We start from the raw sequence: 54,643 nt of genomic DNA, 5'->3' as shown, positions 1-54,643 counted from the left end.
GCACGAACAAGTCGACGTCGGGCAGGTCGGCCGTGTACAGGTGCCGTTGGATGGTCTTCTCGCTGATCCGATCCGGCCGGATCCGGCCGGCCGCGGCATCCGCCGCGATCCGGCGCACCGCATCCTGGATCTCGGTGCGGCCGCCGTAGTTGACGCACATGGTGAGGGTCAGCTTCGAGTTGCCGGCGGTGAGATCCTGCGCGTACTCGAGCTCGTCGACCACCGAGCGCCAGAGCCTCGGCCGGCGTCCGGCCCACCTGACCCGGACTCCCCATTCGTTGAGCTGATCCCGGCGCCGATGCAGCACATCCCGGTTGAAGCCCATGAGGAAGCGGACCTCTTCGGGACTCCGGCTCCAGTTCTCGGTCGAGAAGGCGTAGACGCTGAGGTGCTTCACGCCGATCTGCAGGGCGCCCGCCACGACGTCGAGGAGGGACGCCTCCCCCGCCTTGTGCCCCTCGACGCGCGACAGCCCCTTGCGATTGGCCCAGCGGCCGTTGCCGTCCATGACGAGCGCGACATGCGCCGGCACGGCGGCCGCGGGCAGCGCCGGCGGGGCCAGACCCGTCCAGTCGATGGGACGGAACGGGACCGCATCCTTGTGGGTCTTCGGGACGGGGCTCATGCGGGGGTCCGATCGACGTGCTCCAGCGAGCGCAGCGCGCGCTCCATGTGGAACTGGGTGTACGCGGCGACGATGCCGCTCGCCTGCGCGCGGGTGCGATCCTCGGCGCCGTCGACCGTCTCCCAGTCGCCCGTGAGGAGGGCGGCCAGATGGTCGAGCGTCGCCGCGTCGAGGCGCGGCGATCCCGGCGGCGCGACGGCGTCGCTCACCACCCCGCCGAGCTGCACGACGAAGGTGCGGTGCGGTCCGGGCGCCCCCGTCACGGCGCAGTCGCGGAAGCTCGGGGCCCAGCCGGCGATCGAGAGCGCGCGGAGCAGGTAGGAGTCGAGGGTCAGTCCCGCCTCGTGCTCGCCCCGTGCCAGAGAGCGGAGCGCACCGACCAGCAGCAGGTAGTGCTGGAGCCCCGCCTCGTGCTCGGTGAGCTTGTCGGCGGTCTCGGCCATGGCCGTCGCGGCGGTGTAGCGGCCGTAGTCGAGCGCGATCTCCGCGCCGTAGGCGCCGATGGACTCCGCCTGCTGCACGATGTCGAGGCTCCGGCCGATGTAGAACTGCGCGTCCACCACCATGAAGGGCTCGAGCCGCGAGCCGAAACGCGATCCGGTGCGGCGAACGCCCTTCGCGACCGCGCGGATCTTGCCGTGCTGCCGGCTCAGGAGGGTGACGATGCGGTCGGCCTCGCCGAGCTTGTGCGTCCGCAGCACGACGGCGTCGTCACGGTAGGTAGGCACCCGCTCATTATCCGCCGCGTCCCTGACAGGACGCGGCCGACAGGCCGCCCGGTAGCCTGCCTGCAGGAGGTGGCGGGATGCTCGAGGCGAGCTGGCGGGACGAGGAGACAGGCGCGGTCGAGCGGCTGCGTGTGACGACGGGGCTCGAGGTGCGCGCGAGCTCCGTCATCCAGGGCGGCGAGGGCGCGATCCGCTACGAGCTCGTGCTCGGTGCCGACTGGACGACGCGCTCGCTCGAGCTCGAGTCGACCGCGGGCGGCACCCTCCACGTGTCCTCCGACGGCCAGGGCGGCTGGGAGGTCGACGGCCAGACGCGACCCGACCTCGCCGAGGCCGTCGATCTCGACCTCGCGGCCACCCCGTTCACGAACACCCTCCCCATCCAGCGGCTGGGCGGCGCACTCGCCGAGGGCGAGCAGCTCGAGCTGGTGGTCGCGTGGGTCGACCCCTCCTCGCTGGAGCTGCACCCCGATCGCCAGGTCTACACGCGGCTCGGCCCGCAGCGCTGGCGCTTCGCCTCGCCGGACTCCGGGTTCGAGCGCGATCTCGAGGTCGACGAGCACGGGCTGGTCCTCGACTACCCGGGTCTCTTCACGAGGATCGGCGGGTGACCGAGGCGCTCTTCACCATCCCGCTCTGGGCCGATCTCACCGCGATCGGCATCGGCAGCCTCCAGGGCGCGCTCTTCGCGGCCGGATTCCGCGACCGGCGCCTCGACCTGCTCGGCGTCGCGATCATCGGCATCGCGACGGGATTCGGCGGCGGCATCGTGCGCGACGTCCTCCTCGCGCAGACCCCGGCGGCGCTGCAGAGCAACTGGCACCTGCTCGTCGCGACCGGCGCGGCGCTCCTGGGCATGCTGCTCGAGCGGCTCTTCCACCGACTGCGCCATGTGATCACGGTGCTCGATGCGCTGACGCTCGGCCTGTTCGGCGCGATCGGGACCTCGAAGGCGCTCGCGCTCGGCCTGCCACCGGTCCCCGCCGTGTTCCTGGGGGCGATCACGGCCGTCGGCGGCTCGATCCTCCGCGACCTGCTGCTCAACCTCCCGATCGCGCTCATGCACGTCGGCTCGCTGTACGCGGTCGCCGCGGTCGCCGGGGCCGGTGTGCTCGTCGCCGGGTCGGCCGCGGGTCTCCCGATCGTCGTCGCGGCGGTGCTCTGCGTCGTCGTGACGGTCGTGATCCGCATCCTCGCGGTGCTGTTCCGCTGGTCGCTGCCCGAGCAGCGCAGCATCGCGTGGCGCGTCAGCTGGCGGCGCCGCGGCGCCTGAGCCGCGCCGCCCCGTCGGAAACTCAGGACTCGCGCTCCCGATCGCGCGAGCGCGCCGTGCACGGCCGTGCACGGCGCGCTCGAGTCCTGAGTTTCCGACGGGGACCGACGGGATGGGGCGCCCGCGCGGGACGGGGCGGGGTCAGACGCCCGCGAGCTCGGCGACCGCGCGGCCCGCGTCGAGGCGGATCGCGCGGTTCACGGCCGAGACGACCGCCTTGAGGGAGGCCGTGGAGATGTCCGCGTCGATGCCCACCCCCCACAGGGTGCGGCCGTCGACCTCGAGCAGCACGTACGCGGCGGCGGAGGCGTCACCGGAGGCGGAGAGCGTGTGCTCCACGTAGTCGAAGAGCTGCACCCGGTGCCCCTCGCCGGCCATGATCTCGAGGAAGGCCGCGATGGGGCCGCTGCCGACGCCCTGCGCCTCCTCGACCTCGTCGCCGACGCGCAGCCGGATGTCGAGGGTCGTCGAGCCGGACATGTCGGAGGCGGTGCGCGTCGAGACGAGCTCGAAGCGACCCCACTTCGCGTCGGAGGCCTGCGCCGGCAGGTACTCGTCCTGGAACACCGTCCAGATCTGCTCGCTCGTGACCTCGCCGCCCTCCGCGTCGGTCTTCGCCTGCACGACCTGGCTGAACTCGATCTGCAGCTTGCGCGGCAGGTCGAGGGCGTGGTCGGTCTTGAGCAGGTACGCGACGCCGCCCTTGCCGGACTGCGAGTTCACCCGCACGACCGCCTCGTAGCCGCGCCCCAGGTCCTTCGGGTCGACGGGCAGATACGGCACGGCCCACTCGGCCTGCGCGACGGGGATGCCGGAGGCCGCGGCCTTCGCGTCCATCGCCTCGAAGCCCTTCTTGATGGCGTCCTGATGGCTGCCGCTGAAGGCCGTGTACACGAGGTCGCCCGCCCAGGGGCTGCGCTCGTGGACCGCGAGCTGGTTGCAGTACTCGGCCGTGCGCTTGATGTGGTCGAGGTCGCTGAAGTCGATCTGCGGATCGATGCCCTGCGTGAACAGGTTGATGCCGAGCGCGACGAGGTCGACGTTGCCGGTGCGCTCGCCGTTGCCGAAGAGGCAGCCCTCGATGCGGTCGGCGCCGGCCAGGTAGCCGAGCTCGGCCGCGGCGATCGCGGTGCCGCGGTCGTTGTGCGGGTGGAGCGACAGGATCACGTTCTCGCGGTGGGCGAGGTGGCGCGACATCCACTCGATGGAGTCGGCGTACACGTTCGGGCTCGCCATCTCGACGGTCGCGGGCAGGTTGATGATGACCTTGCGCTCGGGCGTCGGCTCGAGGATCTCGAGCACCTGGTTGCAGACGTCGACCGCGAACTCGAGCTCGGTGCCCGTGTAGCTCTCGGGCGAGTACTCGTAGTAAACGGCTGTCTCGGGGATCGTCTGCTCGTACTGCCGGCAGAGACGCGCTCCGCCCAGCGCGATGTCGATGATGCCCTGGCGGTCGGTGCGGAACACGACCTCCCGCTGGACGATGCTCGTCGAGTTGTAGAGGTGCACGATCGCCTGGCGTGCGCCCCTGATCGCCTCGTAGGTGCGGGCGATGAGGTGCTCGCGCGCCTGCGTCAGCACCTGGATGGTGACGTCCTCGGGGATGAGGTCCTGCTCGATGAGCTCGCGCACGAAGTCGAAGTCGGTCTGGCTGGCCGAGGGGAACCCGACCTCGATCTGCTTGTAGCCCATCTTGACGAGCAGCTCGAACATGACGCGCTTGCGCTCGGGGCTCATGGGATCGATGAGGGCCTGGTTGCCGTCGCGCAGGTCGACGGCGCACCAGATGGGCGCCTGCTCGATGCGGCGGGCGGGCCAGGTCCGATCCGGCAGCTCGACGGCGATCTGCTCGTGGTACGGACGGTAGCGGTGGACGGGCATGCCCGAGGCCTGCTGGGTGTTCTTCATGGTTCGCTTCTCCTGGTCGGGGTTGCGGCCGCGACGGACTCCGCGACGAGGAGGGCCAGAGAGCTAGGCCTCGTCGCGGCAGCTAAGGAGAAGGCGGCCGAAGAGCACGGACCCAGGGTAGCACCGCGCCGGGCCCGCGCCCCTACTGGACCGCGAGCGCGGTGACCGGCGAGACCCGCGTCGCGCGCCGTGCGGGTGCCGCGGAGGCGATCCAGGTGAGCAGGACGGCGCTCCCGACGACGACCCCGACGACGATCCACGGGATGCCCGGCACGACGATGCCGGGGCTCCCCTGGATCGAGCCGAGCAGGGACTGCGCCCCCGCCCAGCCGTAGCCCGCGCCGAGCAGCAGCCCGACGGCGAGGGCCGCGACCGTGAGCTGGCCGGCCTCGGCGCGCACCATGTTCCGCAGCTGGCGGGCACTGAAGCCGAGGGCACGCAGCAGCCCGAGCTCGCGGGTGCGCTGCAGGACGCTGAGGGAGAGGTTGTTGACGAGCCCGACGGCGGCGATGAGGGCGCTGAAGCCGACGAGGCTGGAGAAGACGAGCGTGACGGTCGCGAGGATCTCGTCGGTGCCCTGATAGACGTCGGGCTGCTCGGCGCGGGCGGCCGCGATGATGTTCTCGAAGCTCGCGATCGCGACGCCGAACATGGTGACGAGCGTGACGCCGATGACGACGCCGATCGTGGTGCGCGCGCTGCGCTCGGGGTAGCGGAGGGCGTTCTCGGCGGCCAGTCGCGCGGCGGGACCGCGGCCGAGCAGGCGCCCGACGAGGCGGAGCGCGGGCGGCATGACGAGGTGCGCGCCGAGCACGAGGCCGGAGAAGGACAGGATGCCGCCGACGACGCCGATGAGGACGCCGAGCGGGTTCACGAGGCCGACGAGCACGCCCGCGGCGAGCAGCAGCGTGCCCAGCGCGAAGAGCGCGATCGCGACCCGGTTCCGCACGGGCCGCTGCACGGCCTCCTCGCGGCTCAGCTCCTGCGCGCCGCCGAGCGCCTGGAGCGGCGTGACGGAGAGGACGCGGCGCGAGCCGATCCAGGAGGCGAGCCAGGTCGTGAGCACGACGGCCGCGACGGGCACGAGGACGACGGGGTCGATCCACGAGTACGAGATCTCGGGCAGCCACCCGGCGCCGCGCGCGAGACCCGCGAGCCCGAGCGCCGCGAGCGTGCCGACGACCGCGCCGAGGAGCCCGCCGACGATGCCGACGGCGAGCCCCTCGCGGGCGACGGCCCGGCGCTGGGCGACGGCGCTCGCGCCGATGAGCCGGAGGAGCGCGATGGTCCGCGCGCGGCCGGCGACGATCGTCGCGAAGGTGTTCGCGGTGACGATCGCGCCGACGTAGACCGCGATCGCGACGAACACGAGGGCGACGATGCTCAGCATGACGCCCACCATGTCGCTGCCGCCGGTGCCGGGGGCGGCGCGGATCGCCGCCGCGAGCAGCCCGGTGATCTGCAGGAGCGCGACGCCGAAGGCGCTCGAGAGCGCCGCGACGAGGATGCTGGGCGCGTGCTCGCGCCGGTCCACGGCCCTCATGCCGCGCCCTCCATCTGGAGCATCGCCGTCGAGATCGCCTCGGGGGTCATGCCCGCGCGCTCCTCGACGAGTCGGCCGTCGGCGAGGAAGAGGATGCGGTCCGCGTAGCTCGCCGCGATGGGGTCGTGCGTGACCATCGCGATGCTCTGGCCGTAGTCGCGGCTCGCGGTGGCGAGGAGCCCGAGGACCTCGCGGCCGGTGCGCGAGTCGAGGTTGCCGGTGGGCTCGTCGGCGAAGACGAGGTCGGGCCGGCTGGCGAGCGCGCGCGCGATCGCGACGCGCTGCTGCTGGCCCCCCGAGAGCTCGTGCGGCCGGTGCCGCAGGCGGCCGCCGAGGCCGAGTGCCGTCTCGAGCTCGTCGATCCAGGCGCGCTCGGTCGCGGTCGGGCGGCGGCCGTCGAGCTCGAAGGGCAGCAGGATGTTGCCCTCGATGTCGAGGGTCGGCACGAGGTTGAAGGACTGGAACACGAAGCCGACCCGGCGTCGGCGCAGGAGCGTGAGCTGGGCGTCCCGCATCCCGGTGATCTCCGCGTCGCCGAGCCAGACGCGGCCGGAGCTCGCGCTGTCGAGGCCGGCCATGATGTGCATGAGCGTCGACTTGCCGGAGCCGGAGGGGCCCATGATGGCGGTGAACTCGCCGCGGCGGATGCCCAGGGTGACATCGTCGAGCGCCGAGACGGGCGAACCGTGGCTCCCGTAGGTCTTGGCGAGGTGCTGGACGCGGGCGACGAGCCCCAGGTCCGTGGTCGTGATCTCCATGTCCTCGACGCTACGGACGCGGTTCCGCCGCCGGATCCGGCTCCGGTCGCGAGCTCCTCATCCTCGGGGATGATCTCCGCATCCGCCGATCGGATCGCGCGGATCGCCGGGTCGCGGAGGGCGCCCGCCGGAGCCGAGCCGCGGCGCGGCGTGCCGCCGGCTCAGTCCACGAGCCGGTGCTCGAAGGCGTAGACGACGAGCTGCACGCGGTCGCGGAGTCCGAGCTTCGCGAGCACGCGGCTGATGTGGGTCTTGACGGTCGCCTCGCTGACGTACTCGCTCGCGGCGATCTCGCTGTTGCTGAGCCCGCGCGCCGCGAGGAGGAAGATGTCGCGCTCGCGCGCCGTGAGCTCCTCGAAGGCCGCGGGGACCGGCTCGCGCTGGGCGCGCGAGTCGAAGTGCTCGAAGAGCTCGCGCGTCGCGGAGGCGGCGATCACCGCGGTCCCCGCGTGGACGGTGCGGATCGCGGCGAGCAGGAACTCGGGGTCGGCATCCTTGAGCAGGAATCCGGACGCCCCGGCCCGGATGGCTCGGGTCGCGGCCTCGTCGAGGTCGAAGGTCGTGAGCACGATCACCCGCGGTCCGTCGCCGCCCGGCTCGATGCGCTCGAGGATCCGACCCGTCGCCTCGATGCCGTCCATGACCGGCATCCGGATGTCCATGAGGATGACGTCGGGCCGCTGCTCCGCCGCGAGCCGCACGCCCTCGACGCCGTCGCCGGCCTCCCCGACGAACTCGAGGTCGTCCTGCGAGGAGACGAGCATGCGGATCCCGGCGCGGAAGAGCGCCTGGTCGTCGACGAGCGCGACGCGGATGGGCTCGGTCATGGCTGGGCGGTCCTCTCTGCGGCGCGCTCGCCGGAGGGCAGCCAGGCGCGGACGGTGTAGCGATCATCGGTGCGGACCGCATCCAGCCGCCCGCCGACGATGAGGGCGCGCTCGGTCATGCCGGCGACCCCGTGCCCGGTGCCCGGGATGGGCCCGGAGCGGGGCGCGCCGACCGCGTTCGAGATCGAGAGGTGCAGACCGCCGGGCGCCCAGTCGAAGCGGATGAGCACCGGCTCGGCCGTGTCGCCGTGCCGCAGCGCGTTGGTGAGCGCCTCCTGCACGATCCGGTACACGGCGAGCTGCGGCGAGGTGCCGAGGGGATGCGGTTCGCCGCTTCGCTCCTCGCGCACGTCGAGGCCCGCGGCGCGCAGCTGCGCGTAGAGGCGCTCGAGGTCGGCGATGACGGGCTGGGGGGCGCTGCCCTGGCTGTGGCGGAGCTGGCCGAGCAGCACCCGGACGTCGGCGAGAGCCTCGCGGGCGGTCGAGCCGATCGTGTCGAGCGCGCCGTCGAGCGCCGCCGGGTCCTTGCCCTTGAGATACCGGGCGCCGTCCGCCTGGGCGATGACGACCGCCAGCGAGTGCGCGACGACGTCGTGCATGTCGCGCGCGATCCTGGTCCGCTCCTGCTCGGCCACGACCTCCCGCTCGGCGTCCTCGCGGGCTGCCGCGCTCGCCCGCGCGACCTGCCAGGTGCCGACCAGCAGGCCGGCCGTCCAGCAGAGCAGGAACCCGGCGAGGGCCGCGCCGAAGAGGAAGGCGCCGAGGGTGACGCGCTGGAGGAGGATGCTGCCGCCGCCCCCGCCCAGGTACTCGATCACGGCGGGCACGAGCACCACGTAGGCGGCGATGAAGGCGGCCGCGACGAAGGCCGAGGCGAAGCCGAGCCAGCGCACGAGTCTGGAGCCGTGCCGCGCGGTCGCGTAGAGCACGCCGAGCACGAGGAGGTTGATCGGGTTCGGGTCGAGCTGCGCGGCCATGTGCAGCAGGGATGCCGCCCAGGCGATCGCGAGTCCGATCCCCGGCTGGAGCCGCCGGAAGAACACGGCCGCGCTGTAGAGCACGAGCACGAGCAGCCCCGGGACGATCCCCAGGACGAGCACCCACACGAGGAACGCCAGGAAGACGACGCCCGCGATGACGGCGTCGGCCACCAGCTGGCGGGTCGTGAGGGCGCGGAGCATGCCTCTACCGTAGGACGGCCGACGCGCGACCGACGGCCCCCGGCGCGGGATCTCCCCCGTGCGGCACATCGGATTCATCCGCGGGGATGACCCCGTCCGGCGCACGGCGCGCGTGCCGCCTAGGCTGTCCGGATGTCGACCGTCGATCTCACCGAGCAGGACTTCGAGCAGGCCATCACCGGCGAGGGCATCGTCCTCGTCGACTTCTGGGCCGAGTGGTGCGGGCCCTGCAAGGCCTTCGCCCCGATCTACGAGAGCGCCTCGGAGGACCACGAGGACGTCGTCTTCGCCAAGGTCGACACCGAGGCGCAGCCCGGGCTCTCGGCCGCGGCCGACATCCAGGCGATCCCGACGCTCATGGTCTTCCGCGACGGCATCGGCCTCTTCAAGCAGGCCGGCGCGCTCCCGCGCCCGGCGCTCGAGGAGATCCTGCAGCAGGTCCGCGCGCTCGACATGGACGACGTCCGCGCGAAGATCGCGACGCAGCAGCAGGCCGCGGAGTCCGCGGGCGCCTGAGCCGCCGCGGGGTGCTCAGCGCACCGCGCCCATGAGCAGGTCGACGCGGATGCCGTGCCGCGTCTCGACGATCGAGACCGGGATGCGGGGCTTGTCGCCGCGATCCTCGATCCGCCTGAGGTTCTCGTCGACCACCGACTCGAGCCCCCGCGGCACGGCGCCGACGACGCCGGAGACCCGCGTGCCGAGGAACAGCCGCACCGGGATCGGCGCGTCGACCCGCTCCTCCGCCATGCCCCGGGCCGAGATCGCGGTCGTCGCCTCGGCGGCGCCCTGCTCGAGCACGCCGCGGAGCTCCTCCTGGCAGGGGTCGCTCGCGGCGAGGCGGATGGTCACGCGGGCGTTCTTCGCGGCGAGGTCGTAGCCGTAGTCGTCGAAGGATCCCGAGCCCTGGTCGTGCTTGGGGAGGCCGGGGTCGCTGAGCCGTGCTCGCCAGAACGCCATGACCCGATGCTAGCCGCGGTGCTTGACGTCCCCCAGTTCGCGGGCCACAGTTAGGCAGGCGTACTTACAAACGTCGTCGGGGTCGGCTAGGAAACGACCTCGCGGCGGGTGCGCACCCCGGGACCGGTTCCGCGATCCCGGCACGCCAGACAGTGAGGAACTCGCATGCACAGCACGGCACGACGCCTCGGCGTCGCCGCGACCGCCGGGATCACGGCCCTCGCCCTCAGCTCCTGCGGCTTCGGCGGCGGCGGCTCGGCAGACGGCGGATCGAGCAGCATCGATCTGCTCGTCCCCAGCTACTCCGACGCCACCCAGGGCCTCTGGGAGGAGATCATCGACGGCTTCGAGGCCGACAACCCCGGCACCACGGTGAACCTCGAGGTCCAGTCCTGGGACAACCTCAACGACGTCGTCACGACGAAGATCCAGGCCGGCCAGGCGCCCGACATCATGAACGGCGGGCCCTTCGCCGGCTTCGCCGCCGACGAGCTGCTCTACCCCGCCGAGGAGGTCGTGAGCCCCGAGACCCTCGCCGACTTCCAGGACGCCTTCCTCGAGAACGCGAGCGTCGGCGACACCGTCTACGGCCTCCCGTTCATCGCCTCGGCGCGCGCCCTCTTCGTCAACGACGCGCTCCTCGAGGAGGCGGGCGTCGAGACCCCCGCCACCTGGGACGAGCTGCGGGATGCCGCGACCGCCGTGAGCGGGCTCGGCGGCGGCGTCGCGGGCTACGGGATGCCGCTCGGCTCCGAGGAGGCGCAGGCGGAGGCCGCCGTCTGGTTCTACGGCGGCGGCGGGACCTTCGGCGACGAGTCGGAGATCACGATCGACACCCCCGAGAACCTCGCGGCCGCGGAGGCCATGAAGGCGATGATCGACGCGGGCGCCACCCAGGCCGACCCCGGCGCGACCGACCGCAGCCCGCTCTTCGACATCTTCGTGCAGGGCAAGATCGGCATGCAGATCGGCCTGCCGCCGAGCGTCGGCCAGATCGAGGAGGGGAATCCGGAGCTCGAGTACACGATCGCGCCGATCCCGACCGACGACGGCTCGCCCTTCACCCTCGGCGTCGCCGACCACCTCATGGCGTTCCAGAACGACGGCGACAAGCAGGAGGCGATCACGGCCTTCCTCGACTACGTCTACTCGGCCGAGGTCTACACGCCGTGGGTGCAGGGCGAGGGCTTCCTCCCCACCACGAAGTCGGGGGCCGAGGCGCTCGCGGGCGAGGAGGCGCTGCAGCCCTTCCTCGAGGCGCTGCCCGATGCGCAGTTCTACCCCTCGACGAACCCGCGCTGGTCGGCGACCGACGCCGCGTTCAAGTCGCTGCTCGGCACCATCGCGACGGATCCGGCCGAGGACGTCCTCGCCGCGATCCAGTCGCAGGTCGATGCGGGCTGAGGCCCGCTCGCTGCCGGCGAGACCCGCCCGTCCCCGGGGGCGCGAGCTGCTGCTCGCGCTCCCGTGGATCGGGCCCGCGCTCCTGCTCATCGCGGGCGTCGTGGTCTTCCCCGCCGCGCTCATGTTCTTCAACTCCACCCGCGAGATCTCGATCAGCGGGATCGACCAGGGCTCCGCCGGCCTCGACAACTACGCCGAGCTCCTCGCCTTCCCCGCCTTCTGGCCGATCGTCGGCCGCACGATCGTCTGGGTGGTCGTCGTCACGGCCGTGACGCTCGTCATCTCCCTCGCGCTCGCGCAGCTGCTCGACAAGGCCTTCCCCGGCCGACGGATCGTGCGGGCGGCCGTCATCATCCCCTGGGCGGCGAGCGTCGTCATGACGACCCTCGTCTTCTACTACGGGCTCGAGCCCTACTTCGGCATCGTCAACACCTTCCTCGTCGACGTGGGCCTCATCGACACCCCGCAGGGCTACGGCTGGACGAAGAACCCCGAGACGGCCTTCGGCTGGTCGCTCGTCGTCGGCGTCTTCGTCTCGCTCCCCTTCGTGACCTACACCCTCCTCGCCGGCCTCCAGTCGGTGTCCCGCGAGGTCCTCGAGGCGGCCGACATGGACGGCGCGAGCCCCTGGCGGCGCTATCTCGGCGTCGTGCTGCCCCAGCTGCGGCCGGCCATCGCGATCGCGACGCTCATCATGATCATCAACGTCTTCAACTCGCTCCCGATCCTGCGGACCATGACCGGATCGCTCCCGGGCTACGAGGCGGACACGATCATGACGCTCATCTTCAAGTACATCCAGACGCAGCACCGACTGGACGTCGCGAGCGCCCTCAGCGTCGTCGGCTTCCTCATCGTCATGGCGATCGTCGCCGTCTACCTGCGCGTCGTGCGCCCGATGCGGGAGGACTGACATGACCGCCGCCACCGTCCGCCGTCGGCGGTACACCGCCGACCAGGTCCCGGCGAGCCGGGTCGCGCTCCGGATGCTCCTCGGCGCGATCGTGCTCCTCGTGTTCGTGCTCCCCTACGCGGTCATGCTGCTGGGCTCGGTGAAGACGAAGGCCGAGATCCGCTCGGTCGATCCGAGCTACCTCCCCCGCGAGTGGCATCTCGAGAACTACCTCACGATGTGGTCGACCCCCGAGACGCCGCTCGTGCAGAACCTCGTCTCGACGCTGGTCATCTCCATCTGCGCGACGCTCCTCGTGCTCGCCGTCTCCCTGCCGGCCGCCTACTACACGGCCCGCGTGCGCTTCCCGGGCCGCCTCGCGTTCCTGTTCCTCGTGATCGTGACCCAGATGCTCCAGCCGGCGGTGCTCACCTCCGGGCTCTTCCGGGAGTTCTTCGCCCTGGGGCTCATCGACACCTGGCTCGCGATGATCCTCGTCAACGCCGCCTTCAACCTCTCCTTCGCGGTCTGGATCATGCACAGCTTCTTCTCGACCCTCCCGAAGGAGCTCGACGAGGCCGCGCAGCTCGACGGCGCCGGCCGGATCGCCGTGCTCCTGCGCATCGACCTGCCGCTCGTCGTCCCCGGGATCGTGACCGCCGTCGTCTTCACCTTCGTGGCCTGCTGGAACGAGTTCGCGGCCTCGCTCGTGCTCCTCTCGACGGCGGGCAACCAGCCGCTCTCGGTCGCGCTCACCAAGTTCGTCGGGCAGTACGAGACGAGCTGGCACTACGTGTTCGGCGTGAGCATCGTCGCGATCGTGCCCGTCGTGATCCTCTTCGTGGCGATCGAGAAGCGGCTCGTCGGCGGGCTCACGGCGGGCAGCGTGAAGTAGGCGAAGGCCCGGGGGCCACCCCGCGAAGACGGGGGCCCGGACGACGCCCCCGGGGCCGGGCGCGGAGCTATCCTGGGGGCATCGTCACCGCGCGCCCCGGCGTCGCACCCCGGGAGCCCAGCATGACCGACCACGCGCCGCCGCCGCGCGAGCACCTCCACGAGGTGCCCGCGATCCGGCACGACGCCGCGATCCCGGCGAGTCCGCCGCTCGAGGTCGCCGCATCCCCCGTCCGCCGCATCGCCACCGTGGTGAGCCTGAGCGTGCTCGGCGCCCTCATCGTGATCGGCGCCGGCATCTCGCTGCTCACGACCTGAGCCGCCGCCGCCCGAGACGACCGAGGCCGTCACCCCGTGGGGGCGACGGCCTCGGTGAAGAAGATCGCGGTGTCGATCGACGCGGCGCGCCTAGCGGCGGAGGCCGAGGCGCTCGATGAGCGAGCGGTAGCGCGCGATGTCGATCTCCTGGAGGTAGCCCAGGAGGCGACGGCGCTGGCCGACGAGGAGCAGCAGGCCGCGACGCGAGTGGTGGTCGTGCTTGTGCTCCTTGAGGTGCTCGGTGAGGTCCTTGATCCGACGCGTGAGCAGGGCGACCTGGACCTCGGGGGATCCGGTGTCTCCGGGCTGCGTGGCGTACTCGTCGATGATCGCCTTCTTGACGTCTGCGTTCAGGCCCATATGCGGTCCCCATTCCTCTCGTTGCGCGGTGCCGGGCACCTGCTGTGCCGGCTCTCTTGATCCGCGGCCGTCGTGACGGCAACCTGGCAATGCTACCAGCCCGGGCGAGCCCGCTCGGCACGAGCGCGGCGCTTCCGCCGCGGGCGCGTCCACCGCAGGGCGACGAGGACGCCGAGGAGCCCGCCGAGCGAGTTCGCGACGATGTCGCGCGGATCGCTCACCCGATCCGGCAGGAGGAGCTGCGCCGCCTCGATCGCGCAGGTCATCGCGAGCCCGAGCAGCACCGCGAGCACCCACCGGCGACGACCGAGGAGGAGCAGGAAGAACAGCCCCGCCGGCACGAACATGAGGATGTTGGCCGCGAACTCGACGCCGGAGTACGTCACCCACGCGGTCGCCGGGTGCCGGTCGAGCTCCTCGAGCACCCGCCGCAGGAGCCCGTCGCCGTGATCGTCGAGCGGCTGCGGGCCGAGCGTCAGCCACCCCACCACGGCGAGGTACGCGAGCGTGATCGCGCTGAGGACCGGGTGGCGGCGGAACATCCCGCCATCCTGCCCTGCCTCGAGCCCCGATCCGCACAAACTGCGCCGGGCCGGAGACCCTAGGCTCGATCGCGCCGGAGCGCGCCCGCGCCCGGCCGGCCCACCCGAGGACCCGGATGCTCATCGCCATCGTGCTCGACATCGCGCTCGTCCTCGTGCTCCTGAGCTATCTCGTGATCGGCTGGAAGGGCGGCTTCGCGCGCACCCTCGCGGTGATCGTCGGCCTTCTGCTCGGCGCCGCCCTCGCGTTCCTCGCGATCCCGATCGTCGTCGCGATCGTGCCGGCGCCCGAGTGGCGCGGGGTGGCGGCGCTGGGGCTCGCGATCGGGCTGCTCGCGGGCGGGCACGCCGTCGGCGACCTCGTCGGCTCGAGCGTCCGCGGCGCGGTCCGCGCGAAGCCGCTCGCCGCGATCGACCGGCTGCTCGGCGCGCTGCTCTCGCTCGTCGCGGTCGCCCTCACGAGCTCGCTCGTGCTCGGCAGCGTCGGCGCGATCGGGATGCCGCTGCTCTCGAACGCGGTCGCGGGCTCCGGCGTCCTCCGCACGATCGAGCGCCTGACGCCCGATCCCGTGGACGGCGCGCTCGCCCGGATCCGCGCCGCCGTGCTCGACGACGGCCTGCCGAGCATCGCCGACGCGCTCGGCGGGGTGTCCCGCTCCCCCGGCGCCCCGACGCTCGAGGGCACGGGGCCCGGCTTCGAGGCGGCGGCGGCCTCCGTCGTCCGCGTCGGCGGCACGGCCTACGCCTGCGGTCAGAACCAGACGGGCTCGGGCTTCGTCGTCGCGCCCGACCGGGTCGTCACGAACGCGCACGTCGTCGCGGGGGTCGAGCGGCCCGTCGTCGAGCGGCGGGACGGCGGCGCCGTGGAGGGGCGGGTGGTGCTGTTCGACGCCGAGACCGACCTCGCCGTGATCGCGACCGACGGCCTCGGCCTCCCCGCCATCGCGCTCGCCGCGACGCCCGCGCGCGGGGACCGGGGCGCCGTCCTCGGCTATCCCTACGGCGGCCCCTTCACGGTCGGCGGCGCGGAGGTCCTCGCCGTGACCAGCGAGCGCGTGGACGACATCTACGGCGCACGCGGCACGAGACGCGAGGTCGCGACGCTCGCCGCCGTGGTCGAGCCGGGGAACTCCGGCGGGCCGCTGCTCACGCTCGAGGGCGAGGTCGCCGGCGTGGTCTTCGCGGAGAGCTCGGCCGACCCGGAGCTCGGCTACGCGATGACGGATGCCGAGCTCGGGCCCGTCGCAGCGGCGGCGGCAGGGCTGTCCCGCCCCGTCGTCTCCGGCCGCTGCACGCGCGGCTGACCGGCATCCGGCCCTTGACTCGCCCGGCCGACGGGTGCACCCTGGAGGCAGAACAGCTGATCGCCCAGGAGCGCCGGAGTCATCGACCCGCCACTGGGCGATCAGTCTGTGCGGCCCCGCGGTGCTTGGATGGGCGCGTGACCCGCACGCTCGACACCCGCCCCCTCACCGAGCCCGTCGACCCGGAGGCGGTCCGCGCCTTCAAGCGCGAGGCGGTCGCGGCCGGCCGCGCACCGGCCTCCCCGGTTCTCGGGCAGCTCCTCGGCCTCCTCGTCGGCCTTCCCGTGGCGCTCCTCGTCCTCGGCAACGTCGTCGGCGGCTTCACAAGGGTCGTGGGCGCCATGGCGACCGGCGAGGCCTCGGCCTCGCGCCTGCTCCCCATGTCGATCAGCGCGATCGCGGCGATCGGCATCACGGCCATCGGCGCCGCCGTCGTGGTCCGCGCGGTCCGCGGCGTCGGCCGCGGCGGACGGTGGACGCGCTGGTACCGGCTCGACCGCTTCGCCGCCGCGAACGGCCTCCTCTTCACCCCGCGCTCGCACGGTCCCGGCTATCCCGGCGCGATCTTCGGCCAGGGCTCGGAGCGGACGGTGCACGAGCACCTCCGCACGGAATCGGGGCGCTACATCGATCTCGGCGACTACAGCTACGTCACCGGGTCCGGCAAGAACCGGACGACGCACCGCTGGGGCTTCCTCGCGATGCACCTCGACCGGAAGCTCCCCCACATGGTGCTCGATGCCCGGGCGAACAACGGGCTGTTCGGGAGCACCAACCTCCCCGCGTCCTTCCGGCGCGATCAGGTGCTGAGCCTCGAGGGCGACTTCGACCGGCACTTCACGCTCTACTGCCCGACGGAGTACGAGCGGGATGCGCTCTACGTCTTCACGCCCGACCTCATGGCCCTGCTCATCGACGAGGCCGCGCCCTACGACGTCGAGATCGTCGACGACTGGCTGTTCGTCTACCGCTCGCGCGGCTTCGGTTCGGGCGACCCCGCGGTCTACGAGCGGCTGTTCCGGATCGTCGACACGGTCGGCGCGAAGACCGTCCGCCAGACGGTGCGCTACGCCGACGAGCGGATCGGCGACCGGAGCCTGGATGTCGTGGCGGCGCCCGGCCGGCGGCTGCGGCGCGGCGTCCCCGTGGTCCTCATCGTCGTCGCCGGCGTGTTCGTGCTGGGCTGGGTCCTCCAGCCGCTGCTCGCCGTCCTCGGCGCGCTCGCGGGCCGCTGAGCCCGCCGCCGGCTCAGCCGGTGGGACGCCCTGCGAGCAGCGCGCGCCGCGAGTGCGTGATCGCCGCGAGCAGCTCGGCCTGGTCGACCTGCGCGCCGATGCGGTCGCGGTCGGCGACGATCCGCTGACGGGCGAAGGCGAGACGCGTCGCATCCCGGATGTAGGCGCGCATCACCGGCTCGACGCCGTTCCGACCGGCCCAGGCGAGCGCCGTCCGGCGTCCCTGCGGCGTGCCGAGGATCGCGACCTCGTCGGGGTTGATCCAGCCGGCCTCCGCGTACTCGGCGAGGCGCGCCATCGTGAGCCGCGCCTCGTGGCGGCGCAGCGCGTGCACCACCGCGACGCCGATCGCGAAGAGCGGCACCTGCACGATGAGGTAGTAGCCGAAGAAGTCGCTCACGAAGAACAGCGCGCCGTTCCAGAGCGCGTGGAGGAGGATCGCCGGCACCAGCCCGAGGAGCGCGAAGCCGAGCCCCGCCCAGACGCTCCCCCAGCGGTGCGCCGCCCAGCCGAGCGCGAGCCCCGTCATGCTCGTGAACATCACGTGCGCGAACGGGGACAGCACGCCTCGGACGAAGAAGACCATGACGACATCCGCATCGATGCCGCCGGACTCCGCGAGCTGGCCGCCGAAATAGAGGATGTTCTCGGTGAAGGCGAAGCCCGCCGCCGTGATCGCCGCGTAGACGATGCCGTCGACGGGGCCGTCGAAGTGGCGCCGCGCAGCCAGGTAGATGAGCAGGACGCCCAGGCCCTTCGCCGCCTCCTCGACGACGGGCGCCTGGACCGCCGCCTGCACGAACTGGAATCCGGGATCGGATCGGTCGACGCCCGTGCCCTGGATCGAGAACTGCACGCCGAGGTCGAAGACGAGCGCGGTCACGACCGAGACGCCGCCGCCCCACAGGAAGCCGAAGACGAGCGCCGAGCGCGGCTCCGGCTCCCAGCGGTCGATCCAGCGGATGCCGAGGAGCACGATCACGAGCGGCACGAGCGCCAGGAGGCCGCCGACCACGACGAGGCCGGGCCCGAAGGCGAGCATCAGGTAGCCGAGGACGAGGGCCGCCGCGATCGAGCCGATGACGATGCCGACGACCGCGAGGCCCACGAGCGAGCCCCGACGCGGCGGCGCCTGGAGCATCCCGGGCTGCGCCGGCTGCGCCGTCTCGGCGCGGACCTCGGACGGCGCCGACATCGGCGCGACGCTCGAGCTGTTCAGCTGGTACCGGGGATCGGGGGAGCTCACGCGCGCCACACTATCGCGGGCGGGAGCGCTCCCCGGCCTGGTCAGCGCTGCTGCTCGCGGAGGATCGCGAGCGCGCGGCTCACCCGGTCGCGGAGCCCCGGGACGGCGCGCCGCGCCGGGATCCTCGCGCGCTCGAGGAGCGCCAGCACCTCACGGCGCTGCTGCTCGTGCACCGTGCGCCGGGCCTCGGCGCGCGCGAGATCGGCACGGTGCCCCACGATGGCCGCCGCGAGCGCGAGCAGGGCGACGACGATGCCGATGCCGACCGCCCAGGCCGCACCGTCGAGGCCGGTCGCGAGCACGAGCGCGGAGACGAGCACAATCGCGACGCCCGCCCAGCGCAGCAGGAGCGAGGCCCGGAAGCGCTGCTCGCGGCGCCGGTCGGCTCTCGCGAGCCGCGCCTCGAATGCGGCCAGCTCGTCCGCGTCGAGGACGAGCGGGATCCGGTCGCGGAGGTCGCGGCGAAGCCGGGCGTAGGCCGGCCGCTCGCGCCGCACCGCGGCGAAGGCGGCCACCAGGCTCGTCACGAGCACGGCCGCCCAGACGAGGGCGAGGAGGGCGAGGCCGGGACCGAGGCCCTCGATCTTCGCCGCGGCGCGCAGGGCGACGTCCGCCCCGACGGCGGTCAGCACCGCGATGAGGGAGGCCACCGCGACCGTCCAGGTCGTCTCGCGGGCGCGTGAGCGCGTGAGCTGCTCGAGGTCCTCGTCCTCGCGCGCGGTGCGCAGATCGAGCGTGCCCGTCACGGCATCCGCCACGAGGAGGACGAGGGTCGAGAGCGCCGCGAAGAGGAAGGCGAGCATCGCGGGGGTCATGCCGCCGCGCTCCGCGTGCGGCGCGTCGAGGCGTCGAGCATGAGGACAGTCTAGGTTCGGCGCCCTGACGCAGCGGTCCGACGCGACGTCGGCCGGGGCCGGCGCCTAGGCGGCGTCGACCGCGGTCGCGACGCGCGCGCCGCGGCCCGCGCGGGCGGAGCGCGCCAGGGGCACCTGCTCGAAGACGCCAGAGCGGATCGCCTGGAACACCTCGACGGCGGCCTGCGCGAGCCGACCATGGCTGGACGGGCGACGACGCCCCGCCGGCGCGTACGACAGCACGAGCGCCGCGCCGTCGTCGACGATCCGCGCGCCCATCGAGGCGGCCCAGGCGCCCACGGCATCCGCGACGACCGGGTCGCTCGACTGCACCATGACGCCCTCGCCGCGGTGCACGGGGCGAGAGGCCCGGAGCAGCGCGCGGGCGATGAGTCCGGGGCCGAGATACGAGACCACCTGCTCGTCGGAGATCCAGCCGGGCACCCCGAGCACATCGCGGTGATCGAGAAGGAGGAGCTGCTCGAGCTCGCCGCCCTGATCGCGCCAGGCGACGCGGTCGCCGCGCGTGAAGCCGACGGTCTCGGGGCCGTTCGCGTCGACGACGCCGACGACGAAGCCGCGGCCGCGGAGCGTCGGGCGGATGCGGAGCTGACCCGCCTGCGGACGCTGTGCGAAGCCGCGGACGGCAGATGCCTGGTGGTGCGTGATCTGAGTCATAACCGGGTCTGGGATCCCCTCTGTCACCAGCATGCAACGGGAGACCCCGGGTTCGTATTCCGCGCTCAGGAACCTTTCAGATGGCCTTCCCCGGATTGAGGATGCCGAGCGGGTCGAAGGCCGCCTTCACCCGACGCTGCAGCGCGAGCTGCGAGGCGCCGAGCTCCTCCTCGAGCCAGCGCCGCTTCAGGATGCCCACGCCGTGCTCGCCCGTGAGCGTCCCGCCGAGCTCGAGGCAGGCGCGGAACAGCTCGTCCGCCGCCGCCCAGATCGCGGACGGCACCTCCTCGGATCCGCTCGACATGCCGTGCGGCACCACCAGGTTCGGGTGCAGATTGCCGTCGCCCGCGTGCGCGACCGTCGGGATCGCGATGCCGTGTCGGCGGCCGATCTCCTCGACCCGTGCGAGCATCTCGCCGAGCCGGCTCCGCGGCACCGAGACGTCCTCGATGAGGACCGTCCCGCGGCGCTCCATCGCCGGGTGGAATGCTCGTCGGACCGTGAAGAGCCGCTCCCCCTCCGCCGGGTCGTCGGTCCGGCGCGTCGAGGCGCCGCCCGCCTCGAGCACCGCGCGGATCGCCTCGATCTCGGCCGCCGCATCCCGGCCGTCCGCCTGCACCAGGAGGACCGCATCCTCACCGCCGAGGCCCAGCGACGGCAGGAGGCCGGCCTCGCCGCGGGCGGCGAAGAGCTCGGCGATCGCGCGGACGGCAGGCGCATCGAGCAGCTCCATGACCGCGGGGCGGGCGCCGGCCGCCATGATGCGGGATGCCGCGTCCGCCGCAGCGGGTGCGTCGGCGAAGCCCGCCACGAGGGTCGACACGCCGCCCGCGGGCCGCCGACGGAGCCGCACGGTCGCCTCGACGATCACGGCCAGCGTGCCCTCGGAGCCGACGAGCAGGGCCGTGAGGTCGAGACCCGTGACGCCCTTCACGGTGCGGCGGCCGGTCTCGAGCAGCGAGCCGTCGGCGAGCACCGCGCGGAGCCCGAGCACCGCCTCGCGCGTGACCCCGTACTTCACGCAGAGCAGCCCGCCCGCGTTCGTCGCGATGTTGCCGCCGATCGTCGAGATCGCGCGGCTCGCCGGATCGGGCGCGAACCAGAGCCCCGTCGCCTCGAGCGCCCGGTCGAGATCGCCGTTGACGACACCCGGCTCGACGACGGCGAGCTCGTCCTCCACCGAGACCTCGAGGATGCGGTCCATGCGGGCGAGGGACAGCACCAGCTCCCCGCCCGAGCCGATCGCGCCGCCCGCGAGCCCGGTGCCGGCGCCGCGCGGCACCACCGGGATCCGGTGCCGGCTCGCGAAGCGCATCGTCTCCTGCACGTCGTCGATCGAGCGCGCCTCCACGAGCGCGAGCGGCGCCGCGCCAGAGCGGTGCCCGGAGCGATCGGCACGCGCCTGCTCGAGCACGGCAGGGTCCACCGAGACGGCGTCCCCGAGCCGGGTGCGGAGCTCCACGAGCAGTGCGTCAGCTGGCAGGGCCTCGTCCATCCGCCCAGCCTAGGCGCGGCCGACGGTACGATTCCGTGATGGCCGAGGATCGCGTGGACGCCGTGCCGGGCGACGGCCGGGACGAGACGCAGGGCGAGCGGCTCGATCGGAACTGGACCGAGATCCTGCAGGAGCTCCGCGTCACGCAGACGGGCACGCAGATCCTCACCGGATTCCTCCTCGCGCTCGCCTTCCAGCCCCGCTTCGCCGACCTTGACGGGGTGCAGGTCGTCACGTATCTCGTGCTCGTGGTGCTCGCCGTGCTCGCCACCGTGCTCGCCCTCGCACCCGTGAGCCTCCACCGCTCGCTCTTCCGCCGCCGCGCGAAGGAGGGCATCGTGGACATCGCCGACATCGTCCTGCAGATCACGCTCGCGGCCGTCGCGCTGCTTCTCGCCGGAACCGCGATGCTCATCTTCGACGTCGTCGCGGGCCGCGTCGCGGGAGTCGTCGCCGGTGCGGCGGCGCTCCTCGTCATCGTGCTGGTGTGGCGCACGCTGCCCGCATTCGCCCGGCGGCGGCGCGGCTGATGCGGCGACGGCTCCCTCGCGGCGCGCGCCGCGCCGTGCTGCGTCGTGCCGCGCACGGGTTCCTCCGGCACCGGGGGCTCGACGCGGCCGCGGCCCTCACCTTCTTCGCGACGCTGAGCGCCCTCCCCGCGACCCTCGTCGTCGTCTCCGGGTTCGCGCTCGCGCAGGATCGCGACCGTGCCACCAGGGAGCTCTCGAGCCTCATCGGCACCTTCGCGGGGGATGCCGGCGCCACGGCCGTCGAGGGCGCGGTCGGCGAGCTCCTCGGCCTCCGCAACCCGGGGCTCGGCCTGGCGGTGGGGCTCGTGCTCCTGCTCTGGAGCGTCTCCGGCTACGCGACCGCCTTCGGCCGGGCCGTCAACACCGTCCACGAGGCGCACGAGGGGCGGCAGCTCTGGCGCTTCCGGGGGACGATGCTGCTGCTCGCGGCGGTCCTCATCGCGCTCGGCGCGGTCGTCGCCGCGAGCCTGCTCATCACGCCGGCCGCCGCCGACTCCATCAGCGGCGGACGCGGCTGGGACCCGCTCGCGACGGGCGTGTGGAGCGTCGCGCGGTGGGCGCTCCTGCCGGTGGCGCTGCTCTCGATCCTCTCGCTCCTGCACGGCGTCGCCCCGAACGTGCGCCTCCCGGGTCGCCGCTACGCGACGTCCGGGGCGCTCGTCTCGCTCGGGCTCTGGGCGGTCGCCACCACCGGCTTCGCCGCCTACGCGGTCCTCATCGGCGGCTACTCCTCGATCTACGGCGGGCTGGGCCTCGGGCTCGTCGCACTGCTCTGGCTCTACGTCAGCAACCTGTCGGTGGTCCTCGGTGCCGAGATCGACGGCGAGATCATCCGCCTCGCGCGCCTCCTCGACGACGAGGACGCGGAAGAGCACACCGGGCTGCCGGTCCGCGACACGACCCGGCTGCACATGATCGCGCGGCAGCAGCGCGCCGACATCGAGGAGAGCGCCAGGATCCGGCGCGAGGCGCGCGAGCTCGGCTAGTCCTGCGTGAGCGGCGAGACCGCCGAGATCGACGGCTCGTCGACGAGCTGCATGCCGCCGTTGCTGTTCGCCGACTGGGTCAGCTGCTCGAGCCACGAGCGGTTGAGCTCGATCGCGCGCCCGCCGAAGTACTTGAAGAGGATCGGCACGCCCGGCCCGATCCACACGGCGCTGCGCCCGTCGCCGATCGCCGGATCGTCCTTCCAGTTGAGGAAGAAGCCCTCGCCGCGGCGCAGCTTCGACGAGACCACCGCCTGCACGTGGGCGAGCACGCGGTCGTCCATGGCGATCTCGTTCTTGAGACCCCCGTAGATGAGCTTGCCCATGCCCGACCTCCTCGTGATCCGCGCGCGTCATGATTATCGCCTGAGGATCGACGCCGCGCGAAACCGGCGCGCGTAGCGTGACCGTCGGATGCGTCCGGATGCAGCCGGCATCCGGCGGGAGGGAGCTGACATGCCCGGGAAGAAGAACGCGAGCCTCAAGGACCCGGAGCTCTACGAGAAGCTCCGCGACGACGGCGCCTCGAAGGAGAAGGCCGCGCGCATCTCGAACGCCGCGGCCGCCGAGGGACGCTCGAAGGTGGGCGAGCGCGGTGGCGAGTCCGCCTCCTACGAGGACTGGACGGTCGCGGATCTCCGGTCCCGCGCGAAGGAGCTCGGCCTCTCCGGCTACTCCGACGCGCGCAAGGCGGACCTGGTCCGCATGCTCCGCGACCACTGAGTCCCGGCCCCCGTCGGAAACTCAGGACTCCGCGGCGAGCCGCGTGTCCACCTCGACGGGCGACGGGATGCGCCGGCGGAGGACTCCTGAGTTTCCGACGGCGGCCCGCGGGTCAGCTCGCGCGCTTCCGCGCGGACTTCGCCTTCGCCGGGGCCTTCTTCGCGGCCGGCTTCTTGGCGGTGGCCGTCGTCGCCGGGCTCGTCTGCGACGCGGCGGGCTTTCGCGTCTGAGCGGGCTTCTGCTTCGCGCTCGAGCGTCGCGACTCGACGCTCCGCTTGAGCGCCTCCATGAGGTCGAGCACCTCGCCGCCCTCGTCGTCCGCGGCGCCGAAGGTCGCGTCCGTGTCGATCGACTCGCCCTGCTCGAGCTTCGCATCGACGAGCTTGCGCAGCTGCTCCTGGTACTCGTCGGTGAAGCGCTCCGGGCTGAAGTCCGAGGCGAAGCTCTCGATGAGCTGCCGCGACATCTCGCGCTCCTTCTGGCTGATCCGGGGGTGCTCGTCGAGCGCCGGGAAGGCCGCCTCCCGGACCTCGTCGTCCCACAGGAGCGTCTGGAGCAGGAGCACGTCGCCGTGGACGCGCAGGGCGGCGAGTCGCGTCCGCTGCCGGAGCGCCAGGTGCACGATCGCGGTGCGCTCGGCGTCCTCGAGCGTGCGGCGGAGCAGCGCGTAGGCCTTGATCGAGCTCGAGTCCGGCGCCAGGAAGTAGCTGCGGTCGAGTCGGATCTGGTCGATCTGCTCGCTCGGCACGAACTCGACGACGTCGATCTCGTGGCTCCGCTCGACCGGCAGCGCGTCGAGGTCGTCGCGCGTCAGCACGACCGTCTCCTCGCCGTCGTCGTAGGCGCGGTCGATGTGCTCGTAGTCCACGGCCTTGCCGCACACCTCGCAGCGGCGCTGATACCGGATCCGGCCGCCGTCCGCGTCGTGGACCTGATGCAGCGGAAGGTCGTGGTCCTCCGTCGCGGAGTACAGCTTCACCGGGACGTTGACGAGCCCGAAGCTGAGCGAGCCCTTCCAGATCGCGCGCATGCTCCGATGTTCCTCCGAGCGCGCCACCCGCACCCGGCGTTCGGAGGAACATCGGAGCATGGCCGAGCAGCGGATCGAGGTGCGCGTCGGCGGTCATCGCCTGCAGCTCACGAACCTCGACAAGGTGCTCTACCCGGAGACCGGCACGACGAAGCGCGACGTGCTCGACTACCTCGCCTCCGTCTCGGAGTGGATGCTCCCCCACATCGCCGGCCGCCCGGCGACCCGGAAGCGCTGGGTCGACGGGGTCGGCACGGCCGACGCGCCGGGCGAGGTGTTCTTCCAGAAGGACCTCGGGGATGCGGCGCCCGCCTGGGTGCGCCGCCGCGGCATCCAGCACACGGAGCGCGAGGCGGTGTACCCGCTCGTCGACGACCTCGCGACGCTCACCTGGCTCGGTCAGATGGCGGCGCTCGAGATCCACGTTCCGCAGTGGCGCTTCGGCCGGAACGGGACGCCGAGAAGGCCGGACCGGCTCGTGCTCGACCTCGATCCCGGCGAGGGCGCGGGGCTGCCCGAGTGCGTCGAGGTCGCGGGGCTCGCGCGGGCGATCCTCCGCGACGTCGGCCTCGATCCGCGTCCCGTGACGAGCGGCAGCAAGGGCGTGCACCTCTACGCGGCGCTCGACGGCTCGCGCACGAGCGAGCAGATCTCGGCCTTCGCGCACGAGCTGGCGCGCGCCCTGGAGGCCGACCGCCCGGAGCTCGTCGTGAGCGGGATGCGGAAGGCCGACCGGCGCGGGAAGGTGCTCGTCGACTGGAGTCAGAACAGCGCGTCGAAGACGACGATCGCGCCGTACTCGCTGCGCGGCCGCACGCGGCCGACGGTGGCGGCACCGCGCACCTGGCGCGAGCTCGCCTCGCCCTCGCTCGAGCAGCTCGAGTACCCCGAGGTGCTGCGGCGCCTGCGACGGAGAGGAGATCCGCTCGCCGACCTCTCGGCGGGCCATCCACCCCGATGAGCAGCTCGACGAGTACCGGGCGAAGCGCGACGCCGCACGGACGCCGGAGCCCTTCGGGGACGAGTCCGCCCGGGCGCGCCGTGCCGGCGGGGATGCGGCACCGCGCTTCGTGATCCAGCGGCACGAGGCGCGCCGGCTGCACTTCGACTTCCGGCTCGAGCACGACGGGGTGCTCGCGAGCTGGGCGCTCCCGAAGGGCGTGCCCGAGGACCCGGCGGCGAACCATCTCGCGGTGCGGACCGAGGACCACCCGCTCGACTACGGGCGCTTCGAGGGTGAGATCCCGGCGGGCGCGTACGGCGCCGGACGCGTCGCGATCTGGGACGAGGGCGAGATCGAGCTCGAGAAGTGGCGCGACGACGAGGTCATCGCGGTGCTGCACGGACGCCGTGGCACGCACCGCTACGCGCTCATCCGCACGCGCGGGGACGACTGGCTCATCCACCTCATGGAGGCCGACGGGCACGGGACCCGCCGACGGGCGGCCCCGACCCGCACCGCCCCGGCCGCCGGCTCGACGTCGATCCGCCCGATGCTCGCGAGCAGCGGCACGCCCGAGTCGATCGACGACGACGGCTCCTGGGTCCTCGAGATGAAATGGGACGGCTACCGTGCCATCGCGACCGTACGCGACGGCGAGCTGTCGCTCCGCTCGCGGAACGGGCTCGAGCTCCTCCCCCGCTTCCCCGAGCTCGCCGTGCTCGCCGATCGGGTGGACGGGGATGTCGTCCTCGACGGCGAGATCGTCGCGCCCGACGCCCGCGGGCGACCCGACTTCGCCCGGCTGCAGGAGCGGGCCGGCCTCACGCGCCCCCGCGAGGTCGAGCGGGCGCGGCGCCGCATCCCCGTCCAGCTCCTCCTCTTCGATGCGCTCGAGCTCGACGGCGAGTCGATCGCCGCACTCCCGTATCACGAGCGGCGGGCCCGGCTCGAGGCCGCGGTCCGCAGCGAGGCACCCGTCCTCGTGCCGCCCGATGCGGGCGAGGACCTCGATGCGGCGCTCGCGCTCAGCCGGGAGCTCGGGCTCGAGGGCGTCATGGCGAAGCGCGCCGACAGCCCGTATCGCGCCGGACGCCGTTCGCGCGACTGGCTGAAGCTGCCGCACCGGCTTGCGCAGGAGGTCGTCGTCATCGGCTGGCGCCCGGCACGCGGCGCACGCGACGGCGGCATCGGCTCGCTGCTGCTCGCCACCCCCCGCGGCGGACAGCTGCGCTACGCGGGCCGCGTGGGCACCGGGTTCCGCGATCGCGACCTCGCGGAGGCCTCGCGCCGGCTCGCGCGCATCGCCCGGAAGACGCCTCCCGTCGACGACGTGCCCGACGCCGACGCCCGGGATGCGAACTGGGTCTCCGCCCGGCTCGTCGCCGAGGTCGAGCTGCACGGCCTCACCCGGGAGGGTCGAGTCCGGCAGGCGTCCTGGCGCGGGTGGCGCGACGACAAATCGCCCGAGGAGGTGCGGCCGGCGCGCACGGCCCGCCCGGGTCAGTAGATGAAGATCGGCAGCCAGTCGCGGTGGTGGGCGTGGACGATCGCGAGGAACACGAGCGCGTCGAAGAGCAGGTGCACCGCGAGGACGTAGCCGAGCGAGCGCGTCTTCGAGAAGAGGTAGCCCTGGAGCAGCGCGAAGGGGAAGGTCAGCAGCGGGCCCCACTCGCGGTAGCCGAGCTCCCAGAGGAAGGAGACGAAGATCACCGCCTGGAGGAGGTTCGCCTGCCAGACGGGGAAGTGCCGGCGCAGCAGCGCGAAGCAGGTGCAGATGAAGAACAGCTCGTCCCAGGTGCCGACGGCGTTCACGCCGACGAAGAAGCGGAAGAGCTCGCCCGCGTCCTCGAGCGCCGGCCAGTTCTCGTAGGCGCCCGAGCGGATGAAGTAGAACGGCAGGATCAGCCAGCCGAGCGCCGGGACCGCGACGAGGTAGGCGATCTCGCCCGGCGTCTTCCGCTCGCGGGAGCGCCACGGGAAGGTGATCGCCCGGCGCCGGTACACGAGCCGGTCGAGGAGGAAGGGCACGAGCACCGCGAGACCCAGCGTGAGCCCGATCCGGATGAAGGACGGCCAGCTGACATCGGCGACGACCGAGGTGGTCGAGACGATCCCGATCCCGATCCCGATGAGGAGGAGGTCGCGGAACAGCTCGCGGGAGACGAACCAGGCCGAGATGAGGCCCGCCGCGAGCAGCGGATAGCCGACGAGCGGCTGGAGGAAGCCGAACAGCGCGAGCGCGGAGAGCGACACGAGGGCCGCGGGAAGGAGCGCGAGCGTCGGGCGCGAGGTTGCCGTCCCGGGCGCCGCAGGCGGCGGGGAGCTCAGCGCTCCTCCTCGAGCGCCCTGCGAACGGCCTCCAGGTCGAGCGCGCTCGTGACCGGCACGAGCCCGCTGAGCCGCTCCGGCCTGAGGACCCGGGCCACGTCCTCCGCCGTCATGAGTCCCGCCTCGACGACGAGCTCCGCGATGGAGGCGTTCGTCGTCAGCGCGGTGTGGGCGAGCGCGGCAGAGGCGGCGTACCCGATGTAGGGGGTGAGCGCCGTCACGACGCCGACGCTCGACTCGACCTGGCGGCTCAGCCGCTCGGTGTTGGCCGTGATGCCGTCGATGCAGTTGATCCGCAGCGTGCGGCAGGCGTTCGTCATCCAGGAGAGCGACTGGAGGATCGAGTGCGCGATGACCGGCTCGAAGGCGTTGAGCTGCAGCTGCCCGCCCTCGGCCGCCGCGGTGACCGTCGCATCCGCGCCGATGACGCTGAAGGCCACCTGGTTGACGACCTCCGGGATGACCGGGTTCACCTTGCCGGGCATGATGCTCGAACCCGCCTGGCGGGGCGGCAGGTTGATCTCGCCGAGGCCGGCCTGCGGCCCCGAGGAGATGAGGCGGAGGTCGTTGCAGATCTTCGAGAGCTTCACGGCGGCGCGCTTGAGGATGCCGGAGAGCGTCATGAAGATCCCCGCGTCGCTCGTCGCCTCGATGAGGTCGAGCGCCGTCTCCATCCGGAGGCCCGTGACCTCCTCGAGGTGCCGGCGCACCGAGTCCGCGTACCGGGGGTCGGCCGTGATGCCGGTGCCGATCGCGGTGGCGCCGAGGTTGATCTCGTTGAGCCACGGGATCGCCTCGCCGAGCCGGTCCGCATCCTCCTGCAGCGTGTGGGCGAAGCCCGAGAACTCCTGTCCGAGGGTCATCGGCACCGCATCCTGGAGCTGGGTGCGCCCGACCTTGAGGATGTCGTTGAACTCGACGCCCTTCGCCGCGAAGCTCGCCTGGAGCTTCGCGTGCTCGTCGAGGAGGCGGATGACGCCGAAGACCATCGCGAGCTTGATCGCCGTCGGGTACACGTCGTTCGTCGACTGGCTGCGGTTGACGTCGTCGATCGGGTGGAGGTGGCGGTAGTCGCCCTTCTCGTGCCCCATCATCTCGAGGCCAGCGTTCGCGATGACCTCGTTCGTGTTCATGTTCGTGCTCGTGCCGGCGCCGCCCTGGATGGCGCCCACGACGAACTGCTCGTGGAGCTCGCCGGCGATGATCCGCTCGCAGACGGCATCGATGATCTCCGCCTTGTGCGGCTCGAGGGCGCCGAGCTCGCGGTTCGCGCGGGCGGACGCCTGCTTGACGCGGGCGAGCGCGCGCACCAGGTCCGGGTAGTTGCTGATCGCGCGGCGGGTGATCGGGAAGTTCACGAGCGCCCGCGCGGTGTGCACCCCCCAGTACGCCTCCGCCGGGACCTCGACCTCGCCGAGCGAGTCCTTCTCGGTGCGGGTGGATCCCGAGTGCTCGAGCAGCTCGGTGGCGTGGCTCGGGCCGGTCGTGCCGAAGTTCTCGTCCCCCACGATCAGCTCCTCGTCGGCGTCCAGCCGGATCGTCGCCATGCGGACCGTGTCCGTCGGGCGCGAGTCCGTGAACTTCGTCTCATCCTCGTGGGATGCGTTCGACATCGGCGGGATCTCCTTCGACTCGGCGGTGACTCGAGTCTAGGCGGCACGGCGGCGGGAGCCCATGCCGAATCCGGCATGGATGCGGGGCCGCCGCGCGTCGATCAGGCCGCGAGGAGCGCGTGCAGCACGATGAGCGCCACGCCGCCCAGCGCCGCGAGGCCGCAGAGGGCGAACATGAGCCGCGAGACCGGCCTGCGCCACGACGCCTCGCCGTCCGCGAGCCGCAGCCCGAGCGAGAACAGCAGCACGACGAGGCACGCGCCCGCGAGCGCGCTCGCGATGACGATGACGAACGCCGTCCAGTCGATCATGCGCCGCCCTTCCGCTTGCGGCGCTTGGGCCGCACGATCATGCCGGGCTCGACCGTGTCGAGGTTGCGGTGGTCGACCGCGTCGCGGCGCGAGTAGAGGAAGATGCCGCCGATCGCCGCGAGCGCGAAGGCCGCGTCCAGCACCACCCCGATCGGCCCGAGTCCCGCGATGAGCGCCATGACGGCGGCGATCGCGCCCGCGGACGGGATCGTGATGAGCCAGCCGATCGCGATGCGGCCCGCCGTGCCCCAGCGCACGGAGGCGCCCTTGCGGCCGAGGCCCGTCCCGATGACGGAGCCCGACGCGACCTGGGTCGTGGAGAGCGCGAAGCCGGAGGCGCTCGAGGCGAGGATCGTCGCGGTCGTCGCCGACTCGGCCGCGAAGCCCTGCGCGGGCTCGACCTCGGTGATGCCCTTGCCGAGGGTGCGGATGATGCGCCAGCCGCCCGAGTAGGTGCCCGCCGCGATCGCGATGGCGCAGGCGACCACGACCCAGAGCTGCGGGCCCGTGCCGCCCTCCTGGAATCCCGCCGCGATGAGGGTCAGGGTGATGACGCCCATCGTCTTCTGGGCGTCGTTCGTGCCGTGCGCGAGCGAGACGAGCGAGGAGGTGAAGATCTGGCCGCGCTTGAACCCGTCCCGCTCGCGCTTGCGCGTGATGGAGTACGCGATCTTCGTCACGACGAAGGCGATGAAGCCGGCCGTGAGCGGCGCGAGCACCGCGGGGATGACGATCTTGGACAGCAGGACGCCCGGATCGATCGCCCCGAAGCCGGCGCCGACGACCGCCGCGCCGATGAGGCCGCCGAAGAGCGCATGGCTGGAGGACGAGGGGAGGCCGAGCAGCCAGGTGAAGAGGTTCCACACGATCGCGCCGATGAGTCCGGCGAAGATGAGCGTCGGCGTGATCTGCACGCCGCCGTCGCCCTCGCGGATGAGCCCGCCGGAGATCGTCTTGGCGACCTCGGTGCTCAGGAAGGCGCCGATGAGGTTGAGGATCGCCGCGAGCGCGACGGCCGTCTTCGGCTTGAGGGCACCGGTCGCGATCGGGGTCGCCATCGCGTTGGCCGTGTCATGGAAGCCGTTGGTGAAGTCGAAGAAGAGAGCCAGCGCGATGACCAGCGCGACCATGAGCGTGATGTCCACTGACTCGATCCAAACAGCTTCGCGAACATCCGGCAACACGGAGGTGAACTCACGGTCTCGCCGAGCATGCGCGCGGCTCCCGAACTGGGGAATCCCGCCCGGCCCGCAGCCTCCCTAGCATCGGGGTCGGCGCCATCCGCGGCGCCGCGGGAGGTCGTGCCGGTGCCGACGAGGAGAGCGCTCGGGACGCTCACGCTGAGTGCCCTCGGCATCGCGGCCGTCAGCTTCGCGATCGTCGACGTCTCGACCTCGGCCGCGTCGCCCTGCATCGAGCCGGCCGCCGACTGCGCCCACGCCGCCGCGCCGGTCGCCGCGGTGGCCTTCACGATCCTCGGCTTCGTCGGCATCCTCGCCGGCCTCATCCCGGGGACCGCCTGGGCCGCCCGAGTGCTCTCGCACCACCGAGAGGAGCAGGAGCAGGACGAGGCCGCCGATCGCGAGGCCGCGAGGGCGCTCCGCCCGAGCTCGCCGCGCGAGCTCGACGAGGACGACTCCGGCGCCGCGACCAGCCGCATCAGCGGTCGCGCCGCGACCGGGGAGCTCAGAGACGGTCCATCGAGCGCACCGAGAGCACGACCTCGCCGGACTCCGCCGAGCGGTCCAGGTCGACCTCCGCGCTGATCCCCCAGTCGCCGTGGCCCGCGGGATCGGCGAGCACCTGGCGGACGAGCCATCGGCTCCGCTCGCGTCGGATCTGCACGCGGGTCGCCGAGCGCGCATCCGCATCCGTCCCGATCTCGTCGTGCTCGGCGTAGTAGGCGTCGAGCGCGGCGCCCCAGTCCACCTCCGGGTCGAGCTCGCGGAGCTCCGTCTCGCGGTCGAGGGCCGCGAGGCGCACGCGGCGCCACAGCTCGTTGCGCACGAGCACGCCGAAGGCCCGCTCGTTCTGCACGATGCTCGCGGGCGGCGGCGGGACGACGGCCCGCTCCGGCTCCGAGGCGGGCGACACGAGATCCGCCCACTCGTCGAGCAGGCTCGAGTCCACCTGGCGCACCAGCTCGCCGAGCCAGGCGATCAGGTCCTCGACCTCCTCCGTGCGCGCCGAGCTCGGCACCGTCTGGCGGAGTGCGCGGACCGCGTCGCTGAGATAGCGCAGCACGAGGCCCTCGCTGCGGTCCAGCTGATAGAAGCCGACATACTCCGTGAAGCTCATCGACCGCTCCCACATGTCCCGGACGACCGACTTGGGGCGGATCTCGCTGTCGCGGACCCAGGGCTGGGATGCGGCGTAGACCTCGTAGGCCTCGCCCAGCAGCTGCGCGAGCGGCCTGGGCCAGGTCACCTCCTCGAGGAGCGCCATCCGCTCCTCGTACTCGATCCCCTCGGCCTTCATCGCCGCGACGGCCTCCCCGCGCGCGCGGAACTCCTGCTGGGAGAGGACCGGCCGCGGGTCGTCCAAGGTCGCCTCGACGACGCTGAGCACGTCGAGCGCATAGCCGGGCGCGTCGACCTCGAGCAGATCGATCACCGCCAGCGCGAACGGCGAGAGGGGCTGATTGAGCGCGAAGTCCGGCTGCAGCTCGAGCGTGAGCCGGATCCGCGCCGAGCCGTCGAATCCGCCGCCCTCCTGCTCGACGACGCCCGCGATCCGTAGCGTCCGGTAGATCTGGAGCGCCCGGCGCGCGAGCGCGCGCTGCCGGGCGGGCGGCTCGTGGTTGTCGAGGACGAGACCGCGCACGTCCTCGAAGACGCCCCGCCCGCCGTCCGCCCCGCGACCGATGACGTTCATGAGCATCGCGGCGCTGAGCTGCATCGAGCTCCGGAGCGGCTCGGGCTCGGCCGCCATGAGCTTCGCGAGGTGCTCCTCGCCCCACACGATCGAGCCCTCGGGAGCACGCTTGCGGACGACCTTGCGCCGCCGCTTCGGGTCGTCGCCCGCCTTCGCGAGCGCCTTCAGGTTCTCGATCTCGTGCTCGGGCGCCTCGACGACGACCTCGCCCGCCGTGTCGTAGCCCGCGCGGCCGGCACGCCCCGCGATCTGGTGGAACTCGCGCGCCGACAGCCGCCGCATCCTCGAGCCGTCGTACTTCGCGAGCCCCGTCAGCAGCACGGTGCGGATCGGCACGTTGATGCCGACGCCGAGCGTGTCGGTCCCGCAGATGACGCGGAGGAGGCCGCGCTGCGCCAGCTGCTCCACGAGCCGGCGGTACCGGGGCAGCATGCCCGCGTGATGGACGCCGATGCCGGCGCGGACGAGACGGCCGAGGGACTGCCCGAAGCCGGCCGCGAAGCGGAACCCGCCCACCGCCTCGGCGATCGCATCGCGCTGCTCGCGCGTCGCGACGCGGACGCTCGCGAGCGCCTGGGCCCGCTCCACCGCGGCCGCCTGCGAGAAGTGCACGATGTAGACGGGCGAGAGCCCGTCGCCGAGCAGCTGCTCGACGGTCTCCTGCACGGGCGTCTCCACCCAGCGGTGGTGGAGCGGGACCGGCCGCTCGACGCCCGTCACGCGCGCGACCTCGACGCCCGTGCGCCGCTCGAGGTCCTCGGCGATCGCGCTCACGTCCCCGAGCGTCGCGGACATGAGCACGAACTGCGTCCGCGGCAGCCGGAGGAGCGGGACCTGCCAGGCCCAGCCGCGGTCGCGATCCGCGTAGAAGTGGAACTCGTCCATCACCACCTGGCCGACCTCGGCGTCCTCGCCGCGCCGCAGCGCGAGGTTCGCGAGGATCTCGGCGGTGCAGCAGATGATCGGCGCATCCGGGTTGACGCTCGAGTCGCCCGTGATCATGCCGACGCGCTCGGCGCCGAAGACCTCCGCCAGCTGGAAGAACTTCTCGCTCACGAGCGCCTTGATCGGCGCCGTGTAGTAGCTGCGCCGTCCCTGCGCGAGCGCCATCGCGTGCGCCGCGACGGCGACGAGCGACTTGCCGGACCCGGTCGGGGTGCTGAGCACCAGATGGCGGTCGAGCAGGAGCTCGAGGAGGCTCTCCTCCTGCGCGGGATAGAGACGGAGGCCGCGGTCGGCGGCCCAGCCCGAGAACGCGTCCGCGAAGGCGTCCGGGTCCCACGGATCCGGCAGGAGATCGGGAAGCACCTCACGAGTCTGCCGCACGGCGGTGCCGTGAGGCCTCAGAACGGGGGGCATCTTGTCCCCCGAGCTGGGTAGAGCGCCCGGGTTCCGGGGCGCGGAGCCAGAACAATAGACTCCTCACGAATCCCGGGACAGCGCCCAGGATCCGCAGGTTCTTCAGAGGAGCAACCGAATGGCCGAGTCAGACGTTCGCGTCCCCGCCGGATGGTATCCGGACCCCCTGGGTCTGCCCCAGCTCCGGTGGTGGGACAACCACGCCTGGACCGAGTACACCTCGGATGCGCGTCAGCCGATGGTCGCGCACGAGACCGTCACGGCGCAGCCGCGACTCGCCTACGCCGACGACGAGGACCACCTGACCCGCCGGGAGCGCCGCGAGCGCGAGACCGCGGGCGGCGACGCCTTCGCGACCGGTCTCCAGGACCTCCTCGCCGAGGACGCCGCGCCGGCGACCGACGCCTCGGGCTCGACCGGGCAGCCCGAGCCGGCGAAGCCCGCCGCCGAGGCGCTCCTCTCCCTGGAGGCGCCGAAGCAGGAGGAGGCCGCGGAGGAGGGCGAGGATCTCCTCTCGCCCGCGGCGATGTTCGCGGACATCGCGCCGAGCAACGCGCCGACGACGCCGGCGTACAACCTCGACACCCGCTTCGACGACCTGCTCGGCACGCCGCAGCCGCAGACGCCCGTCTCCGCGTTCTCGCACGTGAACGAGTCGGCCTCCGGCTTCGCGCAGCCCGGTGTCCCGCAGTTCGCCGGCTTCGACATGCCGGCCGCCGGCGCCTACGACATGCCCGCGCCCGGCGCCCCGGCCGCCACGCCCGCCGCCCAGCCCGGCCACCTCGCCGGTCACGACCTCTCCGTCTCGAGCGGCGCGGCCTGGGCCATCGCCTTCCTCCCGCTGATCTCGCTGCTGCTCGGCATGTTCTTCCTCCTGTCGAACATGGCGGGCGGCCTCGCGTCGACGCTCTTCGCGGTGTTCCTCGCGGTCGTGCCCTATCTGGCGGGCGTGCTGTTCGCCTGGCTCGACCGGCGCACGCTCATCCGCAAGGGCCACGAGCACCCGGCGCACTGGGCGATCGCCTTCGCCGGCGCCCCGATCTACCTCATCGCGCGCTTCGCGAGCGTCGTCCGGCGCTCCGGCCGCGGCTTCGGCCCGCTGGTCTCGTGGGCCGGTCTCGCCGCCATGGCCGCCGCCGCGGTCCTCGCGGTGCCGGGTCTCGCGATGTCCCTCGCGCCGGCCAGCTTCGCCGCCTCGGCCGAGGAGGGCATCGTCCGCCAGGCGCAGGCGCTCGGCGCGGACCTCGTGGTGAACTGCCCCGACGTCCCGCCCATGATCGTCGGCTCCACCATGCAGTGCCTCGCCAAGACGGAGGGCGACCCCGTCAGCTGGGGCATCGACGTCGCCCTCGCCCGCGAGAGCGGCTGGATCGTGTGGAACGTGATCGACTGGGGCATCTTCAAGACGCCGGAACTCGGCGAGTAGACGACGGGCACGACGAGGGGGTTGAGAGAGTGACCGATCAGATGACGCGAGTCGTTCCGGCAGGATGGTACGACGACCCGGAGTCCAGCGAGAACGTCCGCTGGTGGAACGGGCTCGGCTGGACCGAGCACGTCGAGCGCAAGCCCGAGACCGCCCCGGCCGAGGCGGCGAGCGAGGCCGCGGCGCCTGCAGCCCAGGCGGCACCCGCGGCACCGGCCGCGCCGGCTGCCGAGCCCGGCGCGGCGGAGCCCGCGAAGCCGCAGGTCGGTCTCGGCTTCGGCGGCGGCTACTACGCCCGCCAGTACGGCCGCGACGACTGACGCACGCCGGCTCGGCAAGAGCAGGGGCGGGCGCCGCATCGGCGCCCGCCCTTCTGCATGCCCGGGAAGTCCCGGTCGCGCCCCGAATTGGGGATGAGGCGACGCGCCGGGGCGAACCTAGACTGCAGGCATCGTGGACGATTTGGGGGGTTCCATGAGCGACGCCGCGAGTGCACTGCCGACGCCCGGCTGGTACGACGATCCGGAGGGCGGCCACCAGCTGCGATGGTGGTCCGGGTCCGGGTGGACCGCGGCCGTGCTGCCGAAGGCCGATCCCGCACCGGACGACGCCGGCGCGCTGCCGGTGAGCGGGCACGGCATCACGTCGTCCGCCGCCGCTCCCGCGACGCCGTCCGCGACCGTCGCCGAGCCCGCGCAGACCGCGACGCCGAGCGCGGCCGTGCCGATGGAGCGGATCTCGCCTCGTCGCGCCGCGCGCGCCGCGATGCGCGAGTCCGGGCTCGCGCCCGTCGTCGAGCTGCGGCCCGGCGCCTCGGCGGCCTCCGCCGCCTCCGCCGCGGAGCCCCGCGAGACCGACGCGCCGGGTTCCGCTCCGAACCCGGAGCCCCTCGGCAGTGCCGCCGATCACCAGGTCGCGGTCTCCGCCGGCTCGCCGGCCGCGCCCGCGCGCTCGGTCGCGACCTCGCCGACGTCCGCGCCCGCGCCGCTTGCGACGCCGCTCGCCGTCGCGCCGTCGGCACCCGCCGCGCCGGCCGCGACGGCATCCATCTCGGCGCCGGCCGCTCGGCCGAGTGCGCTCGCCTCCGCGCCGCCGCCCGCCGTCGACCCGGAACCCGCCGCCGCGCATCTCCTCGCCTTCGCCGCGATCGCGGAGGCCGAGGAGGGCGCCCCCGTGCCCGAGGTCGCACCCGTGCGCTCGATGCGGGTGATCCCCGACCCCACGCCCGCCGTGGCGCACGTGCCGCTCCTCGGACCCGTGCCGGACCTCGACGCGCTGCCGCCCATGGATGCGACGGCCGGATTCGCGCACCCCGCGATCCCGCGGCCCGTCTCGGTGGACGAGCCGCTCGCCGCGCCCCCGGCGCCCGCCGGACCGGTCGCCGACATCCCCGCGCCCGTGTCGGCCGGCGAGCCCGCGGACTCGGCGTCGCCCGAGTCCGCGGCCGATGCGGAGCCGACCGGAACCGTCCTCGCCGCCACCGAGGATGCCACGCCCGGCTCCCTCGCCGCGTCGGCGCCGGCCGGTGAGCGCGTCGAGGCGGCCGCCTGGGCCGCGCCGGCCCTCGAGTCCGAGGCGCCGCATGCCCTCTCGGCCCCGACATCCGCCCCGGCGTCCGCCGAGCCGTCGATCGCGTCGGCCGAATTCTTCTTCGCGCCGTCGCCGGCGCCCGCCTCCGCCCCCGACGCCGGCGAGGCGGAGCCGTTCTCGACGTCCGCCCTCTCCCGCTCCGCGCCGCTCGTGCCCGCGCCCGAGCTCGACGGTCGGATCGCGCTCGACCCGCCGCCCACCGCCGCGACCCCCGCGACGGCACCCGGCGCCGCCGCGTCGTGGTGGCTCGGCGTGGCCCCGGGCCGTGCGAGCACGGGCGCCGCCTGGGTGCTCGCGCTCGCGCCGTGGCTGCTCGTCGCCGCCGCGGGCGGCGCGCTCTGGGTGTGGGCGTCGATGCCGGAGCTGCGGCTCGCGCTCGCGGCGGCAGGCGCCCTGATCCCGCTCGCCGCCGCGGTGCTCGTGGTCGTCGACATCCGCCAGCTCGAGCGCGGCGGCTGGAGCCGACCCGCCTCCGGCTGGTGGATGCTGCTCGGCACCGTGCCGTACCTGCTCGCCCGCGGCGCGCGCCTCTCCTCGCTGGGCGCGCGCTCGCGCGCCGTGACGACTGTCGGCGTCCTCAGCGCGGTGCTGGCGCTGGCCGCGGGGGCCGCGGCCTGCTGGCTGCTGCAGCAGGAGATCCAGACGCTCCTCCTGCTCGGCGCGATCCGGAGCTAACCTCGAGACCATGGGCACCCGCATCCGACGCCACGCGATCGTGTCGGGCGTCGTCCAGGGCGTCGGATTCCGGTGGTCGACCCGCCGCGAGGCCGAGCGGCTCGAGCTCGACGGCTTCGCCCGGAACCGTGAGGACGGCACGGTCGAGGTCGAGGCGGAGGGGCCCGAGGACCGGGTCGCCCAGCTGCTCGAGTGGCTGCGGGTCGGGCCGCCCGGGGCCGAGGTCGCCGAGGTCCGCGTCGTCGACCAGCCGCTCGGCGCGCGCTCCGGATTCCGGATCGGCTGATCCGGGCGTCGCGCTCATCGCCGGCTCCCGCCGGATCGACGTCACTCGTCGTGCGCGGTGATGCCCTGGAGCGGGAGCGGCTCCTCGCCGGCGACGACCCGGTGGAGCAGCTCGGCGACCGGGCCGTGCTCGGCGCACAGGCCCGCGAGGGGCCCGGTCCCGTCGTCCCCCGTGCAGATCGACAGCAGCGTCATCATCGTGGTCTCCTGCCGGGAGGCTAGGCGCGTGGCGGGCGTGGCCTCGACTCCGTCTTCGGGTGCCGCCAGCACGGGTGCCGCGCACTCGGGGGCCGCGCGGGCGGGGCCCGGGACGACGGCGTTCGCGGCGGGCACCCAGGTGATTCGCCCTCGCATCCCAGTCCCCGGCCCCCGTATGGGGGTGATAATTGGGCATGCAGACGACCCTCGGCGTGATCGCGGACTGGATGGCCTATCAGCGCTGGTACGGCGGCAAGGGGCGCCGACCCCGGCTCACCAGCATCGCCGAGATCCTCATGGTGAGCGCTGACCCCGCCGCCCGGGCGAGGACGATGCTGCTCCGCGACGACGCCGACCCGCGCGGCCCCATCTACCAGGTGCCGATCGTCGAGCGCGACACCATCCCGCGCGGCGCCGGGCCCCGCTTCATCGGCCGCGGCCTGGGCGGCGCCTACCTGTTCGACGGCCCGCACGATCCGGCGTTCCCCGCCGCCCTCCTGGGGCTGATGCAGAGTCAGGGGCGCCTCGACGCCGGGCTCTCCCCCACGAGCATCGGAGCGAGCCGCGTGCTCGACGCCGAGCAGTCGAACACCTCGATCATCATCGAGGTCGACGACAGCGCGCCGATCATCGCGAAGGTCTTCCGCGTCGTCCAGCCGGGCGACAACCCCGAGGTCACCGTCCAGTCGGCGCTCTCGGAGGCGGGGATGCCGTTCATCCCGCGATTCCTGGGCGGGCTGGCCGGCGAGTGGAACGATGCGCGGGGCCTCCGCGAGCACGGCCACCTCGCGGCGGTGCAGGAGTTCGTGGCCGGCGCGGTCGACGGCTGGAGCGCCGCCCTGGCGTCGGCCCGCGCGGGCGAGGACTTCCGCGTCGAGGCCCGCGCACTCGGCGAGGCGACCGCCTCGATGCACCGCGCGCTCGCCGAGCGCCTCGAGACGCGGTCGGCGACCGCGGGCGACACGGTGGCGCTGGCGGCGGGCTGGCACGGTCGGCTCGCCGAGGCGATCCAGCACGCGCCCCAGCTCGCCGCGCTCCGCGAGGACGCCGGCCGGCTCTACGATCGCGCCCAGCACGCACCCTGGCCGCGGCTGCAGCGCGTGCACGGCGACCTGCACCTCGGGCAGGTGCTGCGCGCCGCCGACGGCAGCTGGCGCTTCATCGACTTCGAGGGCGAGCCGCTGCGCCCCCTGGAGGAGCGGGCGCGCCCCGATACCGCCCTCCGCGACATCGCCGGCATGCTGCGCTCCTTCGACTATGCCGCGGGCTTCTCGGGCGACCAGGACGGTCGGTGGGCGCAGGGTGCGCGCGAGGCCTACCTCGCCGGCCTTCGCGATGCGGGTGTCGACCTCGAGCAGAACGGCGAGCTGCTCGCGGCGCTCGAGCTCGACAAGGCGCTCTACGAGGTCGCCTATGAGGCCCGCAATCGACCCGACTGGATCGGCATCCCGCTCGCCGGTGCCGAGCGGCTCATCGCGGCGGAGCGCACGCATCGCCGCTGATCTCGCGCGCACCCGCGGCTCAGGCTCGCCGCCTACGCTCGAGACGTGACCCGCCTGCTGCTCATCCGCCACGGACAGACCCCGGCCAACGTCGCCGGCATCCTCGAGACGACGATCCCCGGGCCCGGTCTCACCGAGTTGGGCCGGCAGCAGGCCGAAGCCCTCGTCGAGGCGCTCGGGGGCGAGCCGATCGCGGCGATCCACGTCTCCGTCATGATGCGGACCTCGCTGACGGCGTCCCCGCTGGCGGCCCACCTGGCACTCGAGCCGAGCGTCCGCGAGGGACTCCACGAGATCGAGGCCGGCGCGCTCGAGGGACGCGCCGACCGCGACGCGGTGCGCGGCTACCTGGGCACGCTCGCCGCCTGGGCAGACGGGGCGCTCGACACGCCGATGCCGGGCGGCGCGGACGGCCTCGCCTTCTTCGATCGCTTCGACGCCGCCGTCGCGCGGATCGTCGCGGAGCATCCCGACGACGCCACGCTCGCGATCGTGAGCCACGGCGCGGCGATCCGGGTCTGGACCGGCGGACGCGGGGCCAACATCGACCCGGCGTTCACGAGCTCCCACGAGCTCGACAACACGGGGATCGTGATCGTGGACGGCGGACCCGAGGCGGGCTGGACCGTGGAGTCCTGGATGGGCGAGCCCATCGGCGGTGCGGCGCTCGAGGACGAGGGGGCCGTGGACCCCGCGGGCGCGCCGCTCGAGGATCATCGCGCGTAGTCGTCGGGCGCGATCCAGCGCACGCCGCCCGCATGGCTGAGGAGGGGTCCACGGAGCGGCAGCCCGGCATCGCGGCAGCTCTCGACGACGAGCTGGATCCAGCGCCGGTCGTCGGGCCGCAGGGCTCGAGCGCCCGGGCGCTCGTAGACGATGACGAGCTCGGAGGCCTCGGCGGCATGCGCCGCACCTTCCACCAGAGGCACCATGCTCGCCCGGTCCCGCCGAGCCGGCCGTTCGCCGATCTCCATGGGGATGATGAGGGGGAGCTGGCAGCCGTCCTCGTCGAGGAAGAGGAACCAGAGCTGCCGCCGGAACGCGACGCCGACGAGCGCCTCGACGCGCGCGAGGACCTCCTCGTCGGTCGTGAGCGGGTCGGCCAGGTCGTCGCGGTGCGAGGGGAGCGTCATGACCACGATCCTGGTCGCCGCGCGCCTCGAGCTGAGCGGGATGCGCACCCCTGTGGAGCGATCCGGGCTGTTGAGGACGGGCTCAGGCCTCGCGCGGCTGGAACCAGGGCGGATACACCGCGACCTTCGTCGTCAGCCCCGCCGATCGGAGCATCTCCCGGACGCGGTCGCGCGCCGGCTCGTTCGCGACGCCGATGATGGCCAGCCGGTCCACGGCGACGGGTGCGGAGGCGAGCGCCTCCCCCGCGGTCAGCGCGCCCCCCTCGCCGTGCAGCCGGCGCAGCATCCGCAGCGCATCCTCGGCCGAGTCCGCGAAGCGCGTTCCCGGCGCCGCGGCGTCGCCGTCGGCGAGGACGAGCCCCTCGCCCAGCACGGCCAGGGGCGCGACGAGCACGACGTAGTCGGCGATCGAGGCGCGGCGGGCCGCGTCCGACCAGTGGACCCCATGAGCGCCCTCGCGGAGCTCCGCCCAGCGGTCGGCGTCAGGGCTCAGCGAGAACGGCACCCGCTCCTCGAGGCTGGAGCCCCCGAGCTCGATGCCGGCGCGCAGCTCGCGGGCCGTCGCCGAGCTGGGGATGAAGCCGGGCTCGGCCGTCGCCGGCGGGCGGATCTCCCCGGTCTCGAGGATCGCGGGGAGGTTCGCGAGGTGGCTCACGTGATAGACGCGCTGCGTGGCGAAGGACACCGGCGACGCGGGAGATGCCGCGGGCGTCCGCTCGGTCGCGGAGCGGAGGCTGCCCACCGCGGCGGCGGGACGGTAGCGCGGCGCGGCGGAGCGGCTCGGGGGCCGGGTCGCGGCGCTGCGACTCGGCTCCGGCGCACGACGCGGGAAGCAGCTGTCGCAGAGGCCGTCTTCGAAACCATGGATGCACTCGGCCATGCGCTCAACGTTACGGCGTCGCGCAGGTCCCCGCCGACCATCGGGCCGGGATCCGACACCCGGATTGGGGCCACCCCGCGCTCGCCCGGGCTCATAGTGTGGCTTCCACGACGTGGGGGGTCGCAACGTGAGTCTTGTGGCAGCGGCGGGCACGCCGGCCGGGTGGTACCAGGATCCGATCGACAGCGCGCTCCTGCGCTGGTGGGACGGCGCCGGGTGGACGAACGACCTCGCGGAGAAGCAGGTCGGGCTCCAGGCCTCATCCTCCTCCGAGCTCGCGACACCGCTCGCGGGGCCCTCGGTCGAGGAGGATCGGCCGCCGACCGGCCCGATCGCCGTGCCCGACTCCCCCGCGGAGCTCGTGGATGCGACCCCGGCACCGCAGGCGCCCGCGGGCCCGGTCGCGGTGCCGCCGCTCGCATCCGTCCCCGAGCCCGTCATCGAGGTCCCCGAGCCGCTCGCGCTGCGGCTCGTCGAGGCCGAGCCGGAGCCGCTCCGCCCCGTGCGCGCCGCCTGGCCGATGCCGGACATCGACGTGCCCGCGATCCCGCAGCGCGCCATCCAGATCATCCGCGCCATCGGCTCGGCGAGCCTCGCCGTCGAAGCCCCCTCGGCGGCACGAGCCGCGGAGCCGGAGGCGCCCGCGTCCTCGGAGCCCGCGTCCGCGCCCGAGTCGGCGACGGCGGCGACGGCGACCGCGGCCGCCGCGACGACGGGGCCGACCCCCGCCGCGGAGCCGCCTGCCTCCGCCGCGCCGGCATCCCCGCCGGTACCGAGCTTCGACTCGCTCGTCGACGGCGCACCCTTCTCGGTGTCCGCTCCGGGCACGGGATCCGCCGCGGATCCGCTCTCGGCCGAGTTCGGCCGGATCGAGCTCACCCCGGCGCCCAGCGGATCGCGCAGCAGCGGCCTCACGGGCGCCGGCTGGGCGATCGCGCTCTCGCCGCTGTGGGGCGCGGCCCTCGCGGTCGGCGCGGGCATCGGCGTGTCGCTCGTGGACGCGTCGATGACGGTCCTCGCGGGCGGCGCCGGTCTCGTGCTCGCCTGGCTCGTCGCCCTGCTGCTCGGATTCCGCGACCGGCAGGCTCTCGGCGCCGAGGCCCTCGACGGCCCCAGCCCGCTCTGGGGCGTGCTCGGTGCGCTCCCGTACCTCGCCATCCGCGCGGTCCGGCTCCGGCATGCGACGACGCGCGCGGCGGTCCTGCCGCTCGCGACCGTCCTCGCGAGCGCGCTCGGCGCGGCCGGCGCCGGTGCGGCGCTGCTGGCCGTCGGCATCGATCCGATCGCGGCGATCACGGCCGCCCTGCTCGCGCTCTGACGGCGCCCGGGCACGACGCCGCCGGCCGGCTCAGCCGCCGAGGAGCTGCTCGATCGGACCGCGCACGAAGAACAGCACGAAGCCGGCCGCGACGATCCAGAGCAGCGGGGAGATCTCGCGGGCCCGACCGCTGAGGCCGCGGATGAGGACCCAGCTGAGGAAGCCGACCCCGATGCCGTTCGCGATCGAGTAGGTCAGCGGCATGACGATGATCGTGAGGAAGACCGGGAGCGCGCTCGAGAAGTCCGTCCACTCCAGCTCGCGGATCTGCGCGACCATGAGCGTCCCGACGACGACGAGCGCGGCGGCGGCCACCTCGAGCGGGACGACCTGCGTCAGCGGCGTGAGGAAGACGGCGACGAGGAACAGCGCGCCCGTCACGACGCTCGCGAGTCCCGTGCGCGCCCCCTCGCCGATGCCGGCGGCCGAGTCGACGAACACGGTGTTGCTCGAGGTCGAGCTCGCGCCGCCCGCGATCGCGCCGACGCCCTCCACGATGAGCGCCGAGCGCAGGCGCGGGAAGTCGCCCTTCTCGTCCGCCAGCTCGGCGCCCTTCGCGAGACCCGTCATGGTGCCCATGGCGTCGAAGAAGTTCAGGAAGAGCAGCGTGAAGACGAGCATCGACGCCGCCAGCGGCCCGATGCGCGCGAAGGCGCCGAAGGGATCGAACTGCCCCACGAGCGAGAAGTCGGGCAGCGAGACGAGGGAGGCGGGGAGCGTGGGGACGTTGAGGCTCCAGCCGCCCGGGCTCTCGACGCTCGAGCCGAGCCGGAAGACGGCCTCCGCGATGATCGCGAGCACCGTCGTGCCGAGGATGCCGATGAGGAGCGCGCCCTTCACCTTCCGCGCCATGAGGACGCCCATGAGCACGAGGCCGACCAGGAACACGGCCGTCGGCACCGTCGCGATCGAGCCCGCCTCGCCCAGCTGGACGGGCGGCGAGCTCGCGCCGGAGCTGCGCACGAAGCCGGAGTCGACGAGGCCGATGAAGGCGATGAACATGCCGATGCCCACCGTGATCGCGATCTTGAGCTCCAGCGGCACCGCGTCGAAGATCATCTTCCGCAGGCCCGTCGCCGCGAGGAGCACGATGATGACGCCGTTGACGACGACGAGCCCCATGGCCTCGGGCCAGGTCACCTGCCCGACGACGTTCACGGCGAGGAAGCTGTTCATGCCCAGACCGGCGGCCAGGGCGAAGGGCAGGCGGGCGACGATCCCGAACAGGATCGTCATGACGCCGGCGGTGAGCCCGGTCGCGGCGGCGACCTGCGCGTTCGGCAGCCATCCGCCGACGACGTCGACCGCCGCCTGCTCGGCCGAGAATCCGCCGATGATGAGCGGGTTGAGGATCACGATGTAGGCCATCGCGAAGAAGCTCACGAAGCCGCCGCGCACCTCGCGCGAGACGGTCGAGCCGCGCTCGGAGATGTGGAACCAGTGGTCGATCCGTGCGCGGAAGCCGGTGCCGCGATCCTTCGTGTCCGTCACCCGTCGAGCCTAGACCCGAGGCGACGACGACCGGAATGCGATGAAAGCTTGACATCGACGCGGGGCGGTCGCTAGCGTCGCAAGGCTGCGCCGGCGTCCGGCGCATGGACACGCAGGAGAGGAGGGGTCGCGTCATGCGCGAGCATCTCGAGCACGACCGCCGATCGGGTGACGCCGCACCCGAGCGGAGCGCGACGCGCGCCCCCGGCACCCTCCTGCAGCGCGACTAGCTCGCACGTCACCCGACGTCCGAGCATCGCCGCTCGGACGTCCTCACCTCTCGATCTGCAGACCGGGACGCGACCGGACGACCGGGCGTCCATCCGTCTCCACAGAATCGAAAGGACCATGAAGCACATCACCGACCGGCTCGTCAGCTGGGCGAGCATCCTCGAGCCGAACACGGAGGAGCAGGCGCGCCTCGCCTCCGCCATGCCCTTCATCTTCCCGCATCTCGCGCTCATGCCCGACGCGCACCTCGGCCGAGGGGCGACCGTGGGATCCGTCATCCCCACGCTCGACGCCGTCATGCCCGCCGCCGTCGGCGTCGACATCGGGTGCGGCATGATCGCGGTCCGCACGCAGTTCACGGCGGGCGACCTCGACGCCCGTGCCGGCGTCGCGCCGCTCAGCGTGCTCCGTCAGCGGATCGAGCGCGCCATCCCGCTGTCAGCGGGTGGGAAGAACGCGAAGATCGTGGACACCGCGGCGCCGAGGATCGCCGAGCTGGAGTCGCTCGCCGAGGAGGCCGGCTTCGACCCGTCCGAGCACATGGCCGACTGGCGCCGCCAGCTCGGATCGCTCGGAAGCGGGAACCACTTCATCGAGGTCAGCCTCGACGAGGCGGACTCGGTCTGGCTGTTCCTGCACTCCGGGAGCCGCGGAGTCGGGAACCGGATCGCCGGCCACCACATCCAGGTCGCGCGCGACCTCATGGAGCGCTGGTGGATCCAGCTCCCCGACCGGGACCTCGCCTACCTCGTCGCCGGAACCGCCGAGTTCGACCGCTACATCGCCGAGCTCCGGTGGGCGCAGCGCTACGCGCTGCTCAACCGGGAGGAGATGATGGACCGTCTCGTCCAGCAGCTCGCCGGGTGGATAGGCGAGCCCGTCGTCGAGCACGAGCGGATCAACTGCCACCACAACTTCACGCAACTCGAGCGGCACTTCGGGAAGGACGTGTGGCTCTCGCGGAAGGGCGCGATCTCCGCGCGCCCGGGTGAGATGGGGCTGATCCCGGGCTCGATGGGCACGGCCTCCTACGTGGTGCGCGGTCTTGGCCACCCGATGTCGCTCCACTCCTCGCCGCACGGTGCGGGGCGGCGCTTCTCGCGGTCCGCGGCGAGGCGGCGCTTCACGCACGCGGAGCTGCGCGAGGCGATGACGGGAATCGAGTTCCGCGACTCGGAGGCGTTCCTCGACGAGATCCCCGCGGCGTACAAGGACATCGACCAGGTCATGTCCGACGCCGAGGGTCTCGTCGAGATCGTCCACCGCCTGCGGCAGGTGGTGAACGTCAAGGGCGAGTGAGCCCTCGCGGGGGCGGTCGTGCCGACGGCCGCCCCCGCGCATCCCGGCTAGTACCAGACGCTGAGGTGAGGCGTCTCCTCGCCGCTCGCGAGCCAGTCGGCGAGGGCCCGCCCGGGGCGCTCGAGGTCGAGATCGGACGGCAGGCCGAGCGCCGCGGGATCGAGGATGCGGAGCCACTGGTGGTCGCGGACCGTCACCTTCGCCGCGCGCTGGTCGGCGAGCCACCAGCGCAGCGGCTCGTCGACGGAGCGCAGGGGCGCGGTCACGGTGCCGACCAGATCGTGCGAGAGCACGAAGCGCCAGAGCGCCGCCTCGGCGTCGGCCGTCGCCGACAGCAGGTAGCTCAGATGCAGCTCGTGGTTCGAGAAGTCCTCCTCGCCGCCGGCGATGCGGTAGATCGCGAGTCCCTGCGTCACGCCGTGCTCGTCGGCGCAGCGGATCGCGCGGAGCTTGCGGCCCTCCTCCTCGCCGCCCTTCTGGAGCCCCGCCATCCGCTCCCAGAGGCCCGGCCAGGGCCGGATCTCGCCGGGACGGGCGACCCGGACGCGGTCGTGCAGCACGGGCGCCTCCTCGCGGAAGCGCTCGCGGCTCACGAGGTCGACGCGGCCGGCGGGCTCGGGGCCGATCCAGCCGGCGCGACGCGCGTCGATCCGCCACTCGGTCGCGAACGCCGCCGGCGCGAAGCCGTAGCGGCCGTAGATCGAGGCCTCCGAGACGGTGAGCATCGCGAGCGGCAGGCCCGCGGCCGCGGCGACACGCAGCTCGCCCTCGAGCAGCGCCCGGGCGATGCCGCGTCGCCGATGCGTCGGCGCGACCGTCACGGAGCTGATCGCCCAGGCCGGCACGACCCGGCGTCCGGGGATGGTGAGCTCCTCCGCCCACGAGCTCAGCGTCGCGATCGGGATGCCGGGCTCCGCACCCGAGCGGTCGTACACGCCGACGGTGCGCCGCGACCCCATCGAGCCGCGGAGCGCCTCGAGCCGGTCGGCCGCCTCCTCGCCGCCGAGGAAGCCGCGGACCTCGGCCTGGAGCCAGGGGTCGAAGTCGGCGTGGTCCGCGGTGTCGACGAGGCGGTAGTCGAGCCCGCGGTCCGCGAGCGCGCGGCGCGAGGTGTCGTCGACGGGGATGCTGCGGTGATCGGGGAGGTGCACGGCTCCAGGCTATGCCGCCCTCGTGTGACACGCCGGAAACGCGGGCGACGCTACGCTCGTGGGCGCGGGCCCACCGGCCGCATCCCCCGAGCACGAGGAGCGACATGGCCCTGCCCTGGAAGCTGCACGGCGACGGCCGAGAGGTCGGCGCATCCGAGATCGTCCAGCCCGAGGAGCGCCTCAGCTGGCCGCGCACCGTCGGATTCGGCGCGCAGCACGTCATCGCCATGTTCGGGGCCACGTTCCTCGTGCCGCGCATCACCGGCTTCGACCCCTCGGCGACGCTGCTCTTCTCGGGGCTCGGCACGCTGCTGTTCCTGCTCATCACCCGCAACCGCCTCCCCAGCTACCTCGGCTCCTCCTTCGCGTTCCTCGCGCCCATCGGCGCGGCGACGGCGGCCGCCGGTCAGGGGGCGGCGCTCGCCGGCGTCATCGTCGTCGGCGTGCTGCTCATGATCGTCGGCGCGATCGTCCACCGGGTCGGCACCCGCTGGATCGACGTCCTCATGCCGCCCGTCGTGAGCGGCGCGATCGTCGCACTCATCGGCTTCAACCTCGCGCCCGCCGCGAAGACCAACTTCGAGGCCTCGCCGCTCATCGCGACGATCACGCTCCTCGCGATCATCCTCTCCGCGGTGCTGTTCAAGGGGCTGCTCGGCCGCCTCTCGATCATCATCGGCGTCGTCGTCGGCACGATCGCCGCCGCGATCGCGGGCGAGTTCGACCTCGGCGCGTTCAACGAGGCGCCCCTGCTCGGCCTCCCCGTCTTCACCCTCCCGGAGTTCTCGCCGCAGCACCTCACGATCTACCTCATGTTCCTCCCGGTCGTGCTCGCGCTCGTCGCCGAGAACGTCGGGCACATCAAGGGCGTCGGGCAGCTCATCGACCGCGACCTCTCGCCGCTCACCGGCCGCGCGCTCTTCGCCGACGGGCTCGCCTCCACGATCGCCGGCCTCGGCGGCGGCTCCCCCACGACGACCTACGGCGAGAACATCGGCGTCATGTCGGCCACCCGCGTCTTCTCGACCGCGGCGTACTGGGTCGCCGGCATCGTCGCCATCCTGCTCGCGCTCTCGCCGAAGGTCGGCGCGCTCATCTTCGCGATCCCCGAGGGCGTGCTCGGCGGCGTCACGACGGCGCTCTACGGCCTCATCGGCATCATCGGCGTGCGCATCTGGGTCGAGAACCGGGTCGACTTCTCGAAGCCGAAGAACCAGCTCACCGCGGGCGTGGCGCTCATCATGGCGATCGCCGACTTCACCGTCTCCGGCGGCGGGATGACCTTCACGGGCATCATCCTGGGCACGGTCGCGGCGCTCGTCGTCTACCACCTCATGTCGGCGCTCGCGCGCTGGCGCGGCACCGAGGACGAGCGGCTCACCTGAGCCGGCGCATCCCGCGACGCCGGCGCGCCGGGGGCCTCGCTCAGGCGAAGCGCTCGGCGCGCTCGACGACCCGGCCGAGCCCCGCCGCCGCATCCCATCGATAGACCTCGCGGCCGCCGACGAGCACGAGCTCGGCCCGCGATCCCACGTCGAGGGGGTCGCCCGACCAGATGACGAGGTCCGCGTCGAGCCCGGGCGCCAGCGCGCCGACGCGGCCGTCGAGCCCGAGGATGGCCGCCGGGTTGACGGTGAGCGCCTCGAGGGCGACCTGGCGGGGCAGCCCCTCCTTCACCGCGAGGGAGGCCTGGTGCACGAGGAAGTCGATCGGGACGACCGGGTGGTCGGTCGTGATCGCGACGCGCACCCCGGCGCGGGCCAGCGCCGCGAGGTTCGCGATCGCGCGGTCCTTGAGCTCGACCTTCGCGCGCGCGGTGAACATCGGCCCGAAGATGACCGGGATGTCGCGCTCGGCGAGCACATCGGCCACCTTGTTGCCCTCGGTCCCGTGATTGATCACGAGGCGGTAGCCGAACTCGTCGGCGAGCCGGATCGCGGTCGCGATGTCGTCGTGGCGGTGCACGTGCTGGTCCCAGATGAGCTCGCCGTCGAGGACCGCGGCGAGGGTCTCGAGCGCGAGGTCGCGCTTGAAGGGCTTCGACTCGAGCGCCGCCTCGGCGCGGCTCGCCGCGTAGTGCCGGGCCTCCTCGAAAGCCTGGCGGATGACGAGGGCGACGCCGAGCCGGGTGGAGGGCGTCTGCGCCTTGGCGCCGTAGACGCGCTTCGGGTTCTCGCCGAGTGCGGACTTGACGCTCACGGCATCCGAGATCACCTGCTCGTCGATCGTGCGCCCGCCCCAGGTCTTCATCGCGAGCGTGCGCCCGCCGATCGGGTTGCCGGAACCCGGCTTCACGACCACGCTCGTGATGCCGCCGCGCAGCGCGTCCCGGAATCCCTCGTCGTCGATGTCGATCGCGTCGATGGCGCGCACGCCCGCCATGTTCGGCCCGGTCATCTCGTTCGTGTCGTTGCCCTCGACGCCCACGCCCTCCTCGTGGATGCCGACGTGGCCGTGCGCCTCGATGAAGCCGGGCAGCACCCAGCGGCCCGCGGCGTCCACGATCCGAGCGCCGTCCGGGACGGCGACCTGCTCGCGGGATCCGACGGCGGTGATCGTGCCGCGCTCGACGAGGACCGTGCCGCCCTCGATCGCGGGGCCGGCGACGGGGACGACGTAGCCGCCGGTGATCGCGGTGACGGTGGACGACGGCGATGCGCTCATCAGCCCACGCTAGCCGCGGCGGTGTTCCGCTCGCCGGATGCCGCGTGCACGCCGCCTGTGCGCGGGCTGGCACCTCGCGCGGGCCCCTTGCTCCGGGAGGCGTCGAGGCGTCTCCTGGAGGTCACGGACAATCGACGAAGTGGAGCCGACATGGACCGCCCGAACCCCGATCCCGCACTGGCCGAGGCGGAGGAGATCGCCCCCGTCGAGGAGGACCTCGAGCACGACCCCGTCCTCGGCGGGGATGCGCCCGACGATGCGGGCGCCGTGCTCCCCGAGGGGCCGCCCCGCGACGACGTCGACGAGGCGATCCAGACCGGCGGCGGCGCATGAGCGACCGGACGCGAGACGAGGAGCTGCGCTCCGGCGAGCTCGCGGACCGCGCCGACACCGCGGCGGCGCTCGACAACCCGGCCTTCACCGAGGCCGCGGCGGGCACCGCGATGCCGGGGAACCCCGTCCCGGACGATCCTGAGGCCGATGATCTCGCGCCCGAGCGGCAGGCGGACGCATGAGCCTCCCGACGCCCGGGCCCCTCGATCCGCCGGAGGCGCCGCCCGGCCCCGGCACGACGCCCCCGGAGCCCTCCCCCAGACCGCCGTCCGAGCCGCCCCCGCCCGGGGCGCCTGAGCCCGCGGTCGACCCGGCGGGCCCGGACCGATAGTTTCCTCTCCACGGTCCCCAGGCGGCGTCGTGGAGGCCGGCATCCGGTCGGCGAACGCGGTCAGTCGGTCAACCCGGAGACGGTGTAATCACGCGCGATCCCAGCCGTCATCCGCCCCCATTCGCTTCCGGCGACACGGGCCTGATGTGCTGTGAAGGCGTCAGCGTGAGCGAAGCGCTCGGTGACGATCCAGATCAGCGGATCCTCGGTCGGCGTCACCTCGAACGAGATGCACCCGGGTTCTGCCTCGGTGAGCTCGATGTGTGCCGGCAGGTATCGACGGACCGGAGCGGACTCGTCGGCGTTCTTGCAGACCAGTTGACCGGCCAGCCGTACTTCGCTCATTCGCGCAGCCTAGGCCACATCGCGTTCGAGCGGCGCCCGAGCAGCACGATGGTTTGTGCGCCTCCCACCTCCCGGCCCCTCGATCCGTCGGCCGCCGCCCGGGGCGCCAGAGCCGGCGGTCGACCCGGGCCGCCGAGGCGCCGATCGCGGGCGGGCCCGGGCGTCTCAGCTGCGGGCGACCGCCTCGATCACCGGCTTCACCTCCCGCACGATCGAGCCGAGGATGCGCGCGTTGAACTCGACGCCGAGCTGGTTCGGCACCGTCACGAGCAGGGTGTCGGCGGCGAGCACCGCGGCGTCCCGCGCGAGCTCCGCCGCGATCGCATCGGGCTCGCCGATGTAGGAGCGGCCGAAGCGGGCGAGGCCGCCGTCGAGGTGGCCGACCTGGTCGCGGCCCTCGACCTGCGCGCGGACCCCGAAGTAGCGCCGCGTCTCGTCGTCGATGATCGGGATGATGCTGCGGCTCACCGAGACGCGCGGCTCGCGCTCGTGCCCCCGCGCGCGCCACGTGCTCCGGTACATCTCGATCTGCTCCGCCTGGAGCTCGTCGAAGGGGACGCCGGTGTCCTCCGTGAGGAGGGTCGAGCTCATGAGGTTCATGCCCTGCTCGGCCGTCCACACGGCGGTCGCGCGCGTCCCCGCGCCCCACCAGATCCGATCGGCGAGTCCGTCAGAGCGCGGCTCGATCGCGAGCCCGCCGGCGTGGCCGGCCATCTGCGGGTTCGCCGCGACGAGCGGCGCGCCCCCGAGCGCGGCACGGAGGATCTCGGCTTTCATGCGCGCGTCGTCCGCCTCCGTGCGCCCCTCGGCGGGCACGTAGCCGAAGGCGTGCGAGCCGTCGACGGCGTGCTCGGGCGAGCCCCGGCTCACGCCGAGCTGCAGGCGGCCGCCCGCGCCACGATCGCTGATGAGATCGGCCGCCGCGGCCTCCTCGGCCATGTACAGCGGGTTCTCGTAGCGGAGGTCGATGACGCCGGTGCCGATCTCGATCCGCTCGGTCCTCGCCGCGATCGCGGCGAGGATCGGGAACGGGGAGGCGAGCTGCGGCGCGAAGTGGTGGACCCGGAAGTACGCGCCGTCGACGCCGAGCTCCTCGGCCGCGACCGCGAGCTCGATGGACTGCTGGAGCGAGTCGCGGGCGGTCCTGACGACCGAGCCCGGCACGTCCTGGTAGTGGCCGAAGGAGAGGAAGCCGATGCGCGTCACATCGATGCGAACGCATCGGACGGCGCGTCTGTTCCCGCTTCGGGCATCGTGCTCGGGGCGCCTCGGATCTCGAGCGCACCGCCATGCGGGAGCACGCCACCCGCGCGCGACTAGCCTCGGAGCATGACCGAGGCCGCTCCCCCGCTCCACCCGCCGCGCGCCGAGCGCCGCCCGACCCGCCGCGAGCACCACGGCGATCTCGTGCTCGACGACTACGAGTGGCTGCGCGCGAAGGACGACCCGGCGGTGCGCGCGCACCTCGAGGCCGAGAACGCGCACACGGCGGCCCTCACCTCCCACCTCGACATCCTCGAGGAGCTCGTCTTCGAGGAGATCCGCAGGCGCACGAAGGAGAGCGACCTCAGCGTGCCCGTCCGCGAGGGCGGCTGGTGGTACTACCGCCGCACGATCGAGGGCGCGCAGTACGGCATCCGGGCGCGGGTCGCCGCGGCCGACACGGGCGACCGCGCAGCGGACTGGACGCCGCCCGCCCTGCCCGAGGACGGCTCCGCGCCCGAGGGCGAGCAGGTGCTGCTCGACGGCAACGCCGAGGCCGCCGGCCACGAGTACTTCGGGCTCGGCAGCTTCGACGTCTCCCCCGACGGATGGCTCCTGCTGTGGGCGGTCGACACGGAGGGCGACGAGCGCTACCTGCTCCGCTTCCGCGACCTCGAGACGGGCGAGACGCTCCCCGACGAGGTCGCCGGCACCGCGGGCGGCGCGTTCTTCGACCCGAGCGGACGGCACGCCTTCTACACGACCGTCGACGCCGCGTGGCGCCCCGACACCGTGTGGCGGCACGAGCTCGGCAGCACGGGCGAGGATGCCGTGGTGCTCCGCGAGGACGACGAGCGCTACTGGGTGGGCGCCGGGCTCACCCGAAGCCGCCGGTACATCGTCGTCGAGCTCGGATCGAAGATCACGAGCGAGGTGCACCTCATCGACGCCGCCGAGCCGACGGGTGACCCCGCGGTCGTCTGGCCGCGCCGCGAGGGCGTCGAGTACGACGTCGAGCACGCCGTCCTCGACGGCCGGGATCGGCTCCTCATCGTGCACAACGAGGCGGCCGAGGACTTCGAGCTCGCGATGGTCGACGCCGAGGCGCCGCGCGGCGCGCGCACCGTGCTCGTCCCCCACGAGCGAGGACGTCGCATCGAGTCCGTCGAGGCCTTCGCCGGGCACCTCGCGCTCGAGTACCGGCGCGAGGCGCTCCCGCGCGTCGCCGTGGCGCGCATCCCCGACTCCGGGTCCGCACCCGCCTTCGAGGAGCTCCGCTTCGAGGAGGAGCTCTTCTCCGCCGGCCTCGGCGCGAACCCCGAGTGGGATGCGCCCTCCCTCCGGCTCGGCTACGGATCCTTCACGACGCCCTCCTCGGTGCTCTCCCTCGACCTCGCGACCGGCGAGCGGACCGTGCTCAAGACGCAGCCGGTGCTCGGCGGCTACGACCCCGCGCGATACACCCAGCGCCGCGTCTGGGCGCGTGCCGATGACGGGACGCGCATCCCGATCTCGCTCGTCTACCGCGACGACCTCGTCGGCGCGGGCGACGGGGCGCCCGAGCGCCCCACGCCCGTGCACCTCTACGGCTACGGCTCGTACGAGACCTCGATCGACCCCGGCTTCTCGATCCCGAGGCTGAGCCTCCTCGAGCGCGGCGTCGTCTTCGCCGTGGCCCACGTGCGCGGCGGCGGCGAGCTCGGACGCCACTGGTACGAGCAGGGGAAGACGGGCGCGAAGCGGAACACCTTCACCGATTTCGCCGCCTGTGCACGGCACCTTGTCGACACCGGCTGGACCGCGCCCGACCGCCTCGTCGCGGAGGGCGGGAGCGCCGGCGGCCTCCTCGTCGGCGCGGTCGCGAACCTCGCGCCCGAGCTGTTCAGCGGCATCCTCGCGGTCGTGCCCTTCGTGGATCCGCTCACGAGCATCCTCGACCCCGAGCTCCCGCTCACCGTGATCGAGTGGGACGAGTGGGGCAATCCGCTCGCGGACCCCGAGATCTACGCGCTCATGAAGTCGTACTCGCCCTACGAGAACGTCGCCGACCGCGCGTATCCCCCCATCCTCGCCGTCACGAGCCTCAACGACACGCGGGTGCTCTACGTCGAGCCCGCGAAGTGGGTGGCGCGGCTGCGCGAGCACGGCGCGCCCGCGCTGCTGCGCTGCGACATGGCGGCCGGCCACGGCGGGGTCTCCGGCCGCTACGACTCCTGGCGCAAGCGCGCCTTCGAGATCGCCTGGATCCTCGACCGGCTCGGGCTCCACGCGGGAGGCTGAGCCGGCGTGCCGGCCGCTACTGCTTCGTCGTCGCCTCGACGCTCATGACGAGGATGACGCGGTCGGCGCGGTCCGGCGGCGCGGGCTGGTCGGCGATGCCGTAGCGGTGCGCGAGATGGACGTAGAAATCGCCCTCGGGATCCGGCACGACCTCGACGAGGCGGCCCCGCACCTCGAGGTAGCGGAGCGGGTTCGCCGGGTCGATGAGGGAGACGCTCATCGAGGGGTTGTGCTGGAGGTTGCGGAACTTGCCGCGCGTCGTCGTGTGCGTGAAGCGCAGGTGCTCGCCGTCGAACTCGAACCACATGGGGTTCACCTGGACGGTGTCGTCGGGCCGGATCGTGCCGAGGGCGGCGTAGATCGGCTCGTCGAGCAGGTGGCGGTAGGCGTCGGGGATCACGGAGCTCATGCCACCATGCAAGCGCATCCGGCGCGATCCCGCTCGACGGCGCGGGCTCAGCGCTCGGCGCGCGCCTCGCGGGCGCGGTTGCTGAGCTCGGCCTTCTCGTCGCGGACGCGGGCCTGCGTCGCGCGCTCCGCGACGAGCCACTCGGGCTTCTGCTCGAGGAGCGCCTTGATCTCGGCG

General features: G+C 73.2%; 58 protein-coding genes (2 of these 58 only partly in view). 27 read left to right on the top strand and 31 right to left on the bottom strand.

Features of this window, described 5'->3' with window-relative positions; all coding sequences use genetic code 11:
* Both OF852_RS02170 and recO read right to left on the bottom strand, forming a co-directional pair.
* On the bottom strand, positions 1-625 hold the 5' portion of the coding sequence (locus OF852_RS02170) for an isoprenyl transferase (protein WP_271120176.1). 185 nt of this gene lie to the left of the window's left edge; only the first 625 of its 810 coding nucleotides appear in the window; its start codon is at positions 623-625; its stop codon lies off the left edge, out of view.
* Complete coding sequence (recO, locus tag OF852_RS02165) at positions 622-1,353, bottom strand: DNA repair protein RecO (RefSeq protein WP_271120175.1); 732 nt, start codon at positions 1,351-1,353, stop codon at positions 622-624. The genes OF852_RS02170 and recO overlap by 4 nt, the downstream gene beginning before the upstream one ends.
* A gap of 77 nt (positions 1,354-1,430) precedes the next feature.
* On the opposite strand from recO, the gene OF852_RS02160 reads away from it, so the two are divergent.
* Both OF852_RS02160 and OF852_RS02155 read left to right on the top strand, forming a co-directional pair.
* The gene (locus tag OF852_RS02160; RefSeq protein ID WP_271120174.1) at positions 1,431-1,964 is read left to right on the top strand and encodes a putative glycolipid-binding domain-containing protein; all 534 of its coding nucleotides are present in this window, start codon (positions 1,431-1,433) and stop codon (positions 1,962-1,964) included.
* Positions 1,961-2,626 (top strand): trimeric intracellular cation channel family protein, encoded by a 666-nt coding sequence (locus tag OF852_RS02155; RefSeq protein WP_271120173.1) that lies wholly within the window; start codon positions 1,961-1,963, stop codon positions 2,624-2,626. The genes OF852_RS02160 and OF852_RS02155 overlap by 4 nt, the downstream gene beginning before the upstream one ends.
* Before the next feature lie 141 nt (positions 2,627-2,767).
* Here the strand turns inward: OF852_RS02155 and leuA are convergent, their stop codons facing one another.
* From leuA to OF852_RS02130, 5 genes are all read right to left on the bottom strand, one after another.
* Positions 2,768-4,534 (bottom strand): 2-isopropylmalate synthase, encoded by a 1,767-nt coding sequence (gene leuA / locus OF852_RS02150; RefSeq protein WP_271120172.1) that lies wholly within the window; start codon positions 4,532-4,534, stop codon positions 2,768-2,770.
* Between the two features lie 142 nt (positions 4,535-4,676).
* Entirely contained in the window at positions 4,677-6,077 is a 1,401-nt protein-coding gene (locus OF852_RS02145) for an ABC transporter permease (RefSeq protein WP_271120171.1), read from the bottom strand.
* On the bottom strand, positions 6,074-6,835 hold the full coding sequence (locus OF852_RS02140) for an ABC transporter ATP-binding protein (RefSeq protein WP_271120170.1): 762 nt from the start codon (positions 6,833-6,835) through the stop codon (positions 6,074-6,076). Before OF852_RS02140 ends, OF852_RS02145 begins: the two co-directional genes overlap by 4 nt.
* A 161-nt stretch (positions 6,836-6,996) precedes the next feature.
* Positions 6,997-7,662: a response regulator gene (locus tag OF852_RS02135; protein WP_271120169.1), complete on the bottom strand. Its 666-nt coding sequence runs from the start codon at positions 7,660-7,662 to the stop codon at positions 6,997-6,999.
* Complete coding sequence (locus OF852_RS02130) at positions 7,659-8,843, bottom strand: sensor histidine kinase (protein ID WP_271120168.1); 1,185 nt, start codon at positions 8,841-8,843, stop codon at positions 7,659-7,661. Before OF852_RS02130 ends, OF852_RS02135 begins: the two co-directional genes overlap by 4 nt.
* Before the next feature lie 132 nt (positions 8,844-8,975).
* On the opposite strand from OF852_RS02130, the gene trxA reads away from it, so the two are divergent.
* Positions 8,976-9,359, top strand: coding sequence for a thioredoxin (gene trxA, locus OF852_RS02125; RefSeq protein WP_271120167.1), 384 nt, complete (start codon positions 8,976-8,978; stop codon positions 9,357-9,359).
* Positions 9,360-9,374: 15 nt separating this feature from the next.
* Here the strand turns inward: trxA and OF852_RS02120 are convergent, their stop codons facing one another.
* On the bottom strand, positions 9,375-9,803 hold the full coding sequence (locus tag OF852_RS02120) for a hypothetical protein (RefSeq protein ID WP_271120166.1): 429 nt from the start codon (positions 9,801-9,803) through the stop codon (positions 9,375-9,377).
* A 165-nt stretch (positions 9,804-9,968) separates the two neighbouring features.
* Here OF852_RS02120 and OF852_RS02115 point away from each other — a divergent pair, with 165 nt between their 5' ends.
* The 4 genes from OF852_RS02115 (at position 9,969) to OF852_RS02100 (ending at position 13,311) form a co-directional block, all read left to right on the top strand.
* The gene (locus tag OF852_RS02115; RefSeq protein ID WP_271120165.1) at positions 9,969-11,207 is read left to right on the top strand and encodes an extracellular solute-binding protein; all 1,239 of its coding nucleotides are present in this window, start codon (positions 9,969-9,971) and stop codon (positions 11,205-11,207) included.
* Positions 11,197-12,120, top strand: coding sequence for a carbohydrate ABC transporter permease (locus OF852_RS02110; protein WP_271120164.1), 924 nt, complete (start codon positions 11,197-11,199; stop codon positions 12,118-12,120). The genes OF852_RS02115 and OF852_RS02110 overlap by 11 nt, the downstream gene beginning before the upstream one ends.
* Position 12,121: 1 nt before the next feature.
* Positions 12,122-12,994, top strand: a complete 873-nt coding sequence (locus OF852_RS02105) for a carbohydrate ABC transporter permease (RefSeq protein WP_271120163.1) — start codon at positions 12,122-12,124, stop codon at positions 12,992-12,994.
* A 122-nt stretch (positions 12,995-13,116) separates the two neighbouring features.
* Complete coding sequence (locus OF852_RS02100; RefSeq protein ID WP_271120162.1) at positions 13,117-13,311, top strand: hypothetical protein; 195 nt, start codon at positions 13,117-13,119, stop codon at positions 13,309-13,311.
* Between the two features lie 90 nt (positions 13,312-13,401).
* Here OF852_RS02100 and rpsO read toward each other — a convergent pair whose 3' ends face one another.
* Entirely contained in the window at positions 13,402-13,671 is a 270-nt protein-coding gene (rpsO, locus tag OF852_RS02095; RefSeq protein WP_271120161.1) for a 30S ribosomal protein S15, read from the bottom strand.
* Between the two features lie 92 nt (positions 13,672-13,763).
* Entirely contained in the window at positions 13,764-14,213 is a 450-nt protein-coding gene (locus OF852_RS02090) for a VanZ family protein (RefSeq protein ID WP_271120160.1), read from the bottom strand.
* Between the two features lie 116 nt (positions 14,214-14,329).
* Here OF852_RS02090 and OF852_RS02085 point away from each other — a divergent pair, with 116 nt between their 5' ends.
* Positions 14,330-15,517: a MarP family serine protease gene (locus OF852_RS02085; RefSeq protein WP_271120159.1), complete on the top strand. Its 1,188-nt coding sequence runs from the start codon at positions 14,330-14,332 to the stop codon at positions 15,515-15,517.
* A gap of 137 nt (positions 15,518-15,654) precedes the next feature.
* Positions 15,655-16,752 carry a hypothetical protein gene (locus tag OF852_RS02080; RefSeq protein ID WP_271120158.1) on the top strand — a complete coding sequence of 366 codons (1,098 nt, stop codon included), beginning with the start codon at positions 15,655-15,657 and terminating at the stop codon, positions 16,750-16,752.
* 13 nt (positions 16,753-16,765) lie between these two features.
* Here OF852_RS02080 and OF852_RS02075 read toward each other — a convergent pair whose 3' ends face one another.
* The 4 genes from OF852_RS02075 to OF852_RS02060 form a co-directional block, all read right to left on the bottom strand.
* Positions 16,766-17,998: a PrsW family intramembrane metalloprotease gene (locus OF852_RS02075; RefSeq protein WP_271120157.1), complete on the bottom strand. Its 1,233-nt coding sequence runs from the start codon at positions 17,996-17,998 to the stop codon at positions 16,766-16,768.
* A 41-nt stretch (positions 17,999-18,039) separates the two neighbouring features.
* On the bottom strand, positions 18,040-18,813 hold the full coding sequence (locus OF852_RS02070) for a hypothetical protein (protein ID WP_271120156.1): 774 nt from the start codon (positions 18,811-18,813) through the stop codon (positions 18,040-18,042).
* A 105-nt stretch (positions 18,814-18,918) separates the two neighbouring features.
* The gene (locus OF852_RS02065; protein ID WP_271120155.1) at positions 18,919-19,530 is read right to left on the bottom strand and encodes a hypothetical protein; all 612 of its coding nucleotides are present in this window, start codon (positions 19,528-19,530) and stop codon (positions 18,919-18,921) included.
* Between the two features lie 76 nt (positions 19,531-19,606).
* Positions 19,607-21,025, bottom strand: coding sequence for an FAD-binding oxidoreductase (locus OF852_RS02060; protein WP_271120154.1), 1,419 nt, complete (start codon positions 21,023-21,025; stop codon positions 19,607-19,609).
* A 38-nt stretch (positions 21,026-21,063) separates the two neighbouring features.
* Here OF852_RS02060 and OF852_RS02055 point away from each other — a divergent pair, with 38 nt between their 5' ends.
* Positions 21,064-21,555 (top strand): DUF6328 family protein, encoded by a 492-nt coding sequence (locus OF852_RS02055; protein ID WP_271120153.1) that lies wholly within the window; start codon positions 21,064-21,066, stop codon positions 21,553-21,555.
* Positions 21,555-22,541, top strand: coding sequence for a YihY/virulence factor BrkB family protein (locus tag OF852_RS02050; protein WP_271120152.1), 987 nt, complete (start codon positions 21,555-21,557; stop codon positions 22,539-22,541). The genes OF852_RS02055 and OF852_RS02050 overlap by 1 nt, the downstream gene beginning before the upstream one ends.
* Here OF852_RS02050 and OF852_RS02045 read toward each other — a convergent pair.
* Positions 22,538-22,867, bottom strand: coding sequence for a DUF7882 family protein (locus OF852_RS02045; protein WP_271120151.1), 330 nt, complete (start codon positions 22,865-22,867; stop codon positions 22,538-22,540). The genes OF852_RS02050 and OF852_RS02045 overlap by 4 nt on opposite strands.
* A 130-nt stretch (positions 22,868-22,997) precedes the next feature.
* Here OF852_RS02045 and OF852_RS02040 point away from each other — a divergent pair, with 130 nt between their 5' ends.
* Complete coding sequence (locus OF852_RS02040) at positions 22,998-23,264, top strand: DUF7218 family protein (protein ID WP_271120150.1); 267 nt, start codon at positions 22,998-23,000, stop codon at positions 23,262-23,264.
* A gap of 112 nt (positions 23,265-23,376) precedes the next feature.
* Here OF852_RS02040 and ku read toward each other — a convergent pair whose 3' ends face one another.
* On the bottom strand, positions 23,377-24,294 hold the full coding sequence (gene ku / locus OF852_RS02035; protein WP_271120149.1) for a non-homologous end joining protein Ku: 918 nt from the start codon (positions 24,292-24,294) through the stop codon (positions 23,377-23,379).
* A gap of 58 nt (positions 24,295-24,352) precedes the next feature.
* Here ku and ligD (OF852_RS14020) point away from each other — a divergent pair, with 58 nt between their 5' ends.
* Both ligD (OF852_RS14020) and ligD (OF852_RS14015) read left to right on the top strand, forming a co-directional pair.
* Positions 24,353-25,255 (top strand): non-homologous end-joining DNA ligase, encoded by a 903-nt coding sequence (gene ligD, locus OF852_RS14020; RefSeq protein WP_442908639.1) that lies wholly within the window; start codon positions 24,353-24,355, stop codon positions 25,253-25,255.
* Positions 25,215-26,744, top strand: a complete 1,530-nt coding sequence (ligD, locus tag OF852_RS14015) for a non-homologous end-joining DNA ligase (protein WP_442908655.1) — start codon at positions 25,215-25,217, stop codon at positions 26,742-26,744. Before ligD (OF852_RS14020) ends, ligD (OF852_RS14015) begins: the two co-directional genes overlap by 41 nt.
* Here the strand turns inward: ligD (OF852_RS14015) and OF852_RS02025 are convergent.
* The 4 genes from OF852_RS02025 to OF852_RS02010 all read right to left on the bottom strand — a co-directional run bounded on the left by OF852_RS02025 (position 26,738) and on the right by OF852_RS02010 (position 30,634).
* Entirely contained in the window at positions 26,738-27,490 is a 753-nt protein-coding gene (locus OF852_RS02025; protein WP_333781465.1) for a CPBP family intramembrane glutamic endopeptidase, read from the bottom strand. The genes ligD (OF852_RS14015) and OF852_RS02025 overlap by 7 nt on opposite strands.
* A 71-nt stretch (positions 27,491-27,561) precedes the next feature.
* On the bottom strand, positions 27,562-29,178 hold the full coding sequence (locus tag OF852_RS02020; RefSeq protein WP_271120148.1) for an aspartate ammonia-lyase: 1,617 nt from the start codon (positions 29,176-29,178) through the stop codon (positions 27,562-27,564).
* Between the two features lie 101 nt (positions 29,179-29,279).
* Complete coding sequence (locus OF852_RS02015) at positions 29,280-29,489, bottom strand: hypothetical protein (RefSeq protein ID WP_271120147.1); 210 nt, start codon at positions 29,487-29,489, stop codon at positions 29,280-29,282.
* Positions 29,486-30,634 carry an inorganic phosphate transporter gene (locus OF852_RS02010; RefSeq protein WP_271120146.1) on the bottom strand — a complete coding sequence of 383 codons (1,149 nt, stop codon included), beginning with the start codon at positions 30,632-30,634 and terminating at the stop codon, positions 29,486-29,488. Before OF852_RS02010 ends, OF852_RS02015 begins: the two co-directional genes overlap by 4 nt.
* A 162-nt stretch (positions 30,635-30,796) precedes the next feature.
* On the opposite strand from OF852_RS02010, the gene OF852_RS02005 reads away from it, so the two are divergent.
* Positions 30,797-31,255 (top strand): hypothetical protein, encoded by a 459-nt coding sequence (locus tag OF852_RS02005; protein WP_271120145.1) that lies wholly within the window; start codon positions 30,797-30,799, stop codon positions 31,253-31,255.
* Here the strand turns inward: OF852_RS02005 and OF852_RS02000 are convergent.
* Complete coding sequence (locus OF852_RS02000; RefSeq protein ID WP_271120144.1) at positions 31,176-33,722, bottom strand: DEAD/DEAH box helicase; 2,547 nt, start codon at positions 33,720-33,722, stop codon at positions 31,176-31,178. The two genes, OF852_RS02005 and OF852_RS02000, sit on opposite strands and share 80 nt — an antisense overlap.
* 118 nt (positions 33,723-33,840) lie before the next feature.
* Between OF852_RS02000 and OF852_RS01995 the strand changes: the two genes are divergently transcribed.
* The 4 genes from OF852_RS01995 to OF852_RS01980 all read left to right on the top strand — a co-directional run bounded on the left by OF852_RS01995 (position 33,841) and on the right by OF852_RS01980 (position 37,699).
* Positions 33,841-35,148, top strand: a complete 1,308-nt coding sequence (locus tag OF852_RS01995) for a DUF2510 domain-containing protein (RefSeq protein ID WP_271120143.1) — start codon at positions 33,841-33,843, stop codon at positions 35,146-35,148.
* A gap of 41 nt (positions 35,149-35,189) precedes the next feature.
* Entirely contained in the window at positions 35,190-35,468 is a 279-nt protein-coding gene (locus tag OF852_RS01990; protein ID WP_271120142.1) for a DUF2510 domain-containing protein, read from the top strand.
* A 154-nt stretch (positions 35,469-35,622) separates the two neighbouring features.
* Entirely contained in the window at positions 35,623-37,413 is a 1,791-nt protein-coding gene (locus tag OF852_RS01985) for a DUF2510 domain-containing protein (RefSeq protein WP_271120141.1), read from the top strand.
* Between the two features lie 10 nt (positions 37,414-37,423).
* The gene (locus OF852_RS01980) at positions 37,424-37,699 is read left to right on the top strand and encodes an acylphosphatase (protein ID WP_271120140.1); all 276 of its coding nucleotides are present in this window, start codon (positions 37,424-37,426) and stop codon (positions 37,697-37,699) included.
* A gap of 41 nt (positions 37,700-37,740) precedes the next feature.
* On the opposite strand, the gene OF852_RS01975 is transcribed toward OF852_RS01980, so the two are convergent.
* On the bottom strand, positions 37,741-38,031 hold the full coding sequence (locus tag OF852_RS01975; RefSeq protein WP_271120139.1) for a hypothetical protein: 291 nt from the start codon (positions 38,029-38,031) through the stop codon (positions 37,741-37,743).
* Between the two features lie 59 nt (positions 38,032-38,090).
* On the opposite strand from OF852_RS01975, the gene OF852_RS01970 reads away from it, so the two are divergent.
* A complete protein-coding gene (locus tag OF852_RS01970; RefSeq protein WP_271120138.1) occupies positions 38,091-39,398 on the top strand; it encodes a maltokinase N-terminal cap-like domain-containing protein in 1,308 nt (435 codons plus the stop codon).
* Between the two features lie 45 nt (positions 39,399-39,443).
* Complete coding sequence (locus OF852_RS01965; RefSeq protein ID WP_271120137.1) at positions 39,444-40,124, top strand: histidine phosphatase family protein; 681 nt, start codon at positions 39,444-39,446, stop codon at positions 40,122-40,124.
* Here the strand turns inward: OF852_RS01965 and OF852_RS01960 are convergent.
* On the bottom strand, positions 40,112-40,531 hold the full coding sequence (locus tag OF852_RS01960) for a hypothetical protein (RefSeq protein WP_271120136.1): 420 nt from the start codon (positions 40,529-40,531) through the stop codon (positions 40,112-40,114). The genes OF852_RS01965 and OF852_RS01960 overlap by 13 nt on opposite strands.
* 82 nt (positions 40,532-40,613) lie before the next feature.
* Positions 40,614-41,186 carry a DUF4433 domain-containing protein gene (locus OF852_RS01955; RefSeq protein WP_271120135.1) on the bottom strand — a complete coding sequence of 191 codons (573 nt, stop codon included), beginning with the start codon at positions 41,184-41,186 and terminating at the stop codon, positions 40,614-40,616.
* Positions 41,187-41,538: 352 nt separating this feature from the next.
* Here OF852_RS01955 and OF852_RS01950 point away from each other — a divergent pair, with 352 nt between their 5' ends.
* Positions 41,539-42,729: a DUF2510 domain-containing protein gene (locus OF852_RS01950; protein WP_271120134.1), complete on the top strand. Its 1,191-nt coding sequence runs from the start codon at positions 41,539-41,541 to the stop codon at positions 42,727-42,729.
* 30 nt (positions 42,730-42,759) lie between these two features.
* On the opposite strand, the gene OF852_RS01945 is transcribed toward OF852_RS01950, so the two are convergent.
* Positions 42,760-44,220, bottom strand: a complete 1,461-nt coding sequence (locus OF852_RS01945) for an NCS2 family permease (protein ID WP_271120133.1) — start codon at positions 44,218-44,220, stop codon at positions 42,760-42,762.
* A 348-nt stretch (positions 44,221-44,568) separates the two neighbouring features.
* Between OF852_RS01945 and OF852_RS01940 the strand changes: the two genes are divergently transcribed.
* Positions 44,569-45,750, top strand: coding sequence for an RtcB family protein (locus tag OF852_RS01940; RefSeq protein WP_271120132.1), 1,182 nt, complete (start codon positions 44,569-44,571; stop codon positions 45,748-45,750).
* Between the two features lie 47 nt (positions 45,751-45,797).
* Here OF852_RS01940 and OF852_RS01935 read toward each other — a convergent pair whose 3' ends face one another.
* Positions 45,798-46,901 carry a GNAT family N-acetyltransferase gene (locus tag OF852_RS01935; RefSeq protein WP_271120131.1) on the bottom strand — a complete coding sequence of 368 codons (1,104 nt, stop codon included), beginning with the start codon at positions 46,899-46,901 and terminating at the stop codon, positions 45,798-45,800.
* 104 nt (positions 46,902-47,005) lie between these two features.
* On the opposite strand from OF852_RS01935, the gene OF852_RS01930 reads away from it, so the two are divergent.
* On the top strand, positions 47,006-48,286 hold the full coding sequence (locus OF852_RS01930; protein WP_271120130.1) for a uracil-xanthine permease family protein: 1,281 nt from the start codon (positions 47,006-47,008) through the stop codon (positions 48,284-48,286).
* 40 nt (positions 48,287-48,326) lie between these two features.
* Here OF852_RS01930 and OF852_RS01925 read toward each other — a convergent pair whose 3' ends face one another.
* Positions 48,327-49,565 carry an amidohydrolase gene (locus tag OF852_RS01925; protein WP_271120129.1) on the bottom strand — a complete coding sequence of 413 codons (1,239 nt, stop codon included), beginning with the start codon at positions 49,563-49,565 and terminating at the stop codon, positions 48,327-48,329.
* Positions 49,566-49,715: 150 nt separating this feature from the next.
* Here OF852_RS01925 and OF852_RS01920 point away from each other — a divergent pair, with 150 nt between their 5' ends.
* Positions 49,716-49,898, top strand: a complete 183-nt coding sequence (locus tag OF852_RS01920) for a hypothetical protein (protein ID WP_271120128.1) — start codon at positions 49,716-49,718, stop codon at positions 49,896-49,898.
* Entirely contained in the window at positions 49,895-50,080 is a 186-nt protein-coding gene (locus OF852_RS01915; RefSeq protein WP_271120127.1) for a hypothetical protein, read from the top strand. The genes OF852_RS01920 and OF852_RS01915 overlap by 4 nt, the downstream gene beginning before the upstream one ends.
* 209 nt (positions 50,081-50,289) lie before the next feature.
* Here OF852_RS01915 and OF852_RS01910 read toward each other — a convergent pair whose 3' ends face one another.
* Entirely contained in the window at positions 50,290-50,574 is a 285-nt protein-coding gene (locus tag OF852_RS01910) for a putative quinol monooxygenase (RefSeq protein WP_271120126.1), read from the bottom strand.
* Between the two features lie 165 nt (positions 50,575-50,739).
* On the bottom strand, positions 50,740-51,786 hold the full coding sequence (locus OF852_RS01905; RefSeq protein WP_271121094.1) for an LLM class flavin-dependent oxidoreductase: 1,047 nt from the start codon (positions 51,784-51,786) through the stop codon (positions 50,740-50,742).
* A gap of 117 nt (positions 51,787-51,903) precedes the next feature.
* On the opposite strand from OF852_RS01905, the gene OF852_RS01900 reads away from it, so the two are divergent.
* On the top strand, positions 51,904-54,057 hold the full coding sequence (locus OF852_RS01900; protein WP_271120125.1) for a S9 family peptidase: 2,154 nt from the start codon (positions 51,904-51,906) through the stop codon (positions 54,055-54,057).
* 16 nt (positions 54,058-54,073) lie between these two features.
* On the opposite strand, the gene OF852_RS01895 is transcribed toward OF852_RS01900, so the two are convergent.
* Together OF852_RS01895 and OF852_RS01890 are read right to left on the bottom strand one after the other, a co-directional pair.
* Entirely contained in the window at positions 54,074-54,466 is a 393-nt protein-coding gene (locus OF852_RS01895; RefSeq protein WP_271120124.1) for a PPOX class F420-dependent oxidoreductase, read from the bottom strand.
* A gap of 47 nt (positions 54,467-54,513) precedes the next feature.
* Positions 54,514-54,643, bottom strand: the end of a protein-coding gene (locus OF852_RS01890; RefSeq protein ID WP_271121093.1) for a DUF5997 family protein. 233 nt of this gene lie beyond the right edge of the window; the window shows 130 of its 363 coding nt (coding positions 234-363); its start codon lies off the right edge, out of view — the gene reads right to left on this strand; it ends in the stop codon at positions 54,514-54,516.

This window comes from Homoserinibacter sp. YIM 151385 (genome assembly GCF_027912415.1).
Classification (GTDB): domain Bacteria; phylum Actinomycetota; class Actinomycetes; order Actinomycetales; family Microbacteriaceae; genus Schumannella.
This window is presented reverse-complemented; position numbering and strand designations above follow the sequence as displayed.

Bases quoted from the DNA above. Each gene is read 5' to 3' on its own strand.
- OF852_RS02160 (WP_271120174.1), top strand. From the start codon at position 1,431: ATGCTCGAGGCGAGCTGGCGGGACGAGGAGACAGGCGCGGTCGAGCGG.
- leuA (WP_271120172.1), bottom strand. From the start codon at position 4,534: ATGAAGAACACCCAGCAGGCCTCGGGCATGCCCGTCCACCGCTACCGT.
- OF852_RS02145 (WP_271120171.1), bottom strand. From the start codon at position 6,077: ATGAGGGCCGTGGACCGGCGCGAGCACGCGCCCAGCATCCTCGTCGCG.
- OF852_RS02140 (WP_271120170.1), bottom strand. From the start codon at position 6,835: ATGGAGATCACGACCACGGACCTGGGGCTCGTCGCCCGCGTCCAGCAC.
- OF852_RS02135 (WP_271120169.1), bottom strand. From the start codon at position 7,662: ATGACCGAGCCCATCCGCGTCGCGCTCGTCGACGACCAGGCGCTCTTC.
- OF852_RS02130 (WP_271120168.1), bottom strand. From the start codon at position 8,843: ATGCTCCGCGCCCTCACGACCCGCCAGCTGGTGGCCGACGCCGTCATC.
- trxA (WP_271120167.1), top strand. From the start codon at position 8,976: ATGTCGACCGTCGATCTCACCGAGCAGGACTTCGAGCAGGCCATCACC.
- OF852_RS02120 (WP_271120166.1), bottom strand. From the start codon at position 9,803: ATGGCGTTCTGGCGAGCACGGCTCAGCGACCCCGGCCTCCCCAAGCAC.
- OF852_RS02115 (WP_271120165.1), top strand. From the start codon at position 9,969: ATGCACAGCACGGCACGACGCCTCGGCGTCGCCGCGACCGCCGGGATC.
- OF852_RS02110 (WP_271120164.1), top strand. From the start codon at position 11,197: ATGCGGGCTGAGGCCCGCTCGCTGCCGGCGAGACCCGCCCGTCCCCGG.
- OF852_RS02105 (WP_271120163.1), top strand. From the start codon at position 12,122: ATGACCGCCGCCACCGTCCGCCGTCGGCGGTACACCGCCGACCAGGTC.
- OF852_RS02100 (WP_271120162.1), top strand. From the start codon at position 13,117: ATGACCGACCACGCGCCGCCGCCGCGCGAGCACCTCCACGAGGTGCCC.
- rpsO (WP_271120161.1), bottom strand. From the start codon at position 13,671: ATGGGCCTGAACGCAGACGTCAAGAAGGCGATCATCGACGAGTACGCC.
- OF852_RS02090 (WP_271120160.1), bottom strand. From the start codon at position 14,213: ATGTTCCGCCGCCACCCGGTCCTCAGCGCGATCACGCTCGCGTACCTC.
- OF852_RS02085 (WP_271120159.1), top strand. From the start codon at position 14,330: ATGCTCATCGCCATCGTGCTCGACATCGCGCTCGTCCTCGTGCTCCTG.
- OF852_RS02070 (WP_271120156.1), bottom strand. From the start codon at position 18,813: ATGACCCCCGCGATGCTCGCCTTCCTCTTCGCGGCGCTCTCGACCCTC.
- OF852_RS02065 (WP_271120155.1), bottom strand. From the start codon at position 19,530: ATGACTCAGATCACGCACCACCAGGCATCTGCCGTCCGCGGCTTCGCA.
- OF852_RS02060 (WP_271120154.1), bottom strand. From the start codon at position 21,025: ATGGACGAGGCCCTGCCAGCTGACGCACTGCTCGTGGAGCTCCGCACC.
- OF852_RS02055 (WP_271120153.1), top strand. From the start codon at position 21,064: ATGGCCGAGGATCGCGTGGACGCCGTGCCGGGCGACGGCCGGGACGAG.
- OF852_RS02050 (WP_271120152.1), top strand. From the start codon at position 21,555: ATGCGGCGACGGCTCCCTCGCGGCGCGCGCCGCGCCGTGCTGCGTCGT.
- OF852_RS02045 (WP_271120151.1), bottom strand. From the start codon at position 22,867: ATGGGCAAGCTCATCTACGGGGGTCTCAAGAACGAGATCGCCATGGAC.
- OF852_RS02040 (WP_271120150.1), top strand. From the start codon at position 22,998: ATGCCCGGGAAGAAGAACGCGAGCCTCAAGGACCCGGAGCTCTACGAG.
- ku (WP_271120149.1), bottom strand. From the start codon at position 24,294: ATGCGCGCGATCTGGAAGGGCTCGCTCAGCTTCGGGCTCGTCAACGTC.
- ligD (WP_442908639.1), top strand. From the start codon at position 24,353: ATGGCCGAGCAGCGGATCGAGGTGCGCGTCGGCGGTCATCGCCTGCAG.
- OF852_RS02020 (WP_271120148.1), bottom strand. From the start codon at position 29,178: ATGTCGAACGCATCCCACGAGGATGAGACGAAGTTCACGGACTCGCGC.
- OF852_RS02015 (WP_271120147.1), bottom strand. From the start codon at position 29,489: ATGATCGACTGGACGGCGTTCGTCATCGTCATCGCGAGCGCGCTCGCG.
- OF852_RS02000 (WP_271120144.1), bottom strand. From the start codon at position 33,722: ATGCCCCCCGTTCTGAGGCCTCACGGCACCGCCGTGCGGCAGACTCGT.
- OF852_RS01995 (WP_271120143.1), top strand. From the start codon at position 33,841: ATGGCCGAGTCAGACGTTCGCGTCCCCGCCGGATGGTATCCGGACCCC.
- OF852_RS01990 (WP_271120142.1), top strand. From the start codon at position 35,190: ATGACGCGAGTCGTTCCGGCAGGATGGTACGACGACCCGGAGTCCAGC.
- OF852_RS01985 (WP_271120141.1), top strand. From the start codon at position 35,623: ATGAGCGACGCCGCGAGTGCACTGCCGACGCCCGGCTGGTACGACGAT.
- OF852_RS01980 (WP_271120140.1), top strand. From the start codon at position 37,424: ATGGGCACCCGCATCCGACGCCACGCGATCGTGTCGGGCGTCGTCCAG.
- OF852_RS01970 (WP_271120138.1), top strand. From the start codon at position 38,091: ATGCAGACGACCCTCGGCGTGATCGCGGACTGGATGGCCTATCAGCGC.
- OF852_RS01960 (WP_271120136.1), bottom strand. From the start codon at position 40,531: ATGACGCTCCCCTCGCACCGCGACGACCTGGCCGACCCGCTCACGACC.
- OF852_RS01940 (WP_271120132.1), top strand. From the start codon at position 44,569: ATGAAGCACATCACCGACCGGCTCGTCAGCTGGGCGAGCATCCTCGAG.
- OF852_RS01930 (WP_271120130.1), top strand. From the start codon at position 47,006: ATGGCCCTGCCCTGGAAGCTGCACGGCGACGGCCGAGAGGTCGGCGCA.
- OF852_RS01925 (WP_271120129.1), bottom strand. From the start codon at position 49,565: ATGAGCGCATCGCCGTCGTCCACCGTCACCGCGATCACCGGCGGCTAC.
- OF852_RS01920 (WP_271120128.1), top strand. From the start codon at position 49,716: ATGGACCGCCCGAACCCCGATCCCGCACTGGCCGAGGCGGAGGAGATC.
- OF852_RS01915 (WP_271120127.1), top strand. From the start codon at position 49,895: ATGAGCGACCGGACGCGAGACGAGGAGCTGCGCTCCGGCGAGCTCGCG.
- OF852_RS01910 (WP_271120126.1), bottom strand. From the start codon at position 50,574: ATGAGCGAAGTACGGCTGGCCGGTCAACTGGTCTGCAAGAACGCCGAC.
- OF852_RS01900 (WP_271120125.1), top strand. From the start codon at position 51,904: ATGACCGAGGCCGCTCCCCCGCTCCACCCGCCGCGCGCCGAGCGCCGC.
- OF852_RS01895 (WP_271120124.1), bottom strand. From the start codon at position 54,466: ATGAGCTCCGTGATCCCCGACGCCTACCGCCACCTGCTCGACGAGCCG.